The sequence below is a fragment of the Arthrobacter silviterrae genome (assembly GCF_011045165.1).
In the GTDB taxonomy this organism is placed as follows: Bacteria; Actinomycetota; Actinomycetes; order Actinomycetales; family Micrococcaceae; genus Specibacter; species Specibacter silviterrae.
In genome coordinates this window covers 1-57,128 of sequence record NZ_JAAKZI010000029.1, presented here as the reverse complement: position 1 = coordinate 57,128, position 57,128 = coordinate 1, and the positions used below count along the sequence as shown (strand labels likewise).

Sequence of the window (57,128 nt, the reverse complement as noted above, 5' to 3'; positions counted from 1 at the left end):
GAAGCTCACAGACGTTGCGGCCGACCATGCCCGTTCGGTGGCGGACGGCCTGGGCGCCGAATTTGTGCCGTCCGTGCCGGAGCTGCTGGCCGCGGGCATTGACGGACTGCTGATCGCCACCGGCACGGCCACCCACCCCGAACTCATCAAGGCCGGCGTGGACGCGGGCATCCCGGTGTTCTGCGAAAAGCCCGTCGGCGTCAACGTGGCCGAATCACTGCCCGTCCTCGACTACATCCGCGAGCACGGCGGCACCGTGCAGATCGGCCACCAGCGCCGCTTCGACGCCGGCTACCAGGTGGCCAAGCGGGCGTACGACGCCGGCGAGCTGGGCTGGATCCACTCCCTCCGCGCCATTACGGGCGACATGACCCCGCCGCCGGTGGAGTTCCTGGCCACTTCCGGCGGGCTGTTCCGCGACTGCTCAGTCCACGATTTTGACGTGCTGCGCTGGATCACGGGCCGCGAAATCACGGAGGTCTACTCCAAGGGTTCCAACAACGGCGACCCCGCCATCGGCGAAGTGGGCGACGTGGACACGGCGCTGGCCGTCATCACCTTCGACGACGGCACCGTGGGCACCGTTTCCGCCACCCGCTACAACGGCGCAGGGCACGACGTCCGGCTGGAAATCCAGGGCTCCAAGGGCTCCGTCATGGTGGGCCTGGACGAACAGGCGGCGCTCCGTTCCGCCGAAGCTGGCATCACCTTCCCCTCCGGCACGGCGCACCAAACCTTCGCGGAGCGCTTCGAGGCGGCCTATGTCTCCGAGCTGGCGGCCTTCGTGGAACTCATCCAGGGCCTGCGCCCCAACCCGTGCACGCCCGAGGACGCCGTGGCCGCCTCCAAGGTGGCAGACGCCGCCCAGGAATCCCTGCTCACCGGGGCACCCGTTCGCGTGGCCCCGTAGGCCGAAGTTGGAGATAACCACCTCCCCAAAGGTCGAGGTTGGAGATTACCACCGATCGAATCGGTGGTAATCTCCAACCTCGGCGGTGAATCCGGTGGTTATCTCCAACCTCGGCGGGGCGGGGCCGGGATTAGCGGGTGAAGGGGAGCCTGGGGTCGATGGCGGCCGCATCCCAGGTCTGGCGGACCCAGCCGTGGTGGGGGTCGTCGCTGATGAGCCACTCGCGCACCGGTCCGGGGCCGGCCATGACGTTGAGGTAGTACAGGTCGTAGCCGGGCGCGGCCATCGCGGGGCCGTGCCAGCCATAGGGGACCAGGATGGTGTCGCCCGTGCGGACCTCGGCCTGGACGTCGATGGGCCGCTCGTCAGAGGCGTACACGCGCTGGTAGCCGATGGCGTCGGCGTCGTCCGGGGCGGGGGAGCCAGCGGCAACCTGGGTCTCGAAGTAATATATTTCCTCCAACGCCGTCTCGCCGTCCTGTTCCACGTCATGCTTGTGGGGCGGGTAGGAGGACCAGTTGCCGGCGGGGGTGATGACCTCGCAGACGATGAACCTGTCTGCCTCCAGGGCTGCGGGCGTGCCGAAGTTGTGGACCTGGCGCGAGCAGTTGCCCGCGCCGCGCAGCTCCACCGGAATTTCCGCGGCCTGGACCAGCCGGGTTGGATACTCCTGGCGGGCGGGCGCGGTTGCGACGGCCACGCGCCCGCCGCCGGCCGAGCTGATGGTGGCGGCCTTCCCGATGCCGGTGTACAGCACGTCCGTGGGCCCGCTGAAAACGTTGGGGCGGCCGGCCAGCTCATGGGCAGTGCCGTCCACCGTGACGGTGAATGCGCCGCTGAGCGGCACCACAATCCGCTCCTCTCCCGCCGCGGGAAGCACGACGGCGGCACCCGGGGCCAGGGTGGCCACCTTCATTCCGGTGTGCGCCCAGCCGCTCACGGTGGTAGCGGAATCGGAGGTTCCCAGGGATACGTCCCAGCTCCCGTCGCGGGCCGAGCCCAGCGGATATACCCAGTCGGTCATGAGTTTCCTTCGTTGTCGGGTGGCGGCGCTCAGCGCTGCACCAGGGTCATTTCAAAGCTGTACTGGTCGGCCCGGTAGACGTGGCGGCCGGTTTCCACCATGCGGCCGGTGTCGTCGACGGCGGTGCGTTCCATGGTGACGAGGGCGGAGCCGGGCACGGTGTCGAGCAGTGGCGCCTGGTAGCTGTTGGCCACCATCGCCCCGATGCGCTGCTGGGCCAGGCGGAAGTTCACTCCGGCGTTGCGCAGGATGGCGTAGAGGCCCTGGTCCGCCAGGGACGTCTCCTCAATGGCGGTGACGTCGTCGCGCACCCAGTTTTCCATGAGCGCCAGCGGCTTGCCGTCCACCTTGCGCAGGCGGGTGAAGTGGTACACCTTGGCGCCTGCCGGCAGTGCCAGCTTCTCGCAGATGACAGCGTCGGCATCGATGTGGGAAAACGTCAGGACATCCGTGGTGGGCTTGCTGCCCCGGGCGCTGAGGTCGTCAAAGAGGCTGGAGAGTTCCAGCGGGCGGCGCACCTGGCTGGCCACCACCTGGGTGCCCACGCCGCGCTTGCGGACCAGCAGGCCCGCCCGGACCAGCTCATCCATGGCCTTGCGCATGGTGGGGCGGGACAGGTTGAGGGCCGCGGCCAGGTCGATCTCGTTTTCCAGCTTGCTGCCGGGAACAAGGGTGCCGTCGTGGATGAGGTTCTCGATGCCCTGGACCACCTGGTGGTACAGGGGGATGGGTGAGGAACGGTCGATGCTGAGGTTGAGCGAGTTGGCCATGACGTACTCCTTGGGCAATGCCACGAAAACAGCGGGCGTGCTGGATGCAGCCTCAACTACCGTCGTCCATCATCCTATTGTCAGGACAAACTAATTGCAATGCGGCGGGCTATGCCCCGGCCTTCGCCGTCAGGGTCAGGACAACGGCTTCCGGCCGGCAGGCGAAGCGGAAGGGGGCCGTGCGGGCGGTGCCGATGCCGCCTGAGACGTTTACCGGCGTCGTGCTTCCCTTGAAGTCCCAGTCGTTCAGGCCCTTGGCGCGCCAGGTGGGGAGGTCGCAGTTGCTGACCAGGGCGCCGTAGCCGGGCAGGCAGACCTGGCCGCCGTGGGTGTGGCCGGCCAGGATCAGGTCCGCCCCGTCATCGGTGAAATGGTCCAGCACGCGCTGGTAGGGGGCATGGGCCAGGGCTATTTTGACGTGGGGCGCCTTGTGCTGGTTGGCGGAGCCGCGCGGCCAGCCGGCGTAGCGTTCCCGCTTCAGGTGGGGGTCGTCCACGCCGCTGAAGTCAAAGCGGATGCCCTTGAGCGGGATGGACTGGGCTCGGTTGGTCAGGTTTACCCAGCCGCCCAGCCCGAAGCCGGCATGCAGGGCCTCCGTGTCGAGGGCGTGCGGGGGCTTCTTGTCCGGCCCCGGAACCTTGGAGGGTCCGGAAAAGTAGCCCAGGGGGTTCTTCAGCCGGGGCGCGAAGTAGTCATTGGACCCCGGGACGAACACGCCGGGAAAGTCCATCAGGGGACCCAGCGCCTCGAGCAGGGGTGCCACGGCTTTGGGGTGGCTGAGGTTGTCGCCTGTGTTTACCACCAGGTCGGGCTGGAGCCCGGCCAGGCTGTGCAGCCACTCCGTCTTTTTCCGCTGGCCGGGGGAAAAATGGATGTCGGAGAGGTGCAGCACGGTGAACGGTGCGGCGCCGGCCGGCAGGATGGCCAGGGTTTCGTGGCGGATGGTGAACCAGTTGCGCTCAATAAAGGTCCCGTAGGCCACACATGCAGTGCCGGTGGCCGCCACCAAGCCCGCCGTCCTGCCCAGGGCGGCGAGGCGGGGGCGTGGTGTCGGGGACATTCAGGCTAGTCCTTCTTCTTGGGTGTGGGTGCCGGCGGCTTGGTGTTGTTGCCCTTGTCGTTGCCCGTATTGGGCGCCGGGGTCACTGGCGTTGGCGGTGCCACCACAATGGGGTTCACCATGCTGGCTGGCGGCGCAGGGAACGCGCCTGTGTCGAAGCTGCCCGCCACGGCGTTCATGTATCCCTGCCACGCCTTGCCGGCGTAGGTGGCGCCATCCACGTAGGGGATCCGGGTGCCGGCGATCAACTTGTCATTGTTGCCCCGGTTTTTGTTTTCCGGGCTGCCGAGCCAGGACGACGTGACGAGGCCCTTCGTGAAACCGGTGGTCCACGTCTGCTGGGAGTCGTTGGTGGTACCTGTCTTGGCGCCTGCCGGGAAGTTCAGGGGGATCTGGTAACCGGAACCACGCACCAGCACCTCCTGCAGCACCGACACCACGCCGGCGGCAACCTCCGGCTTGATGGTTTGCTTGCAATTGGCGCTGGGGACGGGGAATTTGTCACCCTTGGCGTTCGTGATGGACACCAGGGCAATGGGGTCGCAGTGCACGCCACCGGAAGCGAAGGTGGCAAATGCCGAAGCCATGGTCAAGGGGGCCACCTCGCCGCTGCCCAGCAGGCTGCTGGTGTTGGAGAGGTCGTAGGGTTTGTTCGGGTTCTCCCCGAGGTGGATGCCGGCCGCCGTCATCATCTTTTGGATGTTGCACAGGTCAAGCTTTGAGGCCGTATACATGGTGGCCGTGTTGAGGGAGTTGTACAGGCCCTCCCGTGCGGTCAACCGCCTGTACCAGCCCTCTTCCGCGTTTTGCAGGTCCGTGGAGCCAGGGTAGTTGCTGTCGTAGATGCCCTTGGAGGTGCCGCAGGTGTTGACCCAGGGGTATCCCACCGGGTACTTGCGCACCGAGGCGTCGACCATTTCGTTGATCTTATGGCCGTCGTTGAGCCACTCGGCGAAGGTGAAGGGCTTGATGGTTGAACCCACATCGAAGCCTCCGGCCCCGCCCAAGGACTGGCCCTTGGTGTCAACCCGGTCGACGGCGAAGTTGTAGTCACTGCTCCACTGGCCCTTGGGGGCGTTGATCTTGGTGTTTTGTGCCATGGCCAGGATTTTGCCGGTGAGGGGCTGGACCGTGACGAGTGCCTGGCCCACTTTGTCCGGGTTGTTGTTCATGGGCGTGAAGTTGGCAAACTGGGCCTGGGCCGCATCCTGCAGCTTCGGATCCAGCGTGGTCTTGATGGTCAGGCCGCCCTGGGCCAGCAGCTTTTCGCGGTCCGCCTTGGTCTTGCCGTAAACAGGATCATTGAGAATGAGGTTGGTGACGTACTGGCAGAAGTACTCGCCGCGGACGGCAGTGGCGCAGCCAGCCTGGTTCGGTGTGATCTTCAGGTCGATCTTGGCCTTGACGGCGGCGTCGTGCTGCTTTTTGTCAATCTTCTTTTGGTCCAGCATGCGGTCCAGTACCATGTTGCGGCGGGAAACCGCGTGGTCCGGGTTGGCGACCGGATCGTAGTAGGTGGGGCTGTTCACTACGCCGGCCAGCGTGGCGGCCTGGGGCAGTGTCAGGTCCTTGGCGTGGACGCCAAAGTAGTAGGAGGCAGCGGACTCGATGCCGTAGTTGTTGTTGGCAAAGTACACCCAATTCAGGTAGCCCTGGAGGATGTCGTCCTTGGAGTATTTCTTCTCCATGGCGATGGCCAGCTTGATCTCGCGGACCTTGTCGCCGGTGGTCTTGGCGGCACCGAGCTTGATCTTGTCCTTTTCACCATTGGCCGCATACGTCTGGATGATGACGTTATTCACGTACTGCTGCGTGATGGTGGAAGCACCCTGGCGGTCACCGCCCTGGGCCATGGCGGAGACGGCACGCAGCAGACCCTTGGTGTCAATGCCGCCGTGCTCGTAGTAGCGGGAGTCTTCGACGGCGATGATGGCGTTCTTCATGAACGGCGAGATCGCGGCAAGCTTCACTTCGGTGCGGTTTTGGTCATAGAACTTGGCCAGGACGGAACCGTCCGAGGCCAGCACCACCGACGACTGTGCGGGCACGCCCACCGTCATGTCGTCGGGAAGCTGGTCAAAGAAGTTGATGGAGGAGGTAGCTGTGTTGCCGGTCAGGGCCACCGCGGGAACCATGAGTCCGGCGATGAGGACACCACAAATAGAGCTCACGCCAAGGAAGAGCATTAATTTTCCGAGGGTGGTGGCGGTATCGAAAATGGGGTGTTTTTTTGCTGCCATTTTTCCAGTTTACCGGCAGGGGCTACGCTTTGAAGCATGACTAAATGGGAGTACGCTACGATTCCGCTCATAATTCACGCCACGAAGCAGATCCTTGACCAGTGGGGCGAGGACGGCTGGGAGCTGGTCCAGGTCATCGCCGGACCTGATGGAAACGGCCTTGTTGCGTACCTGAAGCGGGAGAAGGCATAACCATGGAATCCGCACAGAATCAAGGATCCGGACCCATTGAGGCCCGCCTGGCAGAGCTTGGCCTGGCGCTGCCGGCGGTGGCCGCACCCGTGGCCGCGTACGTCCCCGCAGTGATCTCGGGCAACCATGTCTACACCTCCGGACAGCTGCCTTTTGTTGATGGAAGTCTCCCGGCCACCGGGAAAGTCGGCGCTGAAGTTTCCGCTGATGACGCAAAAAAGTACGCCGCAACCTCCGCAATCAATGCCATTGCGGCGCTCAAGAGCGTCCTGGGCGACCTGGACCGGGTGGTCCGCATTGTCAAGGTGGTGGGCTTCGTCGCCTCCGATCCCGGCTTCACCGGCCAGCCTGGCGTCATCAATGGCGCCTCCGAACTCCTGGGCGAGGTATTCGGTGACGCAGGCGTCCACGCACGCTCCGCCGTCGGGGTTGCCGTGCTCCCCCTGGACTCGCCCGTCGAGGTTGAGTTGATTGCCGAATTCCAGTAGCACCCAGGCCCCGCGCCCGGCTGGCAAAAAGCGAATCTTTCCGCTGGATGCCAGCCAGGCCGAGGCCGCCCAGGCGTGGGTCGACTTTGGCGACCGCGCACCCAGCAAGCCGCGCCTCGCTTCCTCGGTGGTGCTGTTGAAGGACAGCCCCACCGGATTGCAGACCTTCCTGACGTACCGGCCGGGCGGATCGCCGCTGGGCCTGGTTGCCTTCCCCGGCGGCACGGTGGAAGCCGCGGACGACGACGTCACCGACTGGGTGGGCCCCTCACCTGCCCAGTGGGCCAAGAGCCTGGGCACCCCCAGTGTGGAGGTGGCCAAACGGCACGTGGTGGCTGCCATCCGCGAAACGTTTGAGGAAACCGGCATGCTGCTGGCCGGGCCGGACGCCTCCTCCCTGGTGGAGGACATTTCCGGGCCCGAGTGGATGAAGGCCCGCGAGGCTATTGCCTCCCAGGACACCACCTTTGCGGCCCTGCTGGAACGCCGAGGGCTGGCCCTGCGCACCGACCTGCTCAAGCCCTTGAGCCACTGGATGAGCCCGGACTTCGCCCACCGCCGTTTCGACACCCACTATTTTGCCGCAGCCCGCCCCGTGAACCAGGAACCGCAGCTGCTCAGCAGCAAGGGAGTCTGGGGCCGGTGGGCCTGCGCGGCCACTGTCGTGGAGGAGCGCCTCACCACCGCCCTCGGGGATGAGATCGGGCAGGACACCACGGTGGGGCTGCCGCTTGCCGAGCTGGTGGTGCCCGGGGTTGAAATCATCCTGGAGAAGCTCGGCGCCGCCCGCGGCTGCATTGCCTACCTCAATCACAAGCGGCCCATCAACGAATACAAGCCGAAATTGGTGGCCGGCGGCGACGGCTCGTTCCAGCTCGAAGTGCAGGCCACCCCCGCTTCCGAGGGAGCAGCCTGCCGCGAGCGGTAACCCCCTACCGATCCTCCCTCACCTTTCGCGGTGTTTGGGCCGATCCTCCCTCACCTTTCGCGGTGTTTGAGGGGACGCTCCCTGCCACGTCGCGGGAGCGTTGGCGATAAGTGCCCCGGTTGCAACCGAGCGTTGGCGAAAAGTGCCCCGGTTGCAACCGAGCGTCGAGAGGGAGGGAGGGAGGGAGGGGCCGGGATTAGCGGGAGCGCTGGCGCAGGCGGTTGACGTCCAGGATGACCACGGCGCGGGCCTCCAGGCGCAGCCAGCCGCGCTGGACAAATTCGGCCAGGGCCTTGTTGACGGTCTCGCGGGAAGCGCCCACCAGCTGGGCCAGTTCTTCCTGCGTGAGCTCGTGGGCCACCAGGATGCCGTCGGTGGCGGGGCGGCCAAAGCGGTCGGCCAGGTCCAGGATGGCCTTGGCCACGCGGCCGGGGACGTCGGAGAAGACCAGGTCGGACAGGTTGTCGTTGGTGCGGCGCAGGCGGCGGGCCAGGGCCTGCAGCAGCTGCATGGACACCTCGGGGCGGTTGCGCAGCAGGGCGTTGAGGGATTCGTTCTTCAACCCGGCCAGGCGGGTTTCGGAGACCGCGGTGGCGGTGGTGCTGCGGGGTGCCGGGTCAAAGAGCGCCATTTCGCCGAACAGCTCGCCCGGGCCCAGGATGGCGACAAGTGATTCGCGGCCGTCGGGGGAGGTGCGTCCCAGCTTCACCTTGCCGGAGACAATGAAATAGAGCTGGTCGCCCTGGTCGCCTTCACGGAACACCGATGCGCCGCGGGATAGGTCCACTTCAGCCAGCTCGTCTGTCAGCAGGCGGAAGGCCTCGTCGTCGAGGGTGGTGAAGAGTGGTGCCCGGCGCAGTACGTCGATGTCCATGAAAACTCCTTAAAGTGTGTATCTCATCAGTAGTGACCTGTTACTGATTCTTTCAGAACTTTGCGCGTTTTGTGACCAATTTGGCATCCGCGGCGTCCCGAGTGGGGATTTTACCGGATTCCGGCCAGCCGAACGCACGGTTTCGACCGGTACTATGTGGTTCTCGGACCCAATTGCGGTCCGGGCTGCTTGTGAATGGCGGAAGGGTTACATGTTCGGATTGTCCTGGCTCGATGCCGTGTTGGTCCTGTGGCTGCTCTGGCAGCTCATCTACGGGCTCAGTGCCGGCCTGCTGGTAAGCCTGGGCGGGCTGGTGGGCTTCCTGGCCGGTGCCGCGGCCGCGTTCTTTGCCGCGCCCTTCGCCAACCAGTACGCACCCGGGCCCGGCTGGCGGACCGCCGTGGTCATCGGCGTGACAGTGATCCTGATTGGCGTGGGCCACGCCGTGGGAATTCGGATTGGCCGGGCCATTGGCCGGCGGGTGAAGTCCGGCCCTGTGCGCACCGTGAACCGCCTCCTGGGCGGCGCCCTCAACGTCCTGGTGGGTGCCGCCGTGATCTCGCTGCTGGCCTTTGGCGTGAACAACTTGGGCATCCCGGCGGTCACCAAGCAGCTCAGCAGCTCCGTGGTGATCTCCAAGATTGACGCGTGGACGCCGGACCCCGTCAAGTCCGCCGCCGCGCAGCTGCGCTCCCTGGTGCTGCAGGAGGGCATCCCGCAAATCCTCAACCCCGCCGGCCCCAACGTGCAGGTGGCCGCCCCGAACTCCAGCACGGACACGCCGGCCTGGAACAATGCCGCCAAGTCGGTGCTGAAGATATCCGGCACGGCGTTCCAGTGCGGCCAGAACCAGACGGGCAGCGGGTTTGTCGTGGCTCCCGACAGGGTCCTGACGAACGCCCACGTGGTCTCCGGCGTTGACATGCCCATGGTCCAAACCCAAACCCAGGGCGCGCTGCGCGCCCGTGTGGTGTTCTTCGACCCCGTCAAGGACCTGGCCATCCTGGCCGTGGACGGACTGAACGTGCCGCCCCTGCCCACGGCTGCGAACCTCCCCGACAAGTCCGCCGCGGCCTTTGCCGGCTACCCCCTGGGCGGCCCGCTGCAGGTGCGCCCGGCGACTGTGATGACGTCCGGGCCGCTGCTCATCCCGGACATCACGGGCACCCAAAAATCCGTGCTGGATGTCTACCAGCTGGCCGGAAACGTCCAGTCGGGCAATTCCGGAGGACCGCTGCTGGATTCCTCCGGGCGTGTGGTGGGCGTGGTGTTTGCCAAGTCCACGACGTCACAGCCCGTTGGGTTTGCCTTCACGATGAATGAGGTGGGCCCTGTCATCAAGGCCGCGTCCATGCTTAGCAGCCCCGTTTCCTCCGGGGTGTGCAGCGTCAAATAGCGGAGTGCCACCTGCCGCAGGCGCCTACGGCAGCACCTTGTCCAGGTAGCTCACTGCCAGCACGTAGCCGTGGATGCCTGCGCCCACAATGACGGCGTCGCACACGGGCGACAGGTAGGAGTGGTGCCGGAATTCCTCGCGCTTGTGCACATTGGAGATGTGGACTTCCACGGCGGGAAGCTCCACGCCGGCCAGCGCGTCCCGGATGGCCACGGAGGTGTGGGTGTATGCCCCCGCGTTGATGATGATGCCCGCCGCCGTGCCGCGCGCGGCGTGGATGGCGTCAATGAGGTCGCCCTCATGGTTGGACTGGATGCACTCGGCGCTGAAGCCGGCGGCGTTGGCGGCCTCGATGGCCACCTGCGCCACATCGTCCAGGGTGGCACTGCCGTAGATGGCGGGTTCACGGGTGCCCAGCAGGTTCAGGTTGGGGCCGTTGAGGATGAGGAGTTCGCCGCGGCCTTCGCCTGTGGGGCCGGTCGTGGGGTCAGGAGTGGAAGTCATGGGTTAATAATGCACCACAAGCCGGGCCGCACCCGCCCGCGTGTCGAACCGGGCAGGGGCGCCCGGGGATAGGATGCGGCTATGGACACAAGGTGGGTGCCGTGATGGGGAACCTGGCGGCGTGGGGCCGGGACTGGCTGCCGGTCATCTCCTCTACGGGCGTGTTTGTTACGGCCGTGGTGGCGTACCTGGCCTACCGCCAGGCTCTCGACGCCGGCCGCCGGGACCAGTGGTGGGCGCGGGCGCAGTGGGCCATTGAGTCCGCACTGGATCCGGCCGGAAATCGCCGCCTGCCCGGCCTGGTGGTGTTGACCAGCCTGAAAACGAGCAAGCTGGCCACGCCCCAGGACGCGGCCCTCTTCGACACAATTGCCCGCAGCATCCAGGCCGAGCTGGCCGCCGTCGGGCCTTCCGCCGTCGGGCCTGCCGGCGTGCCCCGCAGCGAAACGGCGGAGCCCGTGCGGACGCAGCCGGACGGGGATCTGCTGGCCCAGGCGGCACAACTGCTGGCGGCCAGGGCGGATTCTGCCGCAGCGCCCCGCAAGCCGGCACCGAGCCCCATTAGCGGGCCGTGACCTCCAGCAGGATGGCCTGTTCCGGGTTCAGGATGGGCATTGGCAGCCCGGCCGCGGCCAAAAAGCGCCCCGTGGCCTCCACCCCGCCGGACATCCATGGCGGTGCCGCCTCCTGCAGGAAAGGGTGTCCGCCCGTGCCCGGGTACACCGCCTCCACCCGGTAGCTGGTGTCCGGTAGCAGGCCCGGGATCGCCACCCGGCCAGGCCGTTCCGAGAACGACGTCGACACCGCCGCGAGCGCGAACAGCGCCCGGGTGCCGTCCCCGGCCACCACCCCGTGGAGCATGAGCGAAGGGTCCGGGATGTCCGCTCGGACCATGGTGCCGCCGTGGATGAGGTCCCTGTGCTTTTTGTACAGGCCGATCACCTGCCGCAGTTCCTCCCGGTCCGTCCCGGTCACCTCGCGGATGTCCCATTCCATGCCAAAGTGCCCGAACAGCGCCGTGATGGCGCGGAAGGCCAGGCTGTGGGTGCGCCCCGTGGTGTGTGCCGTGGTCGGCCCGATGTGCGATCCCACCAGCTCGGGCGGGACCACCATGGACGTCCACCGCTGGATGGTTTGACGTTCCAGCGCGTCATTGCAGTCTGAGGCCCAGACCCTGTCTGTCCGCTCCAGGATGCCCAGGTCCACGCGGGCCCCGCCGGAGGAGCAGCTTTCAATCTCCAGCCCGGGGTGGGCGGCCTTGAGGGCCTCGAAAAGCCGGTAGGCGGCGAGTGTCTGGCGGTGGACGCTGGGACGGCCATGGTGGCCCATCTCGGGCAGGTCCCGGTTTTGGTCCCACTTCAGGTAGGCGATGGGGTATTCGGTGAGCAGTGCGTCCAGCCGGTCAAAAACGTACTGCCATGCCTCCGGATTGACCAGGTCCAGCACCTGCTGGCGGCGCCATTCAAGCGGCAGCCGGGACCCGGCGTCGTGCCTGGGGACGGGGCCGGCAATCCAGTCGGGGTGGGCGCGGGCCACGTCGGAATCGACGTTGACCATCTCCGGCTCCACCCACAGGCCGAACTGCATCCCGCGCGAGGTGACGGCGTCCACCAGCGGGTGCAGCCCCTCCGGCCAGACGCCGCTGTCAACGTACCAGTCGCCCAGGCCGGCGTGGTCGTCGCGGCGGTGGCGGAACCAGCCGTCGTCGAGCACAAAGCGTTCCACGCCCAGCTCCGACGCCGACTCCGCCAGCTCTGTCAGCACGCCCAGGTCATGGTCGAAGTAGACGGCCTCCCAGGTGTTCAGCACCACGGGCCGCGGCGTGGCGGGGTGGTGCGGCCGGGCCCGGAACCAGGCGTAAAACGCCTCGGAAATGCCGTCAAGGCCGCGGTCCGAGTAAGCGGCAAAATACGCGGGCGTCGAGTAGCTTTCGCCGGGGGCCAGCACCACCTCGCCGCTGCCCAGGAGTTCGGCCGCGCCCAGCACGGTGCGCCCGTCCGCCGTGGCATCCACAAACTGCTCATGGTCCCCGCTCCAGGCAAAGTGGCCGGCCCAGACCTGCCCGTGGCGGTTGCCGAAGCCGGCCGAACCCACGGCCATCAACAGGGACGAATCGTGGCCCGTGCGGCCGTGCCGGCCGCTGCGCACCCAGGTTCCCTGCTGGACGGGATGGCGCTGCGGGTGCCGCTCCCGGCACCACCGGCCAGTCAGGTCCAGCACCTCGGTGCCGGCCGGCCCCACCGGCAGGCCGATGCCCAGCTCGTCCAGGGCGAACGGCCCTTGTGAGGTGTTGGCCAGCGTGTGGCCGACCTCCAACAGGCCGCCCGGGTGGAGGCGCAGCGACGTTGTCAGCTCCAGGCCGAGGTCCGGGTCGGCCTGGGTGATGGTGGCCGAGGTCGCGTCGGAGTCGGCCCCGACCAGGCGGAGGCGGGGCGAGAATCCTGCCCCGCCCGCGTCGCCGGGCCCGCTTCCGGCGGCAGCTGCCAGGCTGTGCCCCCGCAACCCGGGCCTCCCCAGCCAGCCGGAAGACGCCTGCGGGAGCAGCCCCAGCACAACGGGGGAGTCGAAGGAGGAGTGTGGAACGGCGTCGGGCAGCAATGCCGGATCTGGGAGGCGCCCGCCAAGGTCGGCGCCCCAGTGCAGGATTTCCGGGGTGCCGCCGTCGAGCCCCAAGAGAAGGGAGGTCCCGCCCTGGCGCAAGTGAATGGATGACACGTGTGGCTCCTGACTGGGTGGGTTAAGACTGTGCGGCCAAGGATTCGGGTGAATGCGTGGCAATGCCGACCAGCCGGAGCTTGCCAACGTGCTCCCGCAGGATCCGCTGTGCCTCCAGGCCCAGGGCGTCGTCGCTGATGACCTCGTCCACGTCCTCCATGGCGGCGATGGTGCTGATGCCCACTGTGCCCCACTTGCTGTGGTCGGCCAGCACCACCACCCGGCGGGCCGCTTCGATGAGGGCCCTGTCCATCTCGGCTTCGAGGAGGTTCGGCGTGGTGAAGCCAGCCACCTCATCCACCCCGTGCACGCCCAGGAACAGGATGTCCAGGTGCAGGGAACGGACCGACTGGGTGGCGATGGGACCGACCAGGGCGTCCGACGGCGTACGCTCGCCGCCCGTGAGAATCACCGACACGCGCGAGCCGGCACCTTGAAAGACATCGGCGATCTTGACGGAGTTCGTCACCACAGTCAGGTTCTTCCGGGAGCTCAGCGCCTTGGCGAGGGCCCAGGTGGTGGTGCCGGCGCTGAGACCAATGGCCATGCCGTCGTGGACCAGCTGCACGGCTGCCTGGGCGATGGCCTTCTTTTCCTGGGTGCTTTGCGTGGACTTGAGCTCGAAGCCTGGCTCGTGGGTGCCTGCATCGCCCGGCAGCTTGGCGCCGCCATGGATCTTCTGGACCAGGCCGGCGTCGTCCAGGGCCTCAATGTCCCGGCGGACGGTGACCACGGAGACGCCGAGCAGCTCGGCCAGGTCGGCGACCCGCGCCACGCGTTCACGCGCCACGATGGCCACAATTTCAGTGCGGCGGACGTCGGCAAGCATGGGCACCTCCTCTGTTCGGGGGAGGGGATCGCCCGCCCCGCTTTTCATGTGCTGTGAAGATTTCATCCGCGACGCTTAGCCCTTGCTGGAGCCGAGGGTGAGGCCGGCGACGAAGTGGCGTTGCAGGACGAGGTAGACGACCAGGGTGGGGATGACGGTGATGGTGGCGCCGGCGGCGAGGAGGTTGTAGTTGGAGAGGAAGGTGCCCTGGAGGTTGTTGATGGCGGTGGTGACGGGGAGCCTGTCGCCGCTTTGGATGAAGAGCAGCGGCCAGAAGTAGTCGTTGTAGATGAAGATCAGTTCCAGGGTGGCCAGGGCGGCGATGGCCGGCCGGCACAGGGGCATGATGATGGAGACGTACTGGCGCCAGATCCCCGCACCGTCCACCAGTGCCGCCTCCGTCAGGTCCGCGGAGAGCGCCTTCATGTAGTTGGAGAGCACGAAGGTGCAAAAGCCGATCTGGAAGGCGGTGTTGGCGATGATGACGGAGAGGTAGGTGTTCAGGAGGCTGCCGGAGTCACTGAACCAGTAGGGGAGCTGGATGAGCTTGAACATTTCAAACAGCGGCGTGGCCAGCACCTGCGGCGGGAGCAGGTTCCCGGCGGTGAACATGATCAGCAGGGTGACGTTGAATTTCCAGCTCACCCGGCTCACCGCGAAGGCCATCATGGAACTGCACAGCAGCACCAGGATGATGGTGGGGATGGTGATGATGAGCGAGTTCATGAAGTAGCGCGGGAACCCGCCCTGGGTCCAGGCGGTGGCGAAGTTGTCGAAATTGAACGCGCCGCCGAGGCTGAAGTAGCCGTACTTGTCGGTGTCAGCCTTCGGGCGCAGGGCCGTGAACAAGGCCCAGCCCAGGGGGACCATCCACATGACGGCCATGACGGTGAGGAAGAGGTGGGTGCCGTAGTGGGGGCGGCTGCGGCCGGTCCGGCCTGTGGCGGGGCGGGCGGGCCTTGTGGTGGTGGAAGCAGACATTAGAACTTCTCCTTCCGGAAGGTGCGGGAGAGGTAGATGGTGATGGGGACCAGGGAGATGACGAGCAGGATGACGGCGAACGCGGAGCCGATGCCGATGGACTGGCCCTCCCCGATGAGGTAGGTGATGACCAGGGCGCTGATGAGTTCCAGGCCGTTGGTGCCTTTGTTGATGACCCAGACCACGTCAAAGGCGCGGAGGGATTCGATGATGGTGATGACCACGATGACGATGTTGATGGGGGCCATGGCGGGGAAGACGATGCGGAAGAAGGTTTGGGTGGCGTTGGCCCCGTCCAGGGACGCGGCCTCCTTGAGGGAAGCGTCCACTCCCTTCAGTCCGGCCAGGTAGAGGATCATGACGTAGCCTGCGTGGCGCCAGGTGGCGGCGACCAGGGCGGCCCAGATGTTGATGCTGGAGTTGCCGAACCAGTCAACGGCTGCCGGGGTGCCGGCGGTGCCGAGCAGGAAGTTCAGCAGGCCGTTGTCCTTCTGGTAGAACAGCTGCCAGATGATGCCGACCAGGGCCAGGGAGAGCATGACGGGGACGAAGAAGATGCTCTGGTAGATCTTGGAGCCGCGGATCTGCTGGTCCAGCAGCACCGCCAGCAGCAGGCCCAGCGGGGTGGCGATCACGGCCAGGAACAGCAGCCACAGGATGTTGTGCTGCACGGCCGGCCAGAACGCCGGGTTGTCGGTAAAGACGTAGCTGTAGTTCGCCACCCCGGCAGCCCGGATGTCCGAGAGGGACAGCCCGTTCCACCGGGTGAAGGAAAGGAAGACCGAAAGCAGGGTGGGAATCCAGACAAAGGCCAGCTGCACCAGCGTGGGGATGCCCACCATGATGCCAAGGACCACCTTGTCCCGCCGGGACAGGCGTCGCACCCGACCGGACATCCTGCGGGGGCGTGCTGGTGGTTTTTGGCCGGCGTGGGAGCCGCGGCGGGCTGAATCGGAAAGTTCGGTTGGCGTGCTCATGGCGGCAAACTCGTTTTCTCGCAGTGATTGCTTGAAGGTGGCGATTGCGGCGGCGGTGGCGGGCGGAGGGAACCGCCCGCCACCACCACACGGGTGTTACTGGGCGGCGTAGAGCGCCTTGGCCTGGGACTCCAGGTTCTTCACATCGATGGTGCCGTCCTTGATGAAGCCCTGCAGGGCCGGGATCATGACGTTGTTTGCCATGGCCGGCAGGGCGTCGCGGTCGAAGAACTGGCTGATGCTCTTGGCGTTGGCGATGGTCTCGGCACACTTCTTCGTCAGCGGCGAGAACGTGGAGGTGTCCGCGCCCTTGGCCGTGGCAATGTTGGAGGGGTCCACCTTGGCGTAGGCGTCCTGGCCCTCGGGGCTGCCCATGAACGCCAGGAAGTCCCGGGCGGCCTGGTTGTTGCCGCCCTTCTTGGAGAGCAGCAGCCCGTCGATGGGTGCCTCCACCGCGTCCTGGCCCTCCATCGCGATCTCCGGGAATGGGAAGAAGTCGATGTCATCCAGGATGGTCTTGTCCGTGTACTGCTGGGTAACGAAGGAGCCCAGCAGGAACATGCCGGACTTCTTCTTGCCCATGTTGATGGCGCCGTCCTGCCACGTCATGCCCAGTGCCGCCGGGTTCTGGTACGGCAGCAGCGCCTTCCAGGTGTCAAAGACGTCACTGACCTTCTTCTGGTCCCAGGATTCCTTGTGGGCCGTCAGGTCCATGTGGAACTGGTAGCCGTTCAGGCGCATGTTGATGTAGTCGAAGGTGCCCATGGCCGGCCAGCCGTCCTTGTCGGTGAACTCGATCGGGACCAGGCCGTCGGACTTCATCTTCGCGCACAAGGTCTTCAGCTCGTCAAAGGTCTTCGGCACCGCGTAGCCCTTCTCGGCCCAGACACTCTTGCGGAAGAAGAAGCCCCACGGGTAGTTGTAGTTCGGCACGAAGTACATCTTCCCGTCCGGGCCCGTGGAAGCCTTCTTCATGCCGTCGGAGAAGTTCGCGCCGATCTTCCCCCACACGTCGTCAATGGGGGCCAGCAGGCCCTTGCCGGCGTAGTACTGCATGCGGTAGCCGGCGAACCAGGTGAACGCATCATCCGGGCTGCCCTGCAGGTACGTGGAGATCTTGTTCTGGAAGTCGTTGTGCGGCACCACGTTGGTGGTGACCTTGTCCTTGGTCTTGGCCGTAAACGCATCCGTGACTGCCTTGTACGCGGCCTTGGGGACATCGTCCGAGGACCCCGAACCAAACGTCAAAGACGTTGACGCCGAGGCCGACGCCCCCGGGGCCGAGCCGCCGGTACAAGCAGCCAGCAACGGAATGCCGGCTGCGCCCACGGCGCCCACGCCGAGGGTCTTCAAAAGGGTGCGGCGGTCAAAACCGGGGCGGATGATGCCGTTGGCAGACCGTTCTTCGTTGATAGACATGATTTCTCCCTTGAAAGCACAAGCCTGTGAAGTGGATCACATGAATCAATCATGAAACTACAAAAAAGAAACGTCAAGTGCAAAAGAGAAACATTTCGATCACGCTTTTGTGGCCTTGGATGGCGACGGCATGTCCCGGAGGCCTGCGGAAAAGGCTTTCCTTGTGAGCTGGCGCGGGCATTCGCAAAAGGCGCCCGCAACGGCGGCGCCCGCCCCCAGGAGGGGCGGGCGCCGTAACATTCGGCCCTGGCGGGTTGCTGTTCCCTGGAGGCTACTTCGCAAAGAGGTCGTTGACCTGCTTGTTCGCATCCGTCAGGGAGCTGGCGGGTGACTTGCCGGCGAGGACTGAGTCCATGGCCGGCTTCATGATGGCGTCGATCTTGGCGGCATTGTCGGTGATCGGGAACAGGAAGGTGGTGCCGTCCTTCACTTGCTGGGTGAACGCGCTGACGTCGGTGCCCTTGGCGGCGAAGGCCTTTTCGGCCAGGTCCGAGGAGGTCTTGATGGCGGGGAACACCACGGCCTTGCCGGCAACCACGTCCTGGCACTTGGGCGAGGCGAGGTATTCGACCCACTTGGTGGCGCCGGCCGGGTTCTTTGTCGAGGCGGAAATGGAGTCCGCCAGGCCGTTGAACATGCTGGAGCGCTTGCCGTCAACGCCGGTGGGGGTTGGTGCGATGCCCACCTGGACGCCCTTGTAGCCGGAGTACTGCCCGATCATCCAGTCGCCGTTGGTGTTGATGGCTGCCTTTCCGGCTCCGAAGGTGTCGGCCACGGAGGCGCCGACGGTGGTCTCCAGCTTTGGCATGTAGCCCTTGTCGGCCAGTGAGGTCCACCAGGCAATGGTCTTTTGGAACTTCGGGTCGTCGTAGTTGTACTTGGTTCCCCAGGGGTTCTTGTCCGTGTGCGTCCAGCCGGTGGTGCCGGTCAGGAAGCTCCACTCCGTCTGCCCCTGGCCAGAGCCGCTGCCGGCCAGGCCCAGTCCGTAGACGGCCACCTTGGTCTTGTCGAAGCCGGCCTCGTCGCCCCGCTTGCCGTTCTTGTCCACGGTGAGGTGGGCGATCGCCTTCTCATACGTGCCGCCGTCGTCCGGGTTCCAGCTGAGCTTGGCCATGTCCGCGTCGCTGAGGCCGGCGGACTTGGTCATGGCCTTGTTGTAAAACAGGCCCACGGTGTCCCAGTCCTTGGGCAGGCCGTAGCGCTTGCCGTTCTGGCCCACCCACAGGTCGGCCAGGCCGGGGATGAACTGCTTCAGGTCCACCTTGTCGGTCTTGACGGCCTCATCAAGCGGCAGCAGTTGGTGCTTGGCCACAAAGTCGGGGAACTTGGAGAGGTGGTCGGTGAAAACGTCCGGGGCGGTGCCGGCGACGAACGCGTTGGTCAGGGTGGACCAGTAGTCGTCCCAGCCGCGCTGGGTGATCTTGACGTTCAGGTCCGGGTTGGCCGCGTGGAAGTCCGTGGCGCACTGCTGGTAGGCGGGGAGTTGGTTGGCGTCCCACAGCCAGTAGTTGATTTCACCGCTGGCTGACGCGGATGACCCGCCTCCGCAGGCGGTCAGGGACAGGGCGACGGCGGCCAGTGCGGTGGCGGTGGCGAGGGTTTTCTTCATGGCGGGGCCTTTCGTAGGGTGTGGTGCCGGGGCTGCTTGGTGGAGGTGGTGCGTGCTACTTGATGCCGGAGAATCCGATGGAATTGACCACTTTTTTGCCGAAGGCGAGGAACAGGAGGAGGATGGGCAGCGCGGCAACCAGCGTTGCAGCCATGAGCCCGCTCCAGTCGGGGGCGCCCTGGGGGGATTGGGACTTGAAGACGCTCAGCCCCACGGTGAGGACGCGCACTTTCTCGTCCTGGCCGACCAGCAGCGGCCAAAAGTAGTCGTTCCAGGCGGCGATGAAGGTCAGCAGGGACAGGGTGGCAATGGGGCCCACGGCGTTGGGGGTGACGATTTGGAAGAAGATGCGCAGGTGGTTGGCCCCGTCCAGTTTTGCCGCCTCCTCCATTTCCCGGGACATGCCCAGGAAAAACTGCCGCAGGAAGAAGATGGCGAACGGCGTCATGAGCATGGTGGGCAGGGCAATGCCGAGGAAGGTGTTGAGCAGGCCCAGGTTCTTGATCAGCAGGAAATTGGGCAGTGCGGTGAAGATCGGCGGGACCAGCAGGGTGGCGAGGAACAGCGTGAACACCTTGTCCCGGCCGCGCCACTGCAGACGGGCGAAGGCGTAGGCGGCCAGGGCGCTGAAGAAGACCTGGGCCACCGTGATCATGGTGGAGACCACGAATGAGTTGCGCAGGTACAGCCAGAAGTTGATGGCCGCCCCGGAGCCGCCCTGCGCGATGGCCTCTTCGGGGCTCTGCATCCCGAACACCCGCTTGAAGGCGCCCCAGCTGAAATCGGCCGGCAGCAGGCTGGCGGAGTTTGCCGCGAGGGAGTGGTTGCTGGAGAGTGCGGTGCGGATCATCCACAGGAATGGGACCACAGTCACCAGGATGGCCAGGATCAGGACCGCCCAGGCGCTGACACGGCCCCAGCTGACGGGTCGCCGCGGGTGCCCGGTGGGGGATGCCCGACGGCGGGTGCCCCGGTTTGCGGGGCCGGCAAGAACGGCTTCGCGACGTTGAGTAGTTGTCATGTGGTGCTCCTAGCCCAGTTCGGATTCATTGCCGCGCAGGAATTTCATCTGCAGGAATGCCACGACCCCAAGGATCGCGAAAAGGATGACGGAAAGCGCTGACGCGTAGCCGAAGTCCTGCTCCGTGAACGCCTTGTCGTAGATGTACAGCTGGATGACGCGGGAGGCATTGACCGGACCGCCGCCGGTGGTGACGGCCACGGTGTCAAAGATCTGGAAGGAACCGATCACAGTGACAACAAGGACCAGCACCATGACGGGGCGCAGCAGGGGCATCGTGATCTTCCAAAACGTCTTCCAGGGGCCGGCGCCGTCAAGCGCGGCAACTTCGTAGACATGGTGGGGTATGGCCTGCAGGCCGGCAAAGAGCAGCAGCGCCGTGTAGCCCATGTGGCGCCAGACGTTGATGAAGGCAATGGTGGGGATGGCCCAGGTTCCGCTGCCGAAGAAGGCGACGCGGGGCAGTCCCAGCCATTCGATCACCTGGTTGACGATGCCGATCTGGTAATCCAGCATCCAAAACCACAGCAGCGCCACGATCACATTGGCAATCAGGTACGGCAGCAGGAGCGCGCCGCGAACCAGTGTGGACTTGGCCACGTGGTACATCAGCAGCGCCAGCCCCAGGGCAAAAATGGTCTGGAAAACAATGTTGATCACCACGTATTCGCCGGTGACCGCCATGGCGTTCCAGAACAACTTGTCCTGTGCGATTTTCACGTAGTTCGTCAGGCCGATCCAGACGGGACTGCCGAAGAGGTCGTAGCTGGTGAAACTGAGGTACAGGCCGCGGATGGTGGGGACCAGGTAAAACACAATGAAGCCCACCATGGCCGGTGCAATGAATATCAAGGCCGTGGTGAGGTCGGATTTGCCGCGTCGCCCGGATTTGAGGACCGGGGCCGCGGTATGGGTGAGCGCCGGGATTTCGGTGGTGGCCATCGGCGGGCTCCTTTCTCGGTTGTGATGCAGATAACACGTAATTGAGGAATCTACACGAGTAAATTCTGATGTGCAACAACTAATTTCAGCGCCGAAAAATCGAGGTTAATGCAGATAATTCAATTATTGACACGAGTAGATAATTGTGTGAGTATTCGTGGAGCAGTGTTCCACGTCACCAGAAGGGTTCCCCATGTCAGTCACCATTGGAATAGTCGGAGCTGGCCAGTTTGCCGGCCAGTTTGCCAAGCTTTACAAGCTGCACCCGGATGTCTCCGGCGTCACCGTCACGGACATCCTGCCGGAACGGGCCACCGAGCTAAATGAGCGCCTCTCCCTTGACGGGACCGTGGCTGACTTTGACGCCATGCTGGCATCAGACGTGGACGCCGTCGCCATCTTCACCCAGCGCTGGACCCACGGGCCGCTGGTGGTCAAGGCCCTGCGCGCCGGCAAGCATGTGTACTCCGCCGTTCCCATGGCCGTCTCCGAGGAGGAGATCGCCAACATCATCGAGGCGGTCCGCGAGACGAAACTGACCTACATGATGGGTGAAACCAGCTACTACAACCCCGCCACGGTTTATGCACGGGGCAAGGCGGCCGAAGGGGCATTCGGCCGTGTCTTCTACGCCGAGGGCGACTACGTCCACGACATGGACCTCGGTTTTTACGAGGCCTACCAATACAGCGGCGGCGAGCAGTGGAAGAGCACCGCCAGCTACCCGCCCATGCTTTATCCCACACACTCCGTGGGCGGCGTCCTTGGCGCCATCGACTCGCACGCCGTCAGCGTCAGCTGCATCGGCGTGAAGGACCAGCGCGCCGACGGCGTCTTCGACAAGGACGTCAGCCAGTTCAACAATGACTTCTCCAACGCCACGGCGCTGTTTGAACTGAACGACGGCGGCGCCATGCGTATCAACGAAATGCGGCGCGTGGGCTACCCCTGCCACATCCGCGAATCGCGCTTCCGCTATTTCGGCACCGAGGCCAGCCTGGAGCAGCTGGCGGAAGTCAGCGTCTGGCAGGACAAGGAATCCGTTACGGACATTTCCGCGGACCTGGCCACCCACGCCACCATGGAGGCCGACGACGCCTCCCTGGCCCATGTTGCCCCCGCCCTGAGGGACGCGTTCATGTCCGGCCACGCACAGGTGCATGATGTGTCCAGGCTGCCCGGCGAATACGCCGGTGCACCCAACGGCCATGAAGGCAGCCACCACTTCCTGGCGGATGACTTCGTCACCGCCGTGAAGAATGGCACGCTGCCCCCTGTCAATGCCTGGGTGGCGGCGCGCTTCACCCTGCCCGGCATCGTGGCCCACGAATCAGCCCTGCGTGGAGGTGAGCGCCTGCCGATCAACGACTTTGGCGCTGCGCCGGCGCAATTGTAGCTAGCATTGGCACCATGACTGAATCGGCGGCGCGACCCCCGCACACAGCGGTGACACGCAAGGATGTGGCACGCTACGCGGGCGTCAGCGCCGCCGTCGTCAGTTATGTGGTCAACAGGGGGCCGAAGAACGTTTCACCGGCCACCGAGGCCCGCGTGCGGGAGGCCATTTCCGTGCTTGGCTACCGCCCCAATGCCGCGGCCAGGGCGTTGAAGCTGGGCTCCAGCCGCCTCCTGGGCCTGGTGGTGCCCGACACCAGGAACCCGTTCTTCACCGAGCTGGCCCACGCCGTCGAAGAGGAAGCCAGGGCTTTGGGGTACGCGGTCCTGATGACCAACTCGGACGGCACCATGGACAGGGAACGCGCCCACATCCGCAACCTGGCCGCCCGGCAGGTGGACGGGGTGTTGCTGGCCAGCAACCTGTTTGACCCTGACCTGGGTGAACTCCAGGCCGCGTCCATACCAGCGGTGCTGCTGAACACAACCAGGCACGCGGCTGGGTTCGCGACGGTGGGCACGGATCTGCGGGCGGGCGCCAGGGCCGCCGTCGAACACCTCATCGGCCACGGCCACACCAGCATTGCCCTGGCAATGGGGAGCAATGTATCGGGGGACACCGACGGGCGCGAACTTGGCTGGCTTGATGCGCTGGCTGCGGCCGGGCTGCCGGAAGGACCCATTGTCCGCAGCCTGTTCACGCGCGACGGCGGCTATGCGGCCGGGAAGCGGCTGCTTGCCTCGGCCGGCCAGCCCACAGCCGTCTTTGCCAGCTCGGACATGCAGGCCGTCGGCATCCTGCGGGCGCTCAATGAGGCAGGCGTGGCGGTACCGGGGGAGATGGCCATGGTTTCCTTTGACGGATCCACCGATGCCGAGTACTGCTGGCCCCCGCTGTCCACCGTCAAGCAGCCTGTCCGCGAAATGGCAGCGGCCGCGGTCGGCGCGCTGGTGGGTCAGCGTGACCCAGCCGGGCCCGCCCACATTGTCATCCCCTCGGTGCTGGTGGTGCGCCGCTCCTGCGGCTGCCCCTAAGCCGGCTTTAACAAACTGTGGCGCGGTGGTTGCTGACATTCAGCGACCACCGCGCCACAACTTTTTAAGGGTTAGGCCTTTAGCGAGTCCGAGATCTGGTTCATCACGGTGTTGTCCGCCAGCGTCGAGGAATCCCCGGCCTCGCGGCCCTCGGCAATGTCCTTGAGCAGGCGGCGCATGATCTTCCCGGAACGCGTCTTGGGCAGTTCCGGGACCACCAGGATGGTCTTGGGCTTGGCGATCGGGCCGATCTCGTGGCCCACGTGGTTGCGCAGGGTGGTGACAATGTCAGGGTCGTCCACGGCCGAGCCGCGCAGGATCACAAACGCCACGACGGCCTGGCCGGTGGTCTCGTCCGCGGCACCGACCACGGCGGCCTCCGCGACGGACGGGTGGCTCACCAGGGCCGACTCGATCTCGGTGGTGGAGAGGCGGTGGCCGGAAACGTTCATGACATCGTCCACGCGGCCCAGGAGCCAGACGTCGCCGTCGGCGTCCTTCTTGGCGCCGTCGCCGGCAAAGTACATGTCGTCGAAGCGGGCCCAGTAGGTGGACTTGTAGCGTTCGTTGTCCCCCCAGATGCCGCGCAGCATGGCGGGCCAGGGCTCGCGGATCACCAGGTAGCCGCCGTGGCCGTCGGGCACCGAGGCGCCGAGCTCATCCACCACGTCCACGGCGATGCCTGGCAGCGGCGTCTGGGCGGAGCCGGGCTTGGCGGAGGTGACGCCGGGCAGCGGGGCGATCATGATGGCGCCGGTTTCGGTCTGCCACCAGGTGTCCACCACGGGGGCCTTGTCCGCACCAATCACGCGGCGGTACCACATCCACGCCTCGGGGTTGATGGGCTCGCCCACCGAACCAAGGACACGGATCGAGGAGAGGTCGTACTTGGCGGGGATGTCCTCGCCCCACTTCATGAAGGTGCGGATCGCCGTGGGTGCCGTGTACAGGATGGAGACCTTGTACTTTTCCACAATCTCCCAGAAGCGGCCCTGGTGCGGGGAATCCGGGGTGCCCTCGTAGATGACCTGGGTGGCGCCGTTGACGAGGGGCGCGTAGGTGACGTAAGAGTGGCCGGTGACCCATCCGACGTCGGCCGTGCACCAGAAAACATCCGTCTCGGGGTGCAGGTCAAAGACCGCCTTGTGGGTGTAGGCCGTCTGGGTCAGGTAGCCGCCGGTGGTGTGCAGGATGCCCTTGGGCTTGCCGGTGGTCCCGGAGGTGTAGAGGATAAACAGCGGGTGCTCGGCGGGATGCCCGACGGCGGTGTGTTCGGTGGATGCCGTGCTGACGGTGTCGTCCCACCAGAGGTCGCGGCCTTCAACCCAGTTGACGTCCTCGCCGTTGCGTTTGACCACCACAACGTGCTCTACGGTGTGCCCGGGGGCGGTGAGGGCTTCGTCCACGGCGGGCTTGAGGGAGCTGGGCTTGCCGCGGCGGAAGGTGCCGTCTGCGGTGACCACGAGCTTGGCCTCGGCGTCGTCAATGCGGCTGCGCAGTGCTTCGGCGGAGAAGCCGCCGAAGACCACCGAGTGGATGGCGCCGATCCGGGCGCAGGCCAGCAGGGTGATGACCGCCTCGGGGATCATGGGCAGGTAAACGGCCACGCGGTCGCCGCGGGACACTCCCAGGGCCTCGAAGGCGTTGGTGGCCTTTTTGACCTCTTCGGTGAGCTGCGCATACGTGTACGTGCGGGTGTCGCCGGGCTCGCCCTCAAAGTAGATGGCGACGCGGTCGCCGTTGCCGGCTTCCACGTGGCGGTCCAGGGCGTTGTAGGAGGCGTTGAGCTCGCCGTCGTCGAACCAGGTGGCGAACGGCGGGTTGCTCCAGTCCAGCGTCTTCGTGAAGTCCTTGGTCCAGGAAAGCAGTTCGCGGGCCTGCTTGCCCCAAAAGGCCGCGCGGTCGGCGTTGGCTGCCTCATACTCCCCGGCCTTGACGACTGCATTGGCGGCGAAATCGGCGCTGGGCGGAAACTGGCGGTTCTCCGTCAGGAGATTTTCCAGCGCGTCGCCATTGGATTCTGCCGCTGTGGTGGTGTCCTCGGACATCTTCTAACCCCTTCATTCCTTCTATACGGATGCTGCGCACCATGGGTTCCGGCACGGTGGAAGTGCCCGGTTGTGGTGGTGGCGGCACAACGTCGTGTTCCAGCTTTTACTGTATCGCCTGCCGGGGTTTAACGTGTTTGCGGTCACAACAATACGGGCCAAGCGGGGTCATATCTGCGCTCAAATGCACCCGCAGCCGCTATTTTGCGATATGGGCAGAGCTCCCCATTGGCGCAGTTTTTGCGGCCAAGGGGCTGTGGCTGGCTAGTCTTGGCTCCCTGCGGTCACTAGGCTGGACAGGAATCGCGACACTCAAGGAGTTAGCCAATGACAGAGCATAATGCGTCAACCGCCCAAGTGGCCTCAACGCGCAAGAGCCCGGACATCAGCAAGGCCGTCCTTGGTCCGCTGACCGTGCGTGACATAACAGCGCTGGCCGCCGTGCTGGTCATATTCGTGGCGTCGTTGCTGCCGCTGGCCATTGGCAGCGGACTTACCGCCAACCTGTGGAGCCTCAGCGGGCTCTTCTTCATCGGCATTGGAATGCTGCTGCCACTGGCTGTTGGCGTGCTGTTTGCCGTGCGCCGGCTGAGCCCCGCCCTCAAGCCCCGCTTCGGGTCCCTGTCAGCCGACCAGTTTGCCTCCGTCGTGGCCGCCTTCGCCACGGCATATTTCTTCATTGGCACAGTCACCAACTTCCACATCCCTTATCTGGTGGGATTGATCGGTGCACTGGTGCTGCTTTCGGCGACCGTGCTGGCCCAGTGGATTCCCATTTTCGCCGCCGACTTCAGGGGACGCGCCGACGCTTCCGCGCACGTGGTGGCGCGCGACGCCGAACCCGCCGCCGCCCGTCCCGCCAAGCCCAAGCCCGCGCTCGCCCTGCCGGCCGGCCCGGGTGCTGCCGGACGGCAGCCGGGCCGGGCCGGTCCCTACGCCCCCGCCCAGGCCCAGCCTGGGCAGCAAGGCCAGCCCGGCCAGCCTGGAGTGAGCCAGCCTGTTCAGGGCCAACAGTCGCATGGTTGGAACGCGGGCGCGCAGGCCACCGCGGCCGCCCCGGTCGGGGCGATTTTCACCCCCGCCACTGAGACAACAACGACGCGAAGTGCCGCTGCTGCCGGCGCTGCCGGTGCGGCCGCCCAGCCCGGATCCCCTTCGCATGCCGAGCCTGCCACACAGGCACAGCCGGCCGTCCCGGCCGAAGCTTCCGCGCCAGGGCAGGCCGCCACGCAGTCGCAGCCCGCCACGCAGGCGCAGCCTGCCACGCAGTCCGGGTCTGCCCTGCATGCCGAGCCGGCAGCCCACTCCGGGTCTGCCCTGCACGCCGAGCCTGCCGCCCAGGCCGGGGCGGCGTCCCCCAACGCAAGCGCAGCGGCAGCATCGTCTGGCACCGGGGCAAGCTCCGGCGTCGTGCCTGGGACGGAACAGGCCGCCGCGGAGGCACCCGCCACCATGTTGAACCCGAAAGTGGTGGCCGGCGGGGCTGAAACGACGGCTCCGGCCGCAGCGGAAAGCATTGGCGCCACGGTGGACCCGAAGGCCGCAGCGGCCTCCACCCCGTTCTGGTTTGCCGTTGACCGCCCGCAAAACGTGGTGGACGAGCACACCCGCCAGTTTGTGTTCAAGCTCGCGCCGGGGTCCTGGATTCTGGCCCTGGAGGACCGTGGAAGCAGCTTCCTGGTGCAGGACAGCCACGGAAAGACTGGTGTGCTGCTGGATTTGGTCGGGATTGAACGGGCACCGGAGGGCAACTAGGCGTTGAAAGCCGTGGAGGGGGAGTCGCCGCTGGCACTGAAAAGGCGCGCTCGGAAAATCAATCGGGAACTGGCGGAACTGTACCCGTACGCGCACGCCGAGCTTGATTTTCGGAACCCCTTCGAGCTGCTCGTGGCCACCGTGCTGTCCGCGCAAACAACGGACGTGCGCGTCAATGCCACCACGCCGGCCCTGTTTGCCCGCTACCCGGACGCCCTGGCGCTGTCCGAAGCCCAGCCGGCGGAATTGGAGGAAATGATCCATTCCACGGGGTTTTACCGGGCGAAGGCGGCCAACCTCGTGGCCCTGGCCACCCGGATCGTTGACGAGTACGACGGCGACGTGCCGGGGACACTGGCGGCCCTCGTCACGCTCCCCGGGGTTGGGCGGAAGACTGCCAACGTGGTGCTGGGCAATGCCTTCGGCGTCCCCGGCATCACGATCGACACGCACTTCATCCGCCTGGCCCGCCGTTTTGGCTGGACGCGCTCCGAGGACCCCGTTCGCATCGAGGCTGACGTCGCGGCACTGTTTGAACGCCGCGACTGGACCATGGTCTCCCACCGCGTGGTTTTCCACGGCCGGCGCATCTGCCATGCCCGCAATCCGGCCTGCGGCGCCTGCCCCGTGGCCCACTTGTGCCCGGCCTACGGTGAGGGCGAAGTGGATCCGGCCAAGGCGGCGAAGCTGCTGAAGTACGAGATGGCGCCGGGGCAGGAAAAACTGTTGGCCCGAATGCTGGCCGACACCGGCCGGGCCGCGCACTTCCGGCAGCAGTCGCAGCGGGCCGCCCGAACGGGCGTGCCCCTGCCTGAGCTTGTGGCCCGGGAAGCCGAAGTGGGGTCCGGCGCATGAGTGCCTACACGGACCTGCAGGGCCTGGCGGAACGGGCCCGCACCGGCGGATTCATGGTCAGGCCGCCCGACCGCTGGAACGTGCCGATGGACGAAAACACCGCCCGGCCCGCTGCCGTGCTGCTGCTGTTTGGTGCCTTGGACGGCGAGCCGGCCACTTCCGCCATGCCATTGGTGTCCGCCGACCTGGACTTGTTGCTCGTGGAACGTGCCGCCACACTGACGGACCATCCGGGACAGGTGGCCTTTCCCGGCGGCGGCGTGGATGCGGATGACGATTCCGTGCCGGCCGCAGCCCTTCGCGAGGCCCGGGAGGAAACGGGCCTGGATCCGGCGGGGGTGGAAATCCTGGGAGTGCTGCCCGATGTGCCACTGCCGGTGAGCAACTTCATCGTCACGCCCGTGCTGGGCTGGTGGGCCAGCCAGACCCCCGTGGATGTGGTGGACTATGGCGAGTCCGCCCAGGTGTTCCGCGTTCCCGTCAGGGACCTGCTGGCCCCCGGGAACCGCGTCACGGCCACCCTTGCCAGGGGTGGTGTCACCTACCGGAGCCCGGCGTTCCAGGTCAACGGCGTTGTGGTGTGGGGCTTTACGGCCGGCATCCTCTCTCATGTCTTTGACGAACTGGGCTGGTCGGTGCCCTGGGACGAGACCCGGGAAATACCGGCACCCATCTAGCGAATGTCCGTGTCGCAGCCGGGGTCGGTACACTTCAGGCTGCAGCCCAGGCCGCGGCCCAGGCTGCGCCTCACTTCGCGTCGGCGTAGTTCTCCACCACGGTGGCATTGACGGGGAATGCCAAGGGAATCTCACCAAACAACAGCCGGGTGGCCGCCCGCGACGACTCGTGGACAATCTCCGTCACGGCGTCCACCAGCGGGTCCGGGCAGTGCACCATCACCTCGTCGTGCAGGAAAAACACCAGCTCGGGCCTCCCCTCCGGGATGGGCGGCAGGGCCCGCAGCCGGCGGCGGAGTTCGGCGAGCCAGCAGCACGCCCACTCCGCGGCCGTGCCCTGGACCACAAAGTTCCGGGTGAACCTCCCTCGCGACCTCGCCGCCGACTCCGCGCGGCGCTGCTCCTCGGCCGTGCTGCTGCGCTGGCCTTCCCGCCACTGGGCAGACACCGGCGGCGTGCTGCGGCCCAACCACGTGGACACCTGTTCGCCGCGTTCACCGGCCCTGGCAGCCTCCTCGACAAACCCAACCGCCTTCGGATACATCCGGGCCAGCTGCGGCATCAGGCGGCCGGACTCGCCCGTCGTCGAGCCGTAGATGGCGCCCAGCAGGGCCACCTTGGCCATGGCCCGTTCACCGCCGAAGCCCTGGGCGGCAATGCCCGCGTACAGGTCCTTGTCCCGGCCGGCCGCAGCCATCGCCGAATCCTGCGCCAGCGCTGCCAGCACACGGGGTTCCAGCTGGGCGGCATCCGCCACGATGAACTTGTGCCCGGGCTCGGCGCGCGCGGCACCGCGGATCTGCTTCGGAATTTGCATGGCTCCTCCGCCGCGGGACGCCCAGCGGCCAGACACCACCCCGCCCACCAGGTATTCGGAATGGAACCGCCCGTCGGTGACCCACTGGCGCAGCCAGGCCCAGCCATTGGTGGTGAACAGCCGGCTGAGCTTCCGGTAGGCCAGGAGCGGTTCGATCGCCGGGTGCTTGATTTCCTTCAGCTCCCACGACCTGGTGGATTTCGCGTCGATTCCAGCCCGGTGCAGGGCCTTCACCAGTTCCTGCGGCGAATCAGGGTTCAGCCCGGGCGCGTCAAGGGCTGTCCGGAGCACGGCGGCGAGCGCGTCCATCTTTTCGGGGCGGGCATAGCCGGCCGGTTCAGGTCCAAGCAGTTCATTCAGCAACCTCCTGTGCAGGTCCTCACGCCAAGGGATGCCTACATTCTGCATCTCCGCAGCCACCAATGCGCACGCAGATTCGGCACTGAGGAGAAGTGTGAGCCTGGCAGGGTGTGTGGAGGAGGCAATGGCCGATTTTTGCGCTTTCAGCTCGGCGGCGACCAGCTGCAGCTCCCATCCGCGGAGCGCGGCAGGTCCGTCAAATAGGCTTTCCTGGGCCTGGTCGGCGGCGGGATCCGGGGCCGTTTCCGGCGGCAGGATGGTGGCGAGCTGCCGGTATCCGGTGCTTGCGGAAAATTCGGAGTGGACCAGGATGTTTTGGCACAGGGCCAGGTCGTGGCAGCGTTCCACCCGTACCCCGGCCGCCAGCAATTCGGGGTACCAGTGTTGTGCCCTGTCCCAGACCCACCTCGGCTGGTGCTCGCGCTCGATTTCGAGAACGACGGCGGCCAGGCCAGTGTGCACCACAGTCCGGGCAGGTTCCGCCGGGGTTCCGTCGTCGGCCCACAGCTGGACGGAGGCGGCGTGGCCTTCCGGGGCCTGGGCCAATAGCGCATACATGCTTCCATTCTCCACTGTGCGAACAAAGATTCGAATATTTGGGGCTGTTTGTGCCTGAAAATCTTCGCCTGGCCGGCTCCAGCGGCGGCACCTGGGCTATTGCGTCCTCCACACGTGGCACCTACGCAGGGGTTGTCCACATTTTGGGTGCAGCGGCTGGCGGGGGCGCCCGCCGTCGCCAAGAGTGAATCCATGACTACGCGAAACAGTGCCCGGCACGTACCGAACGGCAGTCCCTTGCCGGACGTTGCTGGCGCGCCGGGCAGGGAAGCCGGCAGGGCGCCCTGGCTCCCCGGGCCTGGCACGTCGGTGATGGTAATCACCGCCTCCCCGGCACTGCAGGGTGAGGTGGGCCGGGTGAGCGCGGCAGCCGCCGTCGGCCTGGTCATGGTGGACTCCGTGGAGCAGAGCGGCGGGCGGTGGGACGATGTGGCAGCCATACTGATTGGCAGCGACGTTGCCGGGGGCCTGCCCGGCTGGCGCGGCCCAACCGTGGTGGTGGGCACCTCGCAGGACTCGGCCTCCATGTGGCAGCAGGCCTCCAGGCTGGGCGCAGACAGGGTTGCCGTGTTGCCGGACTCGGCGCAATGGCTGGCCAATTACCTGACCCGGCTGCGAGATCCCCGGGAGGGGGCGGGTGTCCTCGGCGTCATCGGCGGCTGTGGCGGGGCAGGGGCGTCGACCCTCGCCACGCTGGTTGCGGCAGGGTCGTCGCTGCGCACCACCCAGACTTTGCTGGTGGACGGGGACGAGTGGGGAGGCGGGCTGGACCTGGCCGTGGCCGGTGACGGCATTCCCGGACTGCGCTGGCCGGATCTGCTCAATGCATCGGGCGCCATCAATCCGGAGCAGCTGGCGGCTTCCCTGCCGCAAAGCGGCGGAATGTCCCTGCTGTCGTGGGGGAGGGAACACGGTGCCGGAAGTGCTTTTGCAAATCTGCGGGCGCTGGCGGCCGCAGCCGAGGTGCTGCGTGCAGCGCGGGATGCCTACGGGCTGGTGGTGGTTGATTTAGGCCGCTCAGCCGAGTCGGTGGCTGCCTTGGGTGCCCAATGCGACGGTTTTGTCGTGGTGGTGCCCGGGCGCCTCCGTGCGGCGGCAGCCGCTGAGTGCGTGCTTCGGGAGCTGCCGCCTGCACCCGTTGGCGTGGTGGCCAGGGGTCCGTTGGGGGACGGCGTGGACGCACGGCTGGTGGCGGACGCCGTGGGATTCCCGTGCCTGGGGGTCATGCCGCACGTGAAGGGCATTGCTGACACCCTGGAATCAGGAAGGGGTGCCGAGGTGGCACGCCGCCGAAAGGTCCGCGCCATTGTCGAACCGGTGCTCGGCTGGGTTTATGGTGCGGATGCCCCGGTCGGTCCCCGTGCCGACGGCCGCAGGCCCAGACCATGACCCGGCACGCGGCACGGCCTTTTCCGGCCCAGCCCGGTCAGGGTCCGACCGGCGTGGAGCGGTTTCGCGATGGGCGGCCGGGGCAGATGGACCCGGTGTTGCTGGATACCGTCCGCCGCTCCGTGCTGGCCGAATCCGGCCCGGTGACGGACCTGCGGGTGGCCACGGCTGTGCGGGACAGCGGGCGGCTGCTGGGTGCTGCCGGTTCCCTGGCGGCCATGGACAGGATTGCCGCCGAACTCAACGGGCTGGGTCCGCTGCAGCACCTGGCCCTTGACCCCGAGGTGACAGACATCTTCGTCAATGCACCCAACTCCGTCTGGCTGGACCGCGGAGCTGGCCCGGAACGGGCGGCCGTGGACTTTGACGGTGAAGGCTCCCTGCGGGCGCTGGCCGTGCGCCTCATCGCAGCCGGGGGGCGGCGCCTGGACGACAGTTCGCCGTGCGTGGACGTGAAGATTGCCCAGGGGTACCGGGTCCACGCCGTGCTTCCGCCGATCTCCTCCAGCGGCACGCTGCTCTCCATCCGGATCAAGCGGCGGCAAGTTTTCACCATTGACGAACTTCAGGCTGCCGGCTGTGTGCACCCCGTCATGGCCGTTGTGCTGCGCAAGGTCATCAGCGCCCGGCTGAGCTTTCTGGTCAGCGGCGCCACCGGTGCCGGCAAGACCACCCTGCTCTCCACGTTGCTGGGGCTGTGCGACCCCGCCGAACGACTGGTGCTGATTGAGGATGCGGCGGAGCTCGAACCGGACCACCCACACGTCCTGACCCTTGAAGCCCGCCACGCCAATACTGAAGGCGCCGGCGCCATTGACCTGGAGGAATTGGTCCGCCAGGCCCTGCGCATGAACCCAGGACGGCTGATCGTGGGCGAGTGCCGCGGGCTGGAGGTGCGGGAACTGCTCATGGCGCTGAACACAGGGCACAGCGGCGGCGGTGGCACCATCCATGCAAACAGTGCCACCGACGTCCCGGCAAGGCTTGCCGCGCTCGGAGTACTTGCCGGCATGTCCACGGATGCCGTTGCGTTGCAGGCGGCAAGCGCGCTTGACGCGGTCATCCACCTGGACAGGACGGCCTCGGGCCGGGTGGTATCTCAACTTGGCGTGGTGGAACTTCAAGGGGGCCGGCTGCAGGTGGTGCCGGCACTGCACGTGGGGGACGGAGCAGGCATGTCCGATGGCGGGCGGGCGCACAGCACCGGGGGACAGGGTGCCCGCCGTGCGGCGATGGTACTGGACGCGGGCCCAGCTTGGCCGGGGCTGGCCCGGCGCCTGGGTCTCGATCCCGGCCTGGTGGCGGTGGCAGCATGAACGCCGCAGTGGTTTTTCTGTTCACTGCCGGCGCGTGCATCCTGTACTTTCTGCGGAAACGCCCGTGGCCGGGACAACAGCACGGGGCTGCCGGGGTGTTTGACCGTCCGGCCCCGTGGTGGCGGCCTGCTCGCGGAAAGCCGGGGGCTGCCATGCCAAGGCTGGTGCGCCAACTCTCCGCCCTGATGTCCACAGGACGCAGTGGACCGCCCTTGTGGGCGGCGCTCGCAGGCGTTCTCGCGGCCGAATATGGCATAGCCGACAGCGGTGGGACGCCCCCACGCGCGGGTTCCGTGCGAGTTTCCCGGGGAACCCCGGCCCTGCGCCCGGATCGCGGTAGGCTGCCCGGGCAGGGAACCATCCAGGTGGTACTGGCCATACAACGTGCCGCCATACTGGGGCTGCCGGCGGCAGACGCCCTGAGATTGGCCTGCCGGGAGGGTGGGGACCATCCGGGGACGGACCCGCCACATCCGGGGCCGGTGGCTCCAGCCCGGACGGGCGGTGACGATGCCAGCCGGGGCAGCTTTGGCAGGAACTCGGGGCTGACGAACGAAGAGCGGCAAACCTGGTTGGAATTGGCTGCCTGCCTGGAAATATGTGAGGCGAGCGGTGCGCCGGTGGCGGCAGTCCTGGCCCGGCTCGCCGACCGCCTGGATGCTGATGCTGACGCCGCTGCAATGCGGGAGACAGCCCTGGCAGGTCCGAGGGCCACCGTCCGCCTGTTGACGTGGCTGCCGTTCATCGGGCTTGGACTTGGCATGGCCATGGGGGTGGACCCGGTGGGTGTCCTGCTGGGTGGGCCCTTGGGCTGGGCCTGCCTGGTCAGTGGCCTGGCGCTGGTGGCGGTCGGGAAATGGTGGTCGACCCACTTGATCGCCACGGCAGCCCGGGAACCGGGTGCCGCACCACGTCGAGGCCGCGTCTTGGCGCGCCGGGGTGGCACGGGAATCGGGGGAGGGGCAGCACGATGACCTCAGTGGCAATCTTCGTGCTGTTGATACTTGCCGTGACCATTTTGTTTGGCATCCCGGGCCGAAGCTCATGGCCCCGCGGTGGGCGCTTCGGTGGTCCCAGCCCGCGGGGCCCTGGGTTGGAGGCCGTGGCGTCAGCTGGCCGGCACGGCCAGGGACTGGCGGACGTGCCGCTGCTGCTTGAATTGCTGGCCGCAGCCCTTGACGCGGGTCTACCCATTCCCTGGGCACTGAGGCTGGTCGCCGGTGTCGCTTCGGAACCCATTCGCGAGGCCTTGGACAAGGTCGTGGCGGGGCTTCAAATGGGGGCCTCGTGGGAGCACGCCTGGGAAGGCGCAGGCGGTGTGCGTCAGGCAGAACAGATCCAGGAAGCATTGAGCTTTGCCGCGCTCACAGGCGCCCCGGCGGCACCCTTGCTGTTCGCCGAAGCCAGGCAGCGCCGCCGGCAGCAACAGCGGGATGCGGAAAAGCGCGCGGCGGCCCTGGGCGTGAAACTTGTCGTGCCCCTGGGACTGTGCTCCCTCCCGGCCTTCGTCTGCCTTGGGATCGTGCCGGTCGTGGTGGCCATGGTCCCGTCATTATGAACCGGCCGCAGCGTGAAGCACGCGCCATTTGCGCCTTTGGCTCCTCCACAAGGGGAGCTGGACAGCCGCGCATCCACGGATCGCCCGGAGGGGCTTTCATGCGTCCCCGGGAACGGCAAATGTGGAACCCAGCTGATGCGGCGGCAGTCCCCAAAACGGGGACACGCCTTCAACCAACAAATCAGAATCACTACGAAGCACCAGGAGTTGACATGTACAGCAACGGATATCTCGGTGGAACGGCGCCGGCAGGCTCGGAGGCGCCCGGGCAGGACAACGTGCGGGAGATCTTCCCCGGTGCCATGGAAATGGCCCCCGTCGCCAACCGGAGGCGCACCACCGCACTGCGGGGCCTGGGCCTGGAAGCAGGCATGGCGACTGCAGAGTACGCGATCGCAACACTCGCGGCCGTCGGCTTCGCCGGCCTGCTGGTGGTGATCCTCAAAAGTGACGAGGTGCGGGGATTCCTGCTGAACATCATCCGCACTGCCCTGAGCTTTTAGCCCAAGGGAATTCAGCGCCAGGTCGGGGCCAGGTCGAGACGGATGGAAGAGGACGTGCAAGCAATGGCACTGAGCACGCGTGGCCAACGCAGAGGGACAGGGGGCGCCGTTAGGGGGTGGTGTTCAGACGGCACGGTGCGGGTTCCCGCAGTGGGCTCCGCACGAGGTTCCGTGACAGCCGAGCTGGCCGTGGTGCTCCCCGCTGTCACGGCGCTGCTGGCGCTGCTGCTGCTCACGGCCGCGGCGGCCACTTTGCAACTGCGCCTCGAGGAAGGCGCGCGGGCCGGTGCCAGGGCCCTTGCCCGGGGCGAGTCCTCGGCCCAGGCCGCCGATACCGCCACCCGGCTGGCGGGCGGCCGCGTGGCTGTGTCCGTCGACTTGTCCGGCGGATATGCCACCGTGACGCTTACGGGGCACGCCACCGGGGTGCTGTCCGGAATCGTCCCCTGGCAGCAAACTGCCCGGGCAACAGCCAGGATTGAAAACTACGACCCTGAATCGGCGGCCACCCGGGTCCAGACCTCCCCGCCTGCGTTCGCCTGCGGCGGAGGAAGGAATGTCGCGGCCGTGGGACGTACGAAGACTGCACTTTGGCGGTGGGTCAACGTACCCCGGACCATGGCATCCGCGGCGGGCAAGTACGCCATGGCCACTCCGAGCGGCCCGCCTGACCAGGGTGCCATACAGTGCCAGACTGAGAAGGCAAGCCATGGGCACGCGACGTGAACAAGGTGCAGGAACAGTGGTGGCGGCGGGACTTGCCCTGGCCATTCTGCTTCTCTTGGCAGGGCTGCTGTGGCTTGGCCAGGCGGCCGCCGGGGCCGCCAAGGCGGCGACTGCGGCCGATCTGGCGGCGCTGGCCGCAGCCGATGCCGCCCGCGGCCTTGCTCCTGGCGAACCATGCACCGTAGCCGCAGAGCTGGCAGTCCGCCAGCACGCGGTCCTGGTGTCGTGTTCTGTCACTGGGGCCATGGCCGACACGGTCCAGGTGGAGGTGTCGGTACATTCCGGGCTGCCCTGGCCCTCCCGCGGAAAGGCACGTGCGGGCCCTCCTCCGGACACCATCAAGCCGGAAAGCGGCCGGCTGGACAGAGGCAACCCCACGGCTGTGAAGACATACTTACTTCGGGGCGGGGCCAGCATGCCTGAGGAGGGTGTCCAGGAGCAGCAACGCTCCGGCCTTGTCCAGGGGGTTGTTCTTGTTGCCGCACTTGGGGGACTGCACGCAGGACGGGCAGCCGGATTCGCATTCGCAGGCACTGATGGCGTCCCGCGTGGCACGGAGCCACACGCGGGCCATGGCGAATCCCCGCTCGGCAAAACCTGCCCCGCCGGGGTGTCCGTCATACACAAAGATGGTGGGCTGGCCCGTGTCGGCGTGGATGGCCGTGGAAACCCCGCCCACATCCCACCGGTCGCTGGAGGCAACCAGGGGCAGCAGCCCGATGGCAGCATGTTCCGCGGCATGCAGGGCCCCCGGGAACTGGGGTTCCACCAGGCCGCCGTCCACAAGGGTGCGGTTGTCCATGGTGAACCAGACCGCCTTGGTGAAAAGGTCCCGGGCCCCCAGTTCAAGCGGTTCCTCACCGAGCACTTCGTTGGAGATGAACGCCTTGCGCTGGAAGGACACCACCTGCGTGGTGACCTGGACCTCGCCAAAGTGCATCTCCACGGGCCCCCACAGTTCGTGGCGCTGCGACTCCAGCACCGCAATCGGGGTAACGTCCCGGGCCGTGGTGTAGTAGTCGGGGTTCCCCCGGCGGACCAAGGCACAGTGGTCCTGCTCGTTGAGTTCCTGGACCACGTAGGGTTCCCCCTGGTGAACGTAGACTGCGCCCTGATGGGCCTGGTAGTGGGACTGGGGGGAATCCATGGTGCCCAGAAGTGCCCCGGTGTCCGCATCGATGATGTTGATGGGGCCGCCGCCGTCGGCCCTGAGGTTGACCATGGCCGCGGCGCTCTGGGGGTGCGTCCAGAACCAGCCGGAAGGTCTGCGTCGCAGGTAGCCGTCGGCGACCAGGCGGTCCAGCATAGCCGCAGTGTTGTCCGGAAACAGGGCCAGTTCATCGACTGTGAGGGGCAGCTCGGCCGCCGCTGCGCACAGGTGCGGGCCCAGCACATACGGGTTGGAGGGGTCGAATACCGTGGCCTCCACGGGCACATCAAAGATGGCTTCGGGATGGTGGACCAGGTAGGTGTCAAGCGGGTCGTCGCTGGCCACGAACGCGGCAAGCGCGTCCTGCCCCGCACGCCCGGCCCGGCCGATTTGCTGGAACAGGGAGGCCCGCGTGCCCGGCCAGCCGGCCACCAGGACGGCGTCGAGCCCGGAAATGTCAATGCCCAGTTCCAAGGCGGAGGTGCTGGAAACGCCCAGCAGTTCCCCGGACCTCAGCGCCTTCTCCAGGCTCCGGCGCTCCTCCGGAAGGTACCCGGACCTGTATGCGGCAACCCGGCCGGGCAGGCTGGGGTCCACATCGTCCAGCAGGCGGCGGGTCACGCTGGCAATGGTTTCGGCCCCGCGGCGGGACTTGATGAACGCAATGGTCCGCACCCTCGCCGAGACCAGGTTGGCCAGCAGGTCTGAGGTTTCGGCGATGGCCGTCCTGCGGGTCTTGGCGCCGTTTTCGCCCTTGAACTCCGTCAATTCGGGCTCCCAGAACGCCACCGTCGTGGCGCCGTGTGGCGAGGTGTCCTCCGCGACGGTGGTGGCTGGGGCGCCGATCAGCCTCGAGAAGGACAGCCCCGGGTCCGACGACGTGGCGGAGGCTCCGATGAAGACCGGCGCGGCGCCGTAGTGGGCGCAAATGCGGCGAAGGCGCCGCATCAGGACGGCTACGTGCGAGCCAAACACGCCGCGGTAACTGTGGGCCTCATCGATGACCACGTACTTCAGCCGCCGGAAAAACCTGGCCCACCATGCGTGGTTTGGCAGGATCCCAAAATGCAGCATGTCCGGGTTGCACAGGACAAAATTGGCGTGGTCGCGGATCCAGCGGCGGTCACCCGGCGGGGTGTCGCCGTCGTACGTGGCCGGCCGCAGTGTTGCCAGGTGAAGCGAAGCAAGGGCGGCCAGCTGGTCGGCGGCCAGCGCCTTGGTGGGGGAGAGATAGAGTGCCACGGCACCGTCGTCCTGAAGCTTGCCCGGATGCTCAAGCACCTGCAGTTCCGCCCGGTGGACGGCGTCGACGGCGGGCAGCTGGTACGCCAGGGACTTGCCGGACGCCGTTCCCGTGGCGATGACCACATGTTGGCCGCCGTGCGCCGCGGAGGCCCCCTCGATCTGGTGCTGCCACGGGGTGTCGACGCCCAATCGCGAATAGGCGCCGACCAGGTCTGCATGGACCCATTCCGGCCACGCGACATTGACTGCCGAACGGGCCGGGATTCTCCGGACATGCTGCAGCTGGGCGGGATGGTCTCCCCGCCCCAGCATGGCAATCATGGATTCGTTGGCCGGCACCCCATCATTGTGCCACCGCCGGCTTCCGCCAGCCTCCGGGGCGGCGCCGCCGGGCCCCGCCGGAGCCCGCCGGGCCCCACCGGGGCCAGACAGCAGCCCTACAGTTTCGCCCGGGGCACCAGCACAGTCACGGGGCTGATGCTGCGCCAACCCATTTTGTAGTACAGCCGCTGGCCGTCGGTGCTGGCCAGCAGCAGGCCGGTGGTCACGGGGAATTCCTTGGCACGTGCTGACAGCGACTGCATCAGTGCCCGCCCGTAGCCGCGCCGCCGGTGGGCGGCATGCGTCTCAATTTGGTCAAACACCGCATAGTCGCCATAGATTGCCACTTTGCCACTGGCCACGGTGACGGTCCCCTGAACAATGGAGGCGGCAAAGCGGGCCTGGCAAACTGACGCCACCCTCCGGCCGCCGATCCGCCGCACCTGGAGGTCAAGGTCGGGGTCGCCCAGAAAGGGGTCCTGGTTGTCCTGGGTCTCCATCCTGACCATCATCATTTGTTCCGAGACGGAAAGCATGCCCAGCCCCGCCTCGTGTGCCTGGCGGACATAGCGGTGCACATCGGGTCCCAGGACGCTCAGTGCCCGCCTGTCCGACTGGACCACCTGGGCGGCCAGCATGGCAAACGGGGCGGGTTCGGGATTGCAGATGAAATACTCCCAGTCGCCGCTGCGGTCCATGCGCAGGGCTGCGGGGTAACCGGTGCCGAAATCGGTCCGGTAGCTTCGAAGCGCGGTCCAACCGGCAAACCAGGCGTCCAAAAGTTCCTCAAGCTCCGTGGAACCAGCTGTCATGGTCCCAGCCTATGTCAGCATGGCGGCTCCCAGCCATCGCACAGGAGGGCATTTGCCCCCACCCCGTACGCTTAAATACGTGGCTTTGAACAAAATTGTGCTCTTTTACGGCTTCGCCCCCGTCCCCGACCCGGAAGCGGTGCGGCTGTGGCAGCGCGCCCTATGCGAAAAACTCCAGCTCAAGGGCCGGATCCTGATCTCCAAGGACGGCATCAACGCCACGGTGGGCGGGGACATCAAGGACCTCAAGCAGTACCTGAAAACCACGCGCGAGTACGCCGGGTTCAAGGACATTGATGTCAAGTGGTCCGACGGCACCGGTGACGACTTCCCCCGCCTGAGCGTGAAGGCCCGCGAGGAAATCGTCAGCTTCGGTGCCCCCGGCGAGCTCAAGGTGGATGAAAACGGCGTGGTGGGCGGCGGCACGCACCTCAAGCCGGAGGAGCTCCATGAACTCGTCGCGGAGAAGGAATCCAAGGGCGAGGAGGTCGTATTCTTCGACGGCCGCAACGCCTTCGAGGCCCAGATCGGCAAGTTCAAGAACGCCGTGGTCCCCGACGTCGCCACCACCCACGACTTCATTAAGGAACTGGACTCCGGCAAATACGACAACCTCAAGGACAAGCCCGTCGTCACCTATTGCACCGGCGGCATCCGCTGCGAAGTCCTGAGCTCCCTCATGGTCAACCGCGGCTTCAAGGAGGTCTACCAAATGGACGGCGGCATCGTCCGCTACGGCGAAACCTTCAAGGACAAGGGCCTCTGGGAAGGCTCCCTCTACGTGTTCGACAAGCGCATGCACCTGGAATTCAGCGACGAGGCCAAGGAAATCGGCCGCTGCATCCGCTGCAACACCCCCAGCAACAAATTTGAAAACTGCTCCAACCCCAGCTGCCGCAACCTCAACCTCTACTGTGCCGCCTGCGCCAGCGAGCCGGAAACGCTCCAATGCCCGCAGGGCTGCACGGACTGACTCCTCACACGGCGATCAGCTCGAGCTCCGGCCCCTCATGCAGCGCCAGGTAAACCCGGTTGCGGAGCACATTGGCCTCCGCCGAGGTGAGGGTCCGCTCCAGTGACTGCAGCGTCAGCCGCACCAGCACGTTGGCCTGCCCGGCACCAAGGCCCGGCACCAGGCCCAGCCTGGACACGGCCGACGGCGGCAGCTGGTCCACAGGGGTCACGCCCAGCACCTCCACCCCCGCCAGCACGTCTGCGTCGGGACCCAGCGCGGAACGGGCCGCATCCCCCAAAACCTCGGCATCGACGTCGTCCGCGCACACCAGCGACAGGTCCCGCCGGATGGGCGGCATGGCGGAAACCGGGCGGTAGGGGGACAGGTCCGCCATCTGGGCGGCGACACGCGGATCCGTTGAGCGCAGCAGCCGGATGTCGTCAATGCCCTTGCGCAGCATCAGGGCGCGGTCCAGGCCCATGCCCAGCGCCAGCCCGCCCCACCGGCGCGGTTCCAGCCCGGCCGCGCGCAGCACCGGGGCAGCCACCAGCCCCGCCTCGGCCAGTTCCAGCCATTCCCCGCCCACCTGGACGTCCAGCTGCACGCCTGCCGTCGTGTACGGGTGGGCGGTGGGGACGGCCCGCCAGTGCGCACCCGGCAGGACGGCGTCGACCACGGTGCCCAGCATGTCCGTCAGGTCCGGCACGCCCAGCAGGCCGCGCGAGCGAAGCCGCCACAAATCCACCTGGTGCGGGGTGCCCACATGCGTGCGGTCCACGGCGTCGCGGCGGTACACGAGGCCCGGCAGCACATGGAGGGTGTCGTAGCGGCCCAGCTCGCCCCGGAGTGAATCCAACACGGCCGGAACGCCGGCGGAGGTGTGGCTGCGGAGCATGACGGTGGGACTGACATGGCGGGAATAGCGCGAATCGCGGGTGACGTCATCGGGGCTGAAGCCGAGGCGGTCGTAGTTGTCGCGCACCGAGACCAGCGGGTTGGGGCGGTGTTCGGCGACGGGAACGCCCCACCGCGAGGCCAGGGCGTCCGTGACGGCGGCCAGCAGGGCGGAGAGGGCGTGGCCTGAGGAGGGATCGCTCAGGTCCGGGATGCCCAGGGCGGCATTGAGTTCGGAATGGGATATTACGGTGTGCATGGGGAATCCTTGAAGTCCGGGAGGGCGGTGGGCAAAAACCCCTCAGCCGCCGCCGGATGGACTCAGCGCGTCAGCGAAGCAGCCCATGCGGCCGGATGCGGCCGAGGGCAGGTAAATCGCTGGTTGATGTGCATGAAGCCATTCTACGCCCCGGAATATCCCGGGCCCTGCCGTCCGGCAGGGCCCGGATCGCTAGGCTTGTCCAATGACAGATTTCGCCGCCATCCCCGATGCCCCGCGCAGTGACAACCCGGCCCTCCTGCACGCGCTCGCCGCCGACCTTGCCGCCCTGGACTACACGGTCGACGGCGTGGCGCGGCTCCTGGGTGCCGAGGCCTCCGAGGCGCTGTCCCGGGACCAGTGGGTCCCCGCCTCCCTGGTGCTCCGCGGCAGCCATGAGCCGCTGGCCACCGTGGCCAAGTTGTGGCTGCTGGCCGAGGATGTCACGGGGGAGGCGCTGGCCCGGGCCCTGCCCGGCGTGGGCCTGGACGCGCTGGCAGCCCTCGGCCTGGTGGAGCCGGCTGAAACTGCGGCAGCCGGCGGGCCCGCCCTCCTGCGCGCCGCCGTCGACCTCCGCCCCTACGGCTGGCCCGGCGACACCCCCGACGGCGCAACACCCGACGGTGCAGGAACTCCTGGGCGCGCCGACACCAACCTCTGGGTGGCCAGCGACCTGGGTGCCCACCAGCGCCCCGGCGTCCTCAGGCATGACCACGTCCTCGGGATCGGACAGGCCTCCCTCACCCTCGCCCAGGCCACCATCCGCCGCCCCGTGGCCCGTGCACTGGACCTCGGCACCGGCTGCGGGATCCAGCTGTTCCACCTGCTCCAACACGCCGCGACAGTGGTGGCCACCGACATTTCCGCCCGTGCGCTCGCCTTCACCCGCTTCAACCTCATGCTCAACGCGCCGGCACTGGGGCTCGCCCCGAAGGATTTTGACCCGGCCACCAAGGACGCCAGGGTGTCGCTGCGGCTCGGCAGCCTGCTGGACCCGGTGGCGGGTGAATGCTTCGACCTGGTGGTTTCCAACCCGCCGTTCGTCATCACCCCGCGCCACCGCGGCGAGCAGTCCGCTGACCAGTTCACCTACCGCGACGGCGGGCTGGCCGGGGACGCCATTGTCGAAAACCTGGTCCGCGGGCTTCCGGCGGTCCTGGCCCCCGGCGGCACCGCCCAGATGCTGGGCAACTGGGAGGTGGGACAGGACGACGCCGGCGGGCCCCTCGGATGGGACGCCCGGCCCAGGCAGTGGGTCCCGGACGGCGTGCAGGCCTGGTTCATCCAGCGTGAGCAGCTCAGTCCCGGCTCCTACGCGGAAACCTGGCTGCAGGATGCCTCTCAGGGGCGGGACCGGGAAGCGTACGCCCTGGCCTACGGGGACTATTTGCGCGACTTCGCGTCCCGCAATGTGGCGGGAATCGGCTTCGGCTACATCCTGCTGCGCAAGCCGGAGCCGGCTGCCCAGGCGGGCATGCCGGCGTCGAACTTCAGCACGGACACCCGCTGTGAGGAAATCCTGTACCCGATTGAACAGCCCGCGGGCCCGCACCTGGCCGCCACCTTGGACCGCGAAGCGTGGATCGACGCCCGCGCTGACATCTGGGATGAACGCCTGGACGTGGCGGGCGACGTCACCGAGGAGCGCCACCAAAAACCCGGCGCCGAGCATCCCGGCGTGATACTGCTCCGCCAGGGTGCCGGGCTGCGCCGTACCACGCTGCTGAGCACCGAACTGGCCGGATTTGTCTCCGCCAGCGACGGCGGACTGACGGTGCGCCAGCTGATTGGGGCCCTCGCCGCCCTGCTGGAACGCGATGATGCCGACTTCGCCGACGTCCTCTATGGCAGGGTGTGCAACTTGCTCCGGGACGGCTTTCTGCTGCCCGCCGAATAGCTCCCCGCCGCGGCGCCAGGGGACCCCCGGTTTCCCTTGCAATACATGTTGGGGGTAAAAATATGGTGAACTAGGCTCATGGGTGCGCCGTTCGCGCAACCTTTCATTCCCTGTAGGAGTACCGTGCCCAGCAAGGCAGCCAGCAAGCCAAAGACCGGCAAAAAGCTCGTCATCGTGGAGTCCCCCGCCAAGAGCAAGACCATCGCCAAGTACCTGGGCGAGGGTTTCGTTGTCGAGGCTTCCATTGGCCACATCCGTGACCTGCCGCAACCGTCGGACCTCCCGGCTGAGCTGAAGAAGTCCTCCATCGGCAAGTTCGCCGTCGACCTGGAAAACGGCTTCAAGCCCTATTACGTCATCTCCCCGGACAAGAAGAAGAAGGTGGCGGAGCTCAAGGCGCAGCTCAAGGACGCCGACGAACTTTACCTCGCAACTGATGGGGACCGCGAAGGCGAGGCCATCGCGTGGCACCTGCTTGAGGTGCTCAAGCCCAAGGTGCCCGTGCACCGCATGACATTTGCCGAAATCACCAAGGAATCCCTGCAGCGCGCACTCACCAGCCTCCGGGACCTGGACACGGATTTGGTGGATGCCCAGGAAACCCGCCGCGTGCTGGACCGGCTCTACGGCTACGAAATTTCCCCCGTGCTGTGGCGCAAGGTCTCCCGCGGACTGTCCGCCGGCCGCGTCCAGTCCGTTGTCACCCGCATGGTGGTGGAGCGCGAACGCGAGCGCATGGCGTTCCGTTCCGCCGGCTACTGGGACCTGCTGGGCAGCTTCGCCCCCGTGGACGGCAAGGAAGCCTTCACCGCTAAGCTGTCCGCCCTCGATGGGAAGCGCGTGGCCTCCGGGCGCGACTTCAACGACAAGGGCCAGCTGACCGGCAAGAACGTGGCGCACCTGGACGAGGCCGCCGCGAAGGCGCTGGCGCTGGGCCTGGAACACGCAGACTTCGCCGTCCGCTCCGTGGAGCACAAGCCGTACACGCGCCGGCCCGCCCCGCCGTTTACGACGTCGACCCTCCAGCAGGAGGCCGGGCGGAAGCTGCGCTTCACCTCCAAGTCCACCATGTCCACCGCCCAGCGCCTGTACGAAAACGGCTACATCACCTATATGCGTACGGATTCCTCGTCCCTGAGCGACGAGGCCGTCAACGCTGCCCGCCGCCAGGCCTCGGAACTGTACGGCCCGGAGTTTGTGCCGGCCGCCAAGCGCGTCTACGCCAACAAGAGCTCCAATGCCCAGGAAGCCCATGAGGCCATCCGCCCCGCCGGCGACTCCTTCCGCACCCCCGCCCAGGTGGCCAGCGCCCTGCGCGGCGACGAGTTCAAGCTGTACGAACTCATCTGGAAGCGCACGGTTGCCTCCCAAATGGCGGACGCCAAGGGCTCGACGGCGACCATCAAGCTCGGCGCTGCCGCCACCGGGGGCCAGGATGCGGAATTCTCCGTCTCCGGCACCGTCATCACGTTCCGGGGCTTCCTGGCCGCCTACGAGGAAGGCCGGGACGAGTCCCGCAACGACGCCGACGAGGCGGACAAGCGCCTGCCCAACGTCCAGGAAAAGGACGCCCTGAAAGCCTCCGAAATCACGGCAACCGGGCATGAGACCTCCCCGCCGCCGCGGTTCACGGAAGCGTCGCTGACCAAGGAGATGGAGGAGCGCGACATCGGGCGCCCGTCCACGTACGCCTCCACCCTGTCCACCATCATGGACCGCGGTTACGTGCGCAAGCAGGGTTCGGCGCTGATCCCCACGTGGATTGCCTTCTCCGTGATCCGCCTGCTGGAGCAGCACTTCACGTCCTATGTGGACTACAAGTTCACGGCCGGCATGGAGACGGGCCTGGACCGCATCGCCAACGGCGACGACAAGGGCTCCGAATGGCTCAAGCACTTTTACTTCGGGGCCGACGGCGACGATTCCGACGACGGCCTGCTTGGCATCGTGAACAACCTGGGCGAAATTGACGCCCGGGACATCAACTCGATCGCCATCACCGACACCCTGGTGCTGCGCGTGGGCAAGTTCGGGCCGTACCTGGAATCGACCGTCCCCACCCTGGACCCCAAAACCGGGGAGATCATCGAATCCGCCCGGGCCAACGTCCCCGAGGACCTGGCCCCGGACGAGCTCACGCCCGCCAAGGCGCAGGAACTGATGGAAACGGCGGCGCCGGAGGAGCGGGTGCTGGGCGTGGATCCTGCCACCGGACTGACCGTGGTGGCCAAGAACGGACGCTACGGCGCCTACGTCACCGAGGTGATCCCGGAGCTCACCGAGGAAGACATTGCCAAGCTGCCCGTTGAGTACTACAAGAACGGCAAGCCCAAGCCTGCCAAGAAGCCCGTCAAGGCCAAGCCCCGCACCGGGTCCCTGTTCAAGACCATGACGGTGGACACCGTCACGCTGGAGCAGGCGCTGCAGATCATGAGCCTGCCCCGGGTGCTCGGTGCCGACGCGGAAGGGGTGGAGATCACGGTGCAGAACGGCCGCTTTGGCCCGTACCTGAAAAAGGGCACCGACTCCCGTTCCATCGGCTCGGAAGAGGAAATCTTCACGTTCACGCTGGACGCGGCCCTGGAGATTTACTCCCAGCCCAAGCAGCGCGGCGCCCGCGCCGCCGTGCCCCCGCTGGCTGAGTTTGGCGAAGACCCCGTGTCAGGGAAGAAGATCGTGGTGAAGGAGGGCCGCTTTGGCCCGTACATCACCGACGGCATCACCAACATCACCGTGCCCCGCGGCACCGACGTGGGCGAACTGACCCGTGAGGCCGCCGTCGAGCTCCTGGCCGACAAGCGCGAACGCGGACCCGTCAAGCGCACGGCCAAGACGCCGGCCAAGAAGCCCGCGGCCAAGCGGAAGGCCCCGGCCAAGAAGTAGCCGGGCCCGCCGCCGCGGCGGCGGGACTGGCAACTATTCGCGGCCGGAACGCGCAATAATGGGCACATGAGATTAGGCGTGCTCGACATTGGCTCCAACACGGTCCACCTGCTGTTGGTTGACGCGCGTCCCGGGGCCAACCCGGTGCCCTATGCCTCGCACAAGCGCGCCCTGAGCCTGGTGCAATACCTCGACGGCGACGGGAACATCAACGACGAGGGCCAGACCGAGCTCATCGAGTTCATTCTGGAGGCGTGGGAATTCGCCGCCAGGCACCGGGCCAAGGACCTGCTGGCGTTCTGCACCTCGGCGATCCGCGAATCCACCAATGGTGCCGCGGTGCTGGCCCGGGTGCGGCACGAAACCACCATCAGCCTGACGGAGCTGACCGGTGCCGAGGAATCCGCCATGACGTTCTTCGCCGTCCGCCGCTGGCACGGGTGGGGCGCCGGGACCATCCTGAACCTGGACATTGGCGGTGGCTCCTTTGAAATCGCCCAGGGCAGCAACGAACTGCCGGAGCTGGCCCACTCGGTGCCGCTGGGCGCCGGCCGCCTGACCCGGGACTGGCTCACCGAGGACCCGCCCACGGCCAAGAGTGTGAAGGAACTGCGCAAGCACATCAGGGCAACACTCAAGGAGCCCGTTGCCGAGGTCCAGGCTCTCGGTGCCCCGCACATCGTCACCGGCTCCTCCAAAACATTCCGGGCGCTGGCGCGCATTACCGGGGCGGCGCCGTCGTCCATGGGACCGTACGTCAGGCGCGAACTGCACCTGACCGACCTGGGGCTGTGGAGCCAGCGGCTGTCCGCCATGTCCTCGGCCGACCGGCTGCACCTGCCCGGCGTGTCCGTGGCCAGGGCCAAACAGGTCCTGGCGGGCGCGCTGGTGGCGCAGGCAGCCCTGGAACTGTTCCAGGTACAGACCATGGAAATCAGCCCGTGGGCGCTGCGTGAGGGGCTCATCCTGCGGCGGCTGGACCAACTGGTTTTTGACGGGCCGCTGGATCCCCCGGCACATGTTGGCAAGCTCAAAAATTCGGCACTCGACTAGGCGGACATGACAACCACAGCTGCTGATTCCCCCCAGCCACCGCGCCACATCCCGGTGGCCCTGTCCACGGCGTCGGTGTACCCGCTGTCCGTCCACGACGGCTTTGCGGTGGCCGCGGACCTCGGGTACGACGGCGTGGAGGTGCTGGTGACGCACAACGGCGACAGCCAGGACTCCTCCGCCCTGAACGCGCTGGCGGAACGGTACAACCAGCCGATCGTGGCCATCCACGCACCCACGCTTTTGCTGACGCAGCAGGTGTGGGGGAGTGCGTGGAACAAGGTGCAGCGCTCGGCCCAGATGGCTGTGGACGTCGGCGCCGACGTGGTGGTGGTGCACCCGCCGTTCCGCTGGCAAAACGACTACGCCGAAACGTTTGCCCACGGGGTGCGGGACATTGCGGACGCGTTCGGGGTCCGCATTGCCGTGGAGAACATGTACCCGTGGCGGGTCCGTGGGCGAGAGGCCATGGCCTACCTGCCGCACTGGGACCCCGTCCCGCAGGACTACCAGGACGTCACGTGGGACTTCTCCCACGCGGCGTCCGCGGGCGCCTCCAGCCTGGCTGCCGCAAAGGCCCTCGGTTCCAGGCTGCGGCACATCCACCTGACGGACGGCATCTCGCCGTCCACCAAGGACCAGCACCTGATTCCGGGCCACGGCACGCAGGAATGCGTGGAGGTGCTCCAGCACATTGCCGGGAACGGCTTTGACGGCGCCGTGGTGGCCGAGATTTCCACGCGCAAGGCGAAGGGGGCCGGGCAGCGCGAGGAATGGCTGGCCGAAACCCTGGAGTTTGCCCGCGTGCACCTGGGCCAAACCCTCGACTAACACTCCCCCGACGCTCGGTTGCAATCGGGGCGGTTTTGGCCGACGCTCCCGCAGTTGGTGCGGGAGCGTTCTCAAAAAATGCCCCGATTGTGAGGGAGGGTTTGTGTTGGGCGGGAGGGTTTGTCTTCTTAAATGCGAAATCGCCGGAGAACATGGGGCCAGTGGATGGGGGATACACTGGCGAGTTCTCCGGCGATTTGACTGGTCTTCAGGACAAAACCAATCCGATCATCACTCGCACCCTTATGAGGTAGTTAAAACATTAGGCCGCCACTTTGGGAATAACCGGGGCGCAGGCTGTGCGTTTGCCGTTAAGAATTTTCCGGGCGGGACGGGCGCAGCCGCAGCCTTAAACGAGAAACGCCGGAAGCGGGGCCAGGCCTTGGGGGAATGCCTGACTGCTTCCGGCGCCTCCGGCCCAACAGCTGATAAATCAACCGCCGGTCCGTCATCACTCGCACCTTTATGAGGTACTTACGACAGTAGGCGGGCTGTCTGGGCAAAGGCCCCGGTGCGGCTGGGAAAAGTCTGGCAATCCATTTGTTGCACGCCGGGCCCGCGCCAAGAATGATGGGACCATGACCAAAAAAATTGTATTTCTAGGCTGCGGTTCAATGGGCGAAGCGATTTTGACGGGGCTGCTTGCCGCGGGCACCCCTCCGCAAGCCGTCACGGTGACGGTGCGCCGGCCCGAACGTGCTGAGGAACTGGCCCACTCCCACGGCGTCACGGCGCTGGCCTCCAATGAAGACAGCAGCGCGAACACACTGGCCGTGGCAGGGGCCGGGGTGGTGATTCTCGGCGTCAAGCCCGTGGGAACGGTGGCGTTGTGCCGGGAAATTGCTGCAGAGCTCGAACCCGGCGCCGTGGTCATCAGCGTCGCGGCCGCTGTCTCGCTGGCCCAGCTGGAGGGCGCCCTGCGTCCCGGCCAGCCGGTGGTGCGGTCCATGCCCAACACGCCGCTGCGGGTGGGCCGGGGCGTGGTGGCCCTATCCGCCGGCTCCCACGCCGGGGAAGCACAGCTGGCCGCCGCACATGAAATATTTGACGGTTCCGGCGTGGTCCTGGACATTCCGGAGGAGCAGCAAGACGCCGTCTCGGCCATCAGCGGTTCCGGCCCGGCCTACGCGTTTTACCTGGCGGAAGCCATGGCCGCCGCTGCGGTGGATTTCGGCCTGGCACCCGCGGTTGCCCAGGTCCTGGCCCGCGAAACCGTAGCCGGGGCCGGGCTGATGCTCGCCGAACCCGGGGCCGATCCTGCCACCCTTCGCCGCGGTGTCACCAGCCCGAACGGCACCACGGAACAGGCCATCGCCACGTTTGACCGGGAAGGCCTGCCGGGCATAGTGCTGGCCGGCGCGCGGGCCGCTGCCGCCCGGGCGGCGCAGATCACCCAGGAGCTCAGCGCACAGTAGGGCCACGTGCGGCGGGGTCACGTGAAGCGGGCCGCACGCCCTCCGCCGTCGTCCTCCGCCGTCGTCCTCCCGGGGCTCCCGTCAGGGCTGCGGGGCGGCCTCGAGGGCCAGGAGCAGCGCCTTGGCGTCGGGGCCGCCCAGATAGGCGCCCTGGCTGCCGTCGGAGCGGATCACACGGTGGCAGGGCAGCACCAGAGGCAGCGGATTGCGGGCGCACGCGGTCCCCACGGCGCGCACGGCCCGGGGGCTGGATGTCAGTGCGGCCACGGCGGCGTAGCTGGCCGTGTGGCCGTAGCCAATCTCCGGCAGGTGGGCCAGCACCTCCCGCCGGAAGCCATTGGCCAGCCGGAAGTCCAGCGGCAGGTCAAAGGAGTGCCGCCGGCCGCCAAAATATTCGTCCAGTTCCCGCGCCGCAGCGTCCAGCCGGGAAGGGGCCCGGAGAATGCGGGGGCTGACGGTCGTAGCCAGCGCAGCCAGCACGGCATCGTGCCCCTCGCGGGAAAACGCCACGCGCACCAGCCCCACCTCCGTGCCCGCGAGCAGCAGCTGCCCCACGGGGGAATCAACCACCCGGTACGCCACATCAACCAGCCCGGCAGCAGCGGCGGCAGCCGGCAGGGCGGCCCTCAACCGGGCTACTGCACCGTCCTCATCCACGGCCAGCGGCAGCAATTCGGACGGCAGTTCACGGTTTGCGATCATGGTTGTTCCCTATCTTGTCCAAGCAGCTGCACACGCAGCGCCTTCAGGCCGTCCGACGCGGCACGCCTGGCCGCGGCCTCGGAATTTCCCAGCAGCCCGGCCACCTCGGCATGCCGCAGCCCGGCCAGGTGGTGGTATATCACGGCCAGGCGTTGCTTTTCCGGCAGCAGCGCCACCGCCGACCACACCATGGCTGCGTCCTCGCCGGCTTCCAGGGCACGCACGACGTCGTCTCCCCCTGCCGCCGCCGCGACGGCTCCCGCCGTGGCCGTCCAGGCAACGGCAAGCGGGGCTTGGGCGTTGCCCGAGGGCACCGGCAGGCGCCCGGCCCTGCGGTGGTGGTCCATTGACTTGTTGCGCGCGATCGTGACCAGCCAGGCCTCGCGGTTGCGGATTCCGCCGGATTCCGGATAGGCGCGGAGTGCGGCCAGGAACGTTTCCTGCCACACGTCGTCGGCATCCTGGACGCCCACCAGGGCGCGGCACACCCTCAGCACCACGGTTCCGTGGGCCGCCACGACGGCCTCAAACGGGGGCAGTCCGGCACCGCCGCGCGGAACGGGACCGCCCCCGTGAGCAGGACCGTCCTCCGCACGACTGCTCAAAACAGCGCTTCGGTGTGGGTTCGGGATGGAATTTCCAGCTCCAGCAGGAACTGCTTGCGGTCCAGCCCGCCGGCGTAGCCCACCAGGGAACAGTCGGCGCCCACTACGCGGTGGCACGGGACAATGATGCTGATGGGATTGCGGCCGTTGGCAGAACCCACGGCCTGGGCCATGGAACGGTCGCCCAGCATTTCCGCCAGCTCGCCATACGTGCGCAGCTCGCCGTAGGGAATCAGGCGCAGCGCATCCCACACGCGGTGCTGGAACGGATTCCCAGCCGGGGCCAGGGGGATGGAAAACTCGCGGCGCTGGCCGGCAAAGTATTCGCCCAGCTGTTCCCGCGTTGCCGCCAGGACGGGCGAAGCGGCGGCAGGCACCAGCGGGCCAAACGTCTCCCCACCCGGCCGACGCTTGTGCTCCGCCATGTACACGGCCGCCAGCCCGTCGTCGTTCGCCACGGCCGTGAGCAGCCCGATCGGTGAATCAAACACAGTGTGCACGCTCATCGTGTTACCTCCTTGCCCTGTAGACGCGGTCCGGCCAAAAAACGTGAGACGGGCCAAAAAAACTCAGGGCCGCGCGGCGAACCGTTCCAGCAGGTCGACGTAGCCGGAAACGATGAGCATGTCGCGGCCGGAGACGCGGGTGTGCGGCTGCGCGTAGGTGAAGTCCTCGCCGGGGGACTTCACGCCGACCACCGTGACGCCGTACTTGGAGCGGACCTTGGATTCCTCCAGCGTGAACCCCTGGGTCTCCTTCGGCGGGTACATTTTCACGATCGCGAAGTCGTCGTCGAACTCGATGAAGTCCAGCATGCGCCCGCCCACCAGGTGTGCGGCGCGGACGCCGGCGTCGGCCTCCGGGTAGATGACGTGGTTGGCGCCAATGCGGGTCAGGATCTTGCCGTGCGACTGCGTGATGGCCTTGACCCACAGGTGCGCGATGCCCAGGTCCACCAGGTTCACCGTGATGAGCACGCTGGACTCGATGGACGTGCCCACACCCACGACGGCGGAACTGAAGTCCTGTGCCCCCAGCTGGCGCAGCGCGTCGATGTTCGTGGCGTCGGCCTCCACCACATGGGTGAGCACGCCGGCCCACTTCTGCACCAGGGCGGGGTCCCGTTCAATGGCGAGCACTTCCCGGCCCTGCTTGACCAGCTGGTGTGCCGTGGCCGCGCCAAAGCGCCCCAGGCCAATGACCAGGACCGGTGCATTGTGCGGCGGGCGGTTGCTGGAATTTACCTTGTCAGCCAATGATCGGCCTCTCTTCCGGGTAGTGGTACAGCTGGCGGCGCTGGCGCAGGGCCAGGGCCGCGGCGAGGGTGATGGAACCGACGCGGCCGAAGAACATCATGGCGCACAGGACATAGACGCCCGACGGCGGCAGCTCGCTGGAGAGCCCCGTGCTGAGCCCCACGGTGGCAAAGGCGGAGATGGTTTCAAACAGCACCCGGTCCAGGCTCTGGCCGGAGATGGCCAGCAGGAGGCCGCAGGCAACCATGACCAGCGTGGCACCCATCATGATCACGGAGATGGCCACGCGCATGGTGCCCTGGGGGATGGTGCGCCCGTAGATCTTGACGTCGTTGTCGCCGCGGGCTTCGGCCACAATGGCCAGAAACATGACGGCCAGTGTGGTGACCTTGATGCCGCCGGCCGTGGAGGCGGAGCCGCCGCCCACAAACATGAGGGCGTCGGTGAGCAGCATGGTGGAGGGGTGCATGGAATTCATGTCCACCAGGTTGAAGCCCAGGGAACGGGTCATGACCGACGCGAAAATCGAGTGCGTGATCTTGTCGCCCAGGCTCATGTTGCCGATGGTGGCCGGATTGGTCCATTCCATGGCCCCCCACAGCACCGCACCGGCCACCAGCAGCATGAGGGAGACCTGGATGGTGAGCTTGGCGTGCAGCGTCCACTTCTTGAACCGGAATCCGGTGGCCAGCAGCACCATGAGCACGGGGAAGCCCAGGCTGCCCACAAAGCCGCCAATCATCAACGGAACCAGGATCCACAGGTCCGCCTCGTACGGCACCACGCCGTCGGAATGGGGGGTGAAACCGGCGTTGTTAAAGGAGGAGATTGAATAAAATGTGGCGTGCCAGATGGCCTGCGGGAGGGACTCGCCCAGGACCAGGAACCGTGGCGCCATGGCCAGCGCCAGCACCACTTCAATGGCCACGGAGGTGCTGATGACGATCCGCAGCAGCGTGCCCACCTCGCCCAGGCGTCCGGCGTTCATGGCCTCCTGGGCGATGAGCTTGCCGCGCACGCCCAGGCGCTTGCTGACCATCAGCGACATGAGCGAGGCCAGGGTCAGGATGCCCAGGCCGCCCACAAAGATGCCGATCAGGATTACCAGCTGGCCGAAGAAGGACCAGTGGAGGGCGGTGGAAACCGTGGTCAGGCCCGTGACGCACACGGCGGAGACGGCTGTGAAGAGCGCGTCGTGGAAGGCAGTGGCGTGCCCGTCGCGGGCCGCGGCCGGCAGGGACAGGGCAAGGGTGAAGGCCAGTATGACCAGGGCAAAGACGATGAGGGCAAGCCTGGCGGGGGAGCTGTTGGCAACCTTGTCCACAAAGTCGCGCACCGTGACAACTGCGGCCAGCGGCCACCGGTGGCCGGTTGCGGGGAGGGTGCTTTTAGTGGCCAATGCCGTGCTGCCCTTCCTGCCCGAGGTGATTCCCTGTGTCCTTGCCGATACGGCAAAGCCGTGCCCGGTTGGGTAGCCTGTGATGGATGTCATCATTTGCCAGCCCAGGGCCAGCGGCCATCCCGACAAGCATAGTCTGCGATGCAGCCATGTCTGCGTACAATTTTGGCCCCAATCACCCCATGTCGCCAAAGCGCCTGGACCTGACGGCTCGCCTGGCCAGGGAGCTGGGCATCCTGGACCTGCCGCAAGTGAGGGTGGAGCACGCCCGGGCGGCCTCCGACGACGAACTGGCCACCGTGCACAGCCGCGGCTACATTGCCGCGGTGCGGCACGTGGGGGAGGACCCCTCCCGCAGCGATCCGGACCGCGGGCTGGGCACCGAGGACGACCCGGCCTTCGCCGGAATGCACGAGGCCGGCGCCCGGCTGGCCGGGGGATCCCTCGTGGCTGCCGACGCCATCATCTCAGGTGCCGCCGTGCGGGCCGTGAACTTTGGCGGGGGCATGCACCACGCCTCGAGGGAGAAGGCAAGCGGCTTTTGCATCTACAACGACGCCGCCATGGCTGTGGTGCGTCTGCTGGAGGCAGGTGTTGCCAAGGTGGCCTACATCGACATTGACGCCCACCACGGCGACGGGACCCAGGGCATCTTTTGGGACGATCCCCGGGTGCTGACCATCTCCCTCCACGAGTCCGGCATGACCTTGTTCCCCGGCACAGGGTTCGCCAATGAAATCGGCGGCCCGCAGGCGCTGGGTTCCGCCGTGAACGTCGCCCTGCCTGCCCACACGGGCGACGGCGGCTGGCTGAGGGCGTTCCACGCCGTGGTCCCGCAGCTGGTCAAGGCCTTCGCGCCGGAGGTCATTGTCAGCCAGCACGGCTGCGACTCCCACCGCAGCGACGCGCTGTCCCACCTGAACACCAGTGTTGACGCCCAGCGAGAGGCCGCCCTGAGCATTGCGGACCTGGCGCAGAGCACGTGCGGGGGCCGGTGGCTTGCCGTGGGCGGCGGCGGGTACAACATTGTCGACGTCGTCCCGCGGGTGTGGTCGCACCTCATGGCCATCGCCACAGGACAGCCCGTCCCGTTGCGCACGCCCGTGCCTGAACCGTGGCGCGAACATGTCCGCGAACGGTACGGGAGGGACGCACCGCAGCTGATGGGTGAGGACGCGGACACGTGGTGGCGTTCCTGGGAGGTTGGCTACAACCCTTCCGATGCCCTGGACAGGACCGTCATGGCCACGCGGAAGGCAGTGTTTCCGCTGTACGGGCTGGACCCGTGGTTCGACTGAAGTGGCGGTTCGATCTCCCGGATTGTCGGCACCAGCCAAGCGGACGCCCGCACCGCCTCCGGGCAGCAGGTGGTCGCGGGAGAGGCGTTCCCAAGATGCTGGATTCGGCATATGTCGCTAGGGTGGTGGAATGCCAGTAGAAGAATTGTTTTCCGTTATTGCCGAACGTACCCGCCGGGACATTCTTGAAGCGCTGGCCAAAGAGCACAAGGCCGTGGGCGAGCTGGTGGAGGAACTGGGCGTCTCCCAGCCCACCGTTTCGAAGCATCTGCGCGTGCTCCGGGAAGCCGGCGTGGTGACCATGCAGGCCCAGGGCCAGAAGCGGTTCTACAGCATCAACACCAAACCCCTCTCCCTCGTCTCCGCGTGGCTGGACGGGCTGGGGGCGGGCATCACAGCCGCCCCCCACGCCACTGCCACACACGCCACCGCCCAGCGCAGTGGAACTCCCCGCATTGCCGCCACGCCGGCTGCAACGGCTGGTGTTCCAAGCGTGCCGACTCCGGCCGCGCCCACTCCGGCCGCCCCGGCGGTGACGGCAGCCCCCACCACCCCAGCCACTCCGGCGGTGACAGGCGCGCCAGCAGCGGCGGCCGCCGTCGTGCTTGTTGGCGGCGAACACGAAGGCACCGTGCAGCAGCAGATCACCCGTAGTGTGGGCCGCGCGGCGAACAAGGCGGCGGACCTGCTGGCCAACCTGCCCACTTTCAGGCGGCGCAAGGACTAACAGGACCGGCAGGGCGATCGGCCCCAGCACCTCGCTGCACGCCACATATCTGCAGGATCTTGCATGCCGTATCAGCATGCAAGAGGAATTGGATTTAGTCATGGGACGACTGGAAGATTGCCAGTGAGCATACTTATGCGTCACCAGGTGGCGCCAAACCCGTTGTAGGAGACTCATGGACATCCGGCTAGAAGCCATCCGGGAGCAGGTTCTGGCCCGCAATCCCGGGGAAAAAGAATTCCACCAGGCAGTGCACGAGGTGTTCGAGAGTCTTGGGCCGGTACTGGATAAACATCCAGAATTCGTCGATGCCGCCGTGCTCCAGCGCCTGTGCGAGCCTGAGCGCCAGATCATCTTCCGGGTGCCGTGGGTGGACGATTCCGGCCACGTGCAGATCAACCGCGGCTTCCGCGTGGAATTCAACTCGGCGCTGGGCCCGTACAAGGGCGGGCTGCGCTTCCACCCCTCCGTCTACTTGGGGATTGTGAAGTTCCTCGGCTTCGAGCAGATCTTCAAGAACGCACTGACGGGCATGCCCATTGGCGGCGGCAAGGGCGGCTCCGACTTTGACCCCCGCGGCAAGTCCGACGGCGAAGTGATGCGTTTCTGCCAGAGCTTCATGACGGAGCTGTACCGCCACATCGGCGAATACACCGACGTTCCGGCCGGCGACATCGGCGTGGGCGGGCGGGAGATTGGCTACCTGTTTGGCCAGTACAAGCGCATCACCAACCGCTATGAATCCGGTGTCCTGACGGGCAAGGGCATCGGCTGGGGCGGTTCACTGGTCCGCCCGGAAGCCACCGGTTACGGCACCGTGCTGTTTACCCAGGAAATGCTCAAGACCCGCGGCACCACCTTCGACGGCCAGCGCGTGGTGGTCTCCGGTTCAGGCAACGTGGCCACCTTCGCCATCTCCAAGGCCCAGCAGCTCGGCGCCACCGTGGTGGCCTGCTCGGATTCCTCCGGCTACATTGTGGACGAGGCCGGCATTGACGTGGCCCTGTTGCGCCAGATCAAGGAAAAGGAGCGCGGCCGGCTCAAGGAGTACGCCGTCCGCCGCGGCGCCTCCGTCAGCTATGTTGACGGCGGCTCCGTTTGGGATGTCAACGCCTCCGTGGCCCTGCCCTGCGCCACGCAGAACGAAATCAACACCGAAGCAGCCGCCCGCATGGTCAAGAACGGACTCATCGCCGTTGCAGAAGGCGCCAACATGCCTTCCACCAGCGGTGCCGTGGCAGTCTTCCAGGAGGCCGGCGTGCTGTTCGGCCCGGGCAAGGCAGCCAACGCCGGCGGTGTGGCCACCTCCGCGCTGGAAATGCAGCAAAATGCCAGCCGCGACGCCTGGTCCTTCGAGCACACCGAGCAGCGCCTCACCCAAATCATGATCGGCATCCACGACCGCTGCGCCGAGACCGCCGAAACCTACGGCTCTCCCGGAAACTATGTGGTGGGCGCCAACATCGCCGGCTTCGTGAAGGTGGCCCACGCCATGCTTGCACAGGGCTTGATCTAGCCTCAATCCTGCAACGCACTTTCGGCGCGTCCCCGGCCC

Annotated in this window: 50 protein-coding genes and 1 pseudogene (1 of these 51 running past the window's edge); 27 read left to right on the top strand and 24 right to left on the bottom strand. The window is 66.8% G+C overall.

Annotated elements, in window-relative coordinates; all coding sequences use genetic code 11:
- Window positions 1-910: the 3' portion of a Gfo/Idh/MocA family protein gene (locus G6N77_RS15120; RefSeq protein ID WP_165183002.1), read on the top strand. It extends 110 nt beyond the left edge of the window; the window shows 910 of its 1,020 coding nt (coding positions 111-1,020); its start codon lies off the left edge, out of view; it ends in the stop codon at window positions 908-910.
- A gap of 130 nt (window positions 911-1,040) precedes the next feature.
- Here the strand turns inward: G6N77_RS15120 and iolB are convergent, their stop codons facing one another.
- From iolB to G6N77_RS15100, 4 genes are all read right to left on the bottom strand, one after another.
- Window positions 1,041-1,934, bottom strand: coding sequence for a 5-deoxy-glucuronate isomerase (iolB, locus tag G6N77_RS15115; protein ID WP_165183001.1), 894 nt, complete (start codon window positions 1,932-1,934; stop codon window positions 1,041-1,043).
- Between the two features lie 29 nt (window positions 1,935-1,963).
- The gene (locus G6N77_RS15110; protein WP_165183000.1) at window positions 1,964-2,704 is read right to left on the bottom strand and encodes a GntR family transcriptional regulator; all 741 of its coding nucleotides are present in this window, start codon (window positions 2,702-2,704) and stop codon (window positions 1,964-1,966) included.
- A gap of 109 nt (window positions 2,705-2,813) precedes the next feature.
- Complete coding sequence (locus tag G6N77_RS15105; RefSeq protein WP_165182999.1) at window positions 2,814-3,764, bottom strand: metallophosphoesterase; 951 nt, start codon at window positions 3,762-3,764, stop codon at window positions 2,814-2,816.
- A gap of 5 nt (window positions 3,765-3,769) precedes the next feature.
- Window positions 3,770-6,004, bottom strand: coding sequence for a transglycosylase domain-containing protein (locus G6N77_RS15100; protein WP_165182998.1), 2,235 nt, complete (start codon window positions 6,002-6,004; stop codon window positions 3,770-3,772).
- A 36-nt stretch (window positions 6,005-6,040) separates the two neighbouring features.
- On the opposite strand from G6N77_RS15100, the gene G6N77_RS15095 reads away from it, so the two are divergent.
- Genes G6N77_RS15095 through G6N77_RS15085 form a run of 3 tightly spaced genes read left to right on the top strand, consistent with a single transcriptional unit; the run spans window position 6,041 to window position 7,612 of the window.
- Entirely contained in the window at window positions 6,041-6,196 is a 156-nt protein-coding gene (locus G6N77_RS15095) for a Sp36 family protein (protein ID WP_165182997.1), read from the top strand.
- Window positions 6,197-6,198: 2 nt separating this feature from the next.
- A complete protein-coding gene (locus tag G6N77_RS15090; RefSeq protein ID WP_165182996.1) occupies window positions 6,199-6,684 on the top strand; it encodes a RidA family protein in 486 nt (161 codons plus the stop codon).
- Window positions 6,668-7,612, top strand: a complete 945-nt coding sequence (locus G6N77_RS15085) for an NUDIX hydrolase (protein WP_370875218.1) — start codon at window positions 6,668-6,670, stop codon at window positions 7,610-7,612. Before G6N77_RS15090 ends, G6N77_RS15085 begins: the two co-directional genes overlap by 17 nt.
- Window positions 7,613-7,808: 196 nt before the next feature.
- Here G6N77_RS15085 and G6N77_RS15080 read toward each other — a convergent pair whose 3' ends face one another.
- Window positions 7,809-8,486, bottom strand: coding sequence for a Crp/Fnr family transcriptional regulator (locus G6N77_RS15080; RefSeq protein ID WP_165182995.1), 678 nt, complete (start codon window positions 8,484-8,486; stop codon window positions 7,809-7,811).
- A gap of 211 nt (window positions 8,487-8,697) precedes the next feature.
- Between G6N77_RS15080 and G6N77_RS15075 the strand changes: the two genes are divergently transcribed.
- A complete protein-coding gene (locus G6N77_RS15075) occupies window positions 8,698-9,882 on the top strand; it encodes a MarP family serine protease (RefSeq protein WP_165182994.1) in 1,185 nt (394 codons plus the stop codon).
- Window positions 9,883-9,906: 24 nt separating this feature from the next.
- On the opposite strand, the gene aroQ is transcribed toward G6N77_RS15075, so the two are convergent.
- A complete protein-coding gene (gene aroQ, locus G6N77_RS15070; protein WP_165182993.1) occupies window positions 9,907-10,386 on the bottom strand; it encodes a type II 3-dehydroquinate dehydratase in 480 nt (159 codons plus the stop codon).
- 101 nt (window positions 10,387-10,487) lie between these two features.
- Here aroQ and G6N77_RS15065 point away from each other — a divergent pair, with 101 nt between their 5' ends.
- On the top strand, window positions 10,488-10,961 hold the full coding sequence (locus G6N77_RS15065; protein ID WP_165182992.1) for a hypothetical protein: 474 nt from the start codon (window positions 10,488-10,490) through the stop codon (window positions 10,959-10,961).
- Here the strand turns inward: G6N77_RS15065 and G6N77_RS15060 are convergent.
- The 8 genes from G6N77_RS15060 to G6N77_RS15025 form a co-directional block, all read right to left on the bottom strand.
- On the bottom strand, window positions 10,948-13,101 hold the full coding sequence (locus G6N77_RS15060) for an alpha-galactosidase (protein ID WP_165182991.1): 2,154 nt from the start codon (window positions 13,099-13,101) through the stop codon (window positions 10,948-10,950). The two genes, G6N77_RS15065 and G6N77_RS15060, sit on opposite strands and share 14 nt — an antisense overlap.
- A 22-nt stretch (window positions 13,102-13,123) precedes the next feature.
- Window positions 13,124-13,930 carry a DeoR/GlpR family DNA-binding transcription regulator gene (locus tag G6N77_RS15055; RefSeq protein WP_165182990.1) on the bottom strand — a complete coding sequence of 269 codons (807 nt, stop codon included), beginning with the start codon at window positions 13,928-13,930 and terminating at the stop codon, window positions 13,124-13,126.
- 75 nt (window positions 13,931-14,005) lie between these two features.
- Window positions 14,006-14,911: a carbohydrate ABC transporter permease gene (locus G6N77_RS15050; RefSeq protein WP_165182989.1), complete on the bottom strand. Its 906-nt coding sequence runs from the start codon at window positions 14,909-14,911 to the stop codon at window positions 14,006-14,008.
- The gene (locus tag G6N77_RS15045) at window positions 14,911-15,888 is read right to left on the bottom strand and encodes a carbohydrate ABC transporter permease (RefSeq protein ID WP_165182988.1); all 978 of its coding nucleotides are present in this window, start codon (window positions 15,886-15,888) and stop codon (window positions 14,911-14,913) included. Before G6N77_RS15045 ends, G6N77_RS15050 begins: the two co-directional genes overlap by 1 nt.
- A 96-nt stretch (window positions 15,889-15,984) precedes the next feature.
- The gene (locus tag G6N77_RS15040; RefSeq protein ID WP_165182987.1) at window positions 15,985-17,307 is read right to left on the bottom strand and encodes an ABC transporter substrate-binding protein; all 1,323 of its coding nucleotides are present in this window, start codon (window positions 17,305-17,307) and stop codon (window positions 15,985-15,987) included.
- A gap of 271 nt (window positions 17,308-17,578) precedes the next feature.
- On the bottom strand, window positions 17,579-18,916 hold the full coding sequence (locus G6N77_RS15035) for an ABC transporter substrate-binding protein (protein ID WP_165182986.1): 1,338 nt from the start codon (window positions 18,914-18,916) through the stop codon (window positions 17,579-17,581).
- Between the two features lie 55 nt (window positions 18,917-18,971).
- Entirely contained in the window at window positions 18,972-19,937 is a 966-nt protein-coding gene (locus G6N77_RS15030) for a carbohydrate ABC transporter permease (protein ID WP_165182985.1), read from the bottom strand.
- 9 nt (window positions 19,938-19,946) lie between these two features.
- Window positions 19,947-20,879, bottom strand: a complete 933-nt coding sequence (locus G6N77_RS15025; protein WP_165182984.1) for a carbohydrate ABC transporter permease — start codon at window positions 20,877-20,879, stop codon at window positions 19,947-19,949.
- A gap of 193 nt (window positions 20,880-21,072) precedes the next feature.
- Between G6N77_RS15025 and G6N77_RS15020 the strand changes: the two genes are divergently transcribed.
- Together G6N77_RS15020 and G6N77_RS15015 are read left to right on the top strand one after the other, a co-directional pair.
- Entirely contained in the window at window positions 21,073-22,275 is a 1,203-nt protein-coding gene (locus tag G6N77_RS15020) for a Gfo/Idh/MocA family protein (RefSeq protein WP_165182983.1), read from the top strand.
- Window positions 22,276-22,289: 14 nt separating this feature from the next.
- Window positions 22,290-23,309 (top strand): LacI family DNA-binding transcriptional regulator, encoded by a 1,020-nt coding sequence (locus tag G6N77_RS15015; protein ID WP_165182982.1) that lies wholly within the window; start codon window positions 22,290-22,292, stop codon window positions 23,307-23,309.
- Window positions 23,310-23,380: 71 nt separating this feature from the next.
- Here G6N77_RS15015 and acs read toward each other — a convergent pair whose 3' ends face one another.
- Entirely contained in the window at window positions 23,381-25,357 is a 1,977-nt protein-coding gene (acs, locus tag G6N77_RS15010) for an acetate--CoA ligase (RefSeq protein ID WP_165182981.1), read from the bottom strand.
- 327 nt (window positions 25,358-25,684) lie between these two features.
- Here acs and G6N77_RS15005 point away from each other — a divergent pair, with 327 nt between their 5' ends.
- Genes G6N77_RS15005 through G6N77_RS14995 form a run of 3 tightly spaced genes read left to right on the top strand, consistent with a single transcriptional unit; the run spans window position 25,685 to window position 28,644 of the window.
- Window positions 25,685-27,112, top strand: coding sequence for a hypothetical protein (locus G6N77_RS15005; RefSeq protein WP_165182980.1), 1,428 nt, complete (start codon window positions 25,685-25,687; stop codon window positions 27,110-27,112).
- Between the two features lie 3 nt (window positions 27,113-27,115).
- Entirely contained in the window at window positions 27,116-27,967 is an 852-nt protein-coding gene (nth, locus tag G6N77_RS15000; protein ID WP_165182979.1) for an endonuclease III, read from the top strand.
- A complete protein-coding gene (locus G6N77_RS14995) occupies window positions 27,964-28,644 on the top strand; it encodes an NUDIX hydrolase (RefSeq protein WP_165182978.1) in 681 nt (226 codons plus the stop codon). Before nth ends, G6N77_RS14995 begins: the two co-directional genes overlap by 4 nt.
- Window positions 28,645-28,714: 70 nt before the next feature.
- On the opposite strand, the gene G6N77_RS14990 is transcribed toward G6N77_RS14995, so the two are convergent.
- Complete coding sequence (locus G6N77_RS14990; RefSeq protein WP_165182977.1) at window positions 28,715-30,379, bottom strand: bifunctional 3'-5' exonuclease/DNA polymerase; 1,665 nt, start codon at window positions 30,377-30,379, stop codon at window positions 28,715-28,717.
- A gap of 192 nt (window positions 30,380-30,571) precedes the next feature.
- Between G6N77_RS14990 and ssd the strand changes: the two genes are divergently transcribed.
- The 7 genes and pseudogenes from ssd to G6N77_RS14955 form a co-directional block, all read left to right on the top strand.
- Complete coding sequence (gene ssd / locus G6N77_RS14985) at window positions 30,572-31,768, top strand: septum site-determining protein Ssd (protein ID WP_165182976.1); 1,197 nt, start codon at window positions 30,572-30,574, stop codon at window positions 31,766-31,768.
- Between the two features lie 86 nt (window positions 31,769-31,854).
- Window positions 31,855-33,084 carry a TadA family conjugal transfer-associated ATPase gene (locus G6N77_RS14980; protein WP_240902236.1) on the top strand — a complete coding sequence of 410 codons (1,230 nt, stop codon included), beginning with the start codon at window positions 31,855-31,857 and terminating at the stop codon, window positions 33,082-33,084.
- 482 nt (window positions 33,085-33,566) lie between these two features.
- Window positions 33,567-34,058, top strand: a complete 492-nt coding sequence (locus G6N77_RS14975; RefSeq protein ID WP_165182974.1) for a type II secretion system F family protein — start codon at window positions 33,567-33,569, stop codon at window positions 34,056-34,058.
- Between the two features lie 128 nt (window positions 34,059-34,186).
- Window positions 34,187-34,642 (top strand): type II secretion system F family protein, encoded by a 456-nt coding sequence (locus G6N77_RS14970; RefSeq protein ID WP_306987194.1) that lies wholly within the window; start codon window positions 34,187-34,189, stop codon window positions 34,640-34,642.
- A 212-nt stretch (window positions 34,643-34,854) separates the two neighbouring features.
- Window positions 34,855-35,145, top strand: a complete 291-nt coding sequence (locus G6N77_RS14965; RefSeq protein ID WP_165182972.1) for a DUF4244 domain-containing protein — start codon at window positions 34,855-34,857, stop codon at window positions 35,143-35,145.
- A gap of 171 nt (window positions 35,146-35,316) precedes the next feature.
- Window positions 35,317-35,871, top strand: coding sequence for a TadE family type IV pilus minor pilin (locus G6N77_RS19660; protein WP_205678318.1), 555 nt, complete (start codon window positions 35,317-35,319; stop codon window positions 35,869-35,871).
- Window positions 35,855-36,184, top strand: a pseudogene (locus tag G6N77_RS14955) (Rv3654c family TadE-like protein); the annotation flags it as partial. The gene G6N77_RS19660 and the pseudogene G6N77_RS14955, both read left to right, overlap by 17 nt.
- Before the next feature lie 81 nt (window positions 36,185-36,265).
- Here the strand turns inward: G6N77_RS14955 and G6N77_RS14950 are convergent.
- A complete protein-coding gene (locus G6N77_RS14950) occupies window positions 36,266-38,605 on the bottom strand; it encodes a DEAD/DEAH box helicase (protein WP_165182971.1) in 2,340 nt (779 codons plus the stop codon).
- A 98-nt stretch (window positions 38,606-38,703) separates the two neighbouring features.
- Window positions 38,704-39,399, bottom strand: a complete 696-nt coding sequence (locus tag G6N77_RS14945; protein ID WP_165182970.1) for a GNAT family N-acetyltransferase — start codon at window positions 39,397-39,399, stop codon at window positions 38,704-38,706.
- A 79-nt stretch (window positions 39,400-39,478) separates the two neighbouring features.
- On the opposite strand from G6N77_RS14945, the gene trhO reads away from it, so the two are divergent.
- On the top strand, window positions 39,479-40,372 hold the full coding sequence (trhO, locus tag G6N77_RS14940) for an oxygen-dependent tRNA uridine(34) hydroxylase TrhO (protein ID WP_165182969.1): 894 nt from the start codon (window positions 39,479-39,481) through the stop codon (window positions 40,370-40,372).
- 4 nt (window positions 40,373-40,376) lie between these two features.
- Here trhO and srmL read toward each other — a convergent pair whose 3' ends face one another.
- On the bottom strand, window positions 40,377-41,507 hold the full coding sequence (gene srmL / locus G6N77_RS14935) for a PheS-related mystery ligase SrmL (RefSeq protein ID WP_165182968.1): 1,131 nt from the start codon (window positions 41,505-41,507) through the stop codon (window positions 40,377-40,379).
- A 205-nt stretch (window positions 41,508-41,712) separates the two neighbouring features.
- On the opposite strand from srmL, the gene G6N77_RS14930 reads away from it, so the two are divergent.
- From G6N77_RS14930 to proC, 5 genes are all read left to right on the top strand, one after another.
- Window positions 41,713-43,404, top strand: a complete 1,692-nt coding sequence (locus G6N77_RS14930; RefSeq protein WP_165182967.1) for a DUF7059 domain-containing protein — start codon at window positions 41,713-41,715, stop codon at window positions 43,402-43,404.
- A 123-nt stretch (window positions 43,405-43,527) separates the two neighbouring features.
- Window positions 43,528-46,287: a type I DNA topoisomerase gene (gene topA / locus G6N77_RS14925; RefSeq protein ID WP_165182966.1), complete on the top strand. Its 2,760-nt coding sequence runs from the start codon at window positions 43,528-43,530 to the stop codon at window positions 46,285-46,287.
- A gap of 66 nt (window positions 46,288-46,353) precedes the next feature.
- On the top strand, window positions 46,354-47,340 hold the full coding sequence (locus G6N77_RS14920) for a Ppx/GppA phosphatase family protein (RefSeq protein ID WP_165182965.1): 987 nt from the start codon (window positions 46,354-46,356) through the stop codon (window positions 47,338-47,340).
- Between the two features lie 6 nt (window positions 47,341-47,346).
- The gene (locus tag G6N77_RS14915) at window positions 47,347-48,171 is read left to right on the top strand and encodes a sugar phosphate isomerase/epimerase family protein (protein ID WP_165182964.1); all 825 of its coding nucleotides are present in this window, start codon (window positions 47,347-47,349) and stop codon (window positions 48,169-48,171) included.
- Window positions 48,172-48,569: 398 nt separating this feature from the next.
- Window positions 48,570-49,586, top strand: coding sequence for a pyrroline-5-carboxylate reductase (gene proC / locus G6N77_RS14910; RefSeq protein ID WP_306987530.1), 1,017 nt, complete (start codon window positions 48,570-48,572; stop codon window positions 49,584-49,586).
- Window positions 49,587-49,667: 81 nt separating this feature from the next.
- Here the strand turns inward: proC and G6N77_RS14905 are convergent, their stop codons facing one another.
- The 5 genes from G6N77_RS14905 to G6N77_RS14885 form a co-directional block, all read right to left on the bottom strand.
- The gene (locus G6N77_RS14905) at window positions 49,668-50,288 is read right to left on the bottom strand and encodes a methylated-DNA--[protein]-cysteine S-methyltransferase (protein WP_165182962.1); all 621 of its coding nucleotides are present in this window, start codon (window positions 50,286-50,288) and stop codon (window positions 49,668-49,670) included.
- The gene (locus tag G6N77_RS14900; RefSeq protein WP_240902235.1) at window positions 50,285-50,893 is read right to left on the bottom strand and encodes an RNA polymerase sigma factor; all 609 of its coding nucleotides are present in this window, start codon (window positions 50,891-50,893) and stop codon (window positions 50,285-50,287) included. Before G6N77_RS14900 ends, G6N77_RS14905 begins: the two co-directional genes overlap by 4 nt.
- Window positions 50,890-51,399 (bottom strand): methylated-DNA--[protein]-cysteine S-methyltransferase, encoded by a 510-nt coding sequence (locus G6N77_RS14895; RefSeq protein WP_165182961.1) that lies wholly within the window; start codon window positions 51,397-51,399, stop codon window positions 50,890-50,892. The genes G6N77_RS14900 and G6N77_RS14895 overlap by 4 nt, the downstream gene beginning before the upstream one ends.
- Before the next feature lie 63 nt (window positions 51,400-51,462).
- Entirely contained in the window at window positions 51,463-52,149 is a 687-nt protein-coding gene (locus G6N77_RS14890; protein WP_165182960.1) for a potassium channel family protein, read from the bottom strand.
- Window positions 52,142-53,644, bottom strand: a complete 1,503-nt coding sequence (locus tag G6N77_RS14885; RefSeq protein WP_240902234.1) for a TrkH family potassium uptake protein — start codon at window positions 53,642-53,644, stop codon at window positions 52,142-52,144. Before G6N77_RS14885 ends, G6N77_RS14890 begins: the two co-directional genes overlap by 8 nt.
- Here G6N77_RS14885 and G6N77_RS14880 point away from each other — a divergent pair.
- From G6N77_RS14880 to gdhA, 3 genes are all read left to right on the top strand, one after another.
- On the top strand, window positions 53,635-54,846 hold the full coding sequence (locus tag G6N77_RS14880; RefSeq protein WP_240902233.1) for an acetoin utilization protein AcuC: 1,212 nt from the start codon (window positions 53,635-53,637) through the stop codon (window positions 54,844-54,846). The two genes, G6N77_RS14885 and G6N77_RS14880, sit on opposite strands and share 10 nt — an antisense overlap.
- A 130-nt stretch (window positions 54,847-54,976) precedes the next feature.
- Complete coding sequence (locus tag G6N77_RS14875) at window positions 54,977-55,573, top strand: ArsR/SmtB family transcription factor (RefSeq protein WP_165182958.1); 597 nt, start codon at window positions 54,977-54,979, stop codon at window positions 55,571-55,573.
- Window positions 55,574-55,748: 175 nt separating this feature from the next.
- The gene (gdhA, locus tag G6N77_RS14870; protein WP_165182957.1) at window positions 55,749-57,089 is read left to right on the top strand and encodes an NADP-specific glutamate dehydrogenase; all 1,341 of its coding nucleotides are present in this window, start codon (window positions 55,749-55,751) and stop codon (window positions 57,087-57,089) included.
- Window positions 57,090-57,128 lie beyond the last annotated feature (39 nt).

Coding starts and splice junctions, on each gene's coding strand:
- iolB (WP_165183001.1), bottom strand. CDS start 1,934: ATGACCGACTGGGTATATCCGCTGGGCTCGGCCCGCGACGGGAGCTGG.
- G6N77_RS15110 (WP_165183000.1), bottom strand. CDS start 2,704: ATGGCCAACTCGCTCAACCTCAGCATCGACCGTTCCTCACCCATCCCC.
- G6N77_RS15105 (WP_165182999.1), bottom strand. CDS start 3,764: ATGTCCCCGACACCACGCCCCCGCCTCGCCGCCCTGGGCAGGACGGCG.
- G6N77_RS15100 (WP_165182998.1), bottom strand. CDS start 6,004: ATGGCAGCAAAAAAACACCCCATTTTCGATACCGCCACCACCCTCGGA.
- G6N77_RS15095 (WP_165182997.1), top strand. CDS start 6,041: ATGACTAAATGGGAGTACGCTACGATTCCGCTCATAATTCACGCCACG.
- G6N77_RS15090 (WP_165182996.1), top strand. CDS start 6,199: ATGGAATCCGCACAGAATCAAGGATCCGGACCCATTGAGGCCCGCCTG.
- G6N77_RS15080 (WP_165182995.1), bottom strand. CDS start 8,486: ATGGACATCGACGTACTGCGCCGGGCACCACTCTTCACCACCCTCGAC.
- G6N77_RS15075 (WP_165182994.1), top strand. CDS start 8,698: ATGTTCGGATTGTCCTGGCTCGATGCCGTGTTGGTCCTGTGGCTGCTC.
- aroQ (WP_165182993.1), bottom strand. CDS start 10,386: ATGACTTCCACTCCTGACCCCACGACCGGCCCCACAGGCGAAGGCCGC.
- G6N77_RS15055 (WP_165182990.1), bottom strand. CDS start 13,930: ATGCTTGCCGACGTCCGCCGCACTGAAATTGTGGCCATCGTGGCGCGT.
- G6N77_RS15050 (WP_165182989.1), bottom strand. CDS start 14,911: ATGTCTGCTTCCACCACCACAAGGCCCGCCCGCCCCGCCACAGGCCGG.
- G6N77_RS15045 (WP_165182988.1), bottom strand. CDS start 15,888: ATGAGCACGCCAACCGAACTTTCCGATTCAGCCCGCCGCGGCTCCCAC.
- G6N77_RS15040 (WP_165182987.1), bottom strand. CDS start 17,307: ATGTCTATCAACGAAGAACGGTCTGCCAACGGCATCATCCGCCCCGGT.
- G6N77_RS15035 (WP_165182986.1), bottom strand. CDS start 18,916: ATGAAGAAAACCCTCGCCACCGCCACCGCACTGGCCGCCGTCGCCCTG.
- G6N77_RS15030 (WP_165182985.1), bottom strand. CDS start 19,937: ATGACAACTACTCAACGTCGCGAAGCCGTTCTTGCCGGCCCCGCAAAC.
- G6N77_RS15025 (WP_165182984.1), bottom strand. CDS start 20,879: ATGGCCACCACCGAAATCCCGGCGCTCACCCATACCGCGGCCCCGGTC.
- G6N77_RS15020 (WP_165182983.1), top strand. CDS start 21,073: ATGTCAGTCACCATTGGAATAGTCGGAGCTGGCCAGTTTGCCGGCCAG.
- G6N77_RS15015 (WP_165182982.1), top strand. CDS start 22,290: ATGACTGAATCGGCGGCGCGACCCCCGCACACAGCGGTGACACGCAAG.
- acs (WP_165182981.1), bottom strand. CDS start 25,357: ATGTCCGAGGACACCACCACAGCGGCAGAATCCAATGGCGACGCGCTG.
- G6N77_RS15005 (WP_165182980.1), top strand. CDS start 25,685: ATGACAGAGCATAATGCGTCAACCGCCCAAGTGGCCTCAACGCGCAAG.
- G6N77_RS14995 (WP_165182978.1), top strand. CDS start 27,964: ATGAGTGCCTACACGGACCTGCAGGGCCTGGCGGAACGGGCCCGCACC.
- G6N77_RS14990 (WP_165182977.1), bottom strand. CDS start 30,379: ATGTATGCGCTATTGGCCCAGGCCCCGGAAGGCCACGCCGCCTCCGTC.
- ssd (WP_165182976.1), top strand. CDS start 30,572: ATGACTACGCGAAACAGTGCCCGGCACGTACCGAACGGCAGTCCCTTG.
- G6N77_RS14980 (WP_240902236.1), top strand. CDS start 31,855: ATGGACCCGGTGTTGCTGGATACCGTCCGCCGCTCCGTGCTGGCCGAA.
- G6N77_RS14965 (WP_165182972.1), top strand. CDS start 34,855: ATGTACAGCAACGGATATCTCGGTGGAACGGCGCCGGCAGGCTCGGAG.
- G6N77_RS14945 (WP_165182970.1), bottom strand. CDS start 39,399: ATGACAGCTGGTTCCACGGAGCTTGAGGAACTTTTGGACGCCTGGTTT.
- srmL (WP_165182968.1), bottom strand. CDS start 41,507: ATGCACACCGTAATATCCCATTCCGAACTCAATGCCGCCCTGGGCATC.
- G6N77_RS14930 (WP_165182967.1), top strand. CDS start 41,713: ATGACAGATTTCGCCGCCATCCCCGATGCCCCGCGCAGTGACAACCCG.
- G6N77_RS14920 (WP_165182965.1), top strand. CDS start 46,354: ATGAGATTAGGCGTGCTCGACATTGGCTCCAACACGGTCCACCTGCTG.
- G6N77_RS14915 (WP_165182964.1), top strand. CDS start 47,347: ATGACAACCACAGCTGCTGATTCCCCCCAGCCACCGCGCCACATCCCG.
- G6N77_RS14905 (WP_165182962.1), bottom strand. CDS start 50,288: ATGATCGCAAACCGTGAACTGCCGTCCGAATTGCTGCCGCTGGCCGTG.
- G6N77_RS14895 (WP_165182961.1), bottom strand. CDS start 51,399: ATGAGCGTGCACACTGTGTTTGATTCACCGATCGGGCTGCTCACGGCC.
- G6N77_RS14880 (WP_240902233.1), top strand. CDS start 53,635: ATGTCATCATTTGCCAGCCCAGGGCCAGCGGCCATCCCGACAAGCATA.
- G6N77_RS14885 (WP_240902234.1), bottom strand. CDS start 53,644: ATGATGACATCCATCACAGGCTACCCAACCGGGCACGGCTTTGCCGTA.
- G6N77_RS14875 (WP_165182958.1), top strand. CDS start 54,977: ATGCCAGTAGAAGAATTGTTTTCCGTTATTGCCGAACGTACCCGCCGG.
- gdhA (WP_165182957.1), top strand. CDS start 55,749: ATGGACATCCGGCTAGAAGCCATCCGGGAGCAGGTTCTGGCCCGCAAT.